Annotated in this window: 52 protein-coding genes and 1 pseudogene (1 of these 53 cut by a window edge); 29 read left to right on the top strand and 24 right to left on the bottom strand. The window is 64.2% G+C overall.

Annotated elements, in window-relative coordinates:
• The 4 genes from DFK10_RS15035 to DFK10_RS15020 all read left to right on the top strand — a co-directional run.
• Positions 1–721, top strand: partial view of a WecB/TagA/CpsF family glycosyltransferase gene (locus DFK10_RS15035; RefSeq protein ID WP_217810176.1) — the 3' portion only. 62 nt of this gene lie to the left of the window's left edge; 721 of the gene's 783 nt are visible here — the last part of the coding sequence; its start codon lies off the left edge, out of view; it ends in the stop codon at positions 719–721.
• A 101-nt stretch (positions 722–822) separates the two neighbouring features.
• Entirely contained in the window at positions 823–1,806 is a 984-nt protein-coding gene (locus DFK10_RS15030; protein ID WP_217810175.1) for a sulfotransferase family protein, read from the top strand.
• Between the two features lie 107 nt (positions 1,807–1,913).
• A complete protein-coding gene (locus tag DFK10_RS15025; protein WP_146193280.1) occupies positions 1,914–3,041 on the top strand; it encodes an O-antigen ligase family protein in 1,128 nt (375 codons plus the stop codon).
• Between the two features lie 100 nt (positions 3,042–3,141).
• A complete protein-coding gene (locus DFK10_RS15020) occupies positions 3,142–3,492 on the top strand; it encodes a VanZ family protein (protein ID WP_109389849.1) in 351 nt (116 codons plus the stop codon).
• A 24-nt stretch (positions 3,493–3,516) separates the two neighbouring features.
• Here the strand turns inward: DFK10_RS15020 and DFK10_RS15015 are convergent, their stop codons facing one another.
• Both DFK10_RS15015 and DFK10_RS15010 read right to left on the bottom strand, forming a co-directional pair.
• Positions 3,517–3,924, bottom strand: a complete 408-nt coding sequence (locus tag DFK10_RS15015) for a hypothetical protein (RefSeq protein ID WP_109389848.1) — start codon at positions 3,922–3,924, stop codon at positions 3,517–3,519.
• 344 nt (positions 3,925–4,268) lie between these two features.
• Complete coding sequence (locus tag DFK10_RS15010) at positions 4,269–4,949, bottom strand: hypothetical protein (protein ID WP_109389847.1); 681 nt, start codon at positions 4,947–4,949, stop codon at positions 4,269–4,271.
• Between the two features lie 264 nt (positions 4,950–5,213).
• Here DFK10_RS15010 and DFK10_RS15005 point away from each other — a divergent pair, with 264 nt between their 5' ends.
• From DFK10_RS15005 to DFK10_RS14995, 3 genes are read left to right on the top strand one after another with little or no spacing between them, the layout of a single operon-like run.
• A complete protein-coding gene (locus tag DFK10_RS15005) occupies positions 5,214–5,549 on the top strand; it encodes a hypothetical protein (protein ID WP_109389846.1) in 336 nt (111 codons plus the stop codon).
• A 41-nt stretch (positions 5,550–5,590) separates the two neighbouring features.
• Positions 5,591–8,350, top strand: a complete 2,760-nt coding sequence (locus DFK10_RS15000; RefSeq protein ID WP_109389845.1) for a primase-helicase family protein — start codon at positions 5,591–5,593, stop codon at positions 8,348–8,350.
• A gap of 25 nt (positions 8,351–8,375) precedes the next feature.
• Positions 8,376–8,819 carry a hypothetical protein gene (locus DFK10_RS14995; RefSeq protein WP_109389844.1) on the top strand — a complete coding sequence of 148 codons (444 nt, stop codon included), beginning with the start codon at positions 8,376–8,378 and terminating at the stop codon, positions 8,817–8,819.
• A 1,476-nt stretch (positions 8,820–10,295) separates the two neighbouring features.
• Here the strand turns inward: DFK10_RS14995 and DFK10_RS16645 are convergent.
• From DFK10_RS16645 to crtA, 5 genes and pseudogenes are all read right to left on the bottom strand, one after another.
• A pseudogene (locus tag DFK10_RS16645) lies at positions 10,296–10,864 on the bottom strand (IS3 family transposase); the annotation flags it as partial.
• Between the two features lie 50 nt (positions 10,865–10,914).
• Entirely contained in the window at positions 10,915–11,799 is an 885-nt protein-coding gene (bchO, locus tag DFK10_RS14980) for an alpha/beta fold hydrolase BchO (protein WP_109389841.1), read from the bottom strand.
• Between the two features lie 3 nt (positions 11,800–11,802).
• On the bottom strand, positions 11,803–13,515 hold the full coding sequence (locus DFK10_RS14975; protein WP_109389840.1) for a magnesium chelatase subunit D: 1,713 nt from the start codon (positions 13,513–13,515) through the stop codon (positions 11,803–11,805).
• A complete protein-coding gene (bchI, locus tag DFK10_RS14970) occupies positions 13,512–14,516 on the bottom strand; it encodes a magnesium chelatase ATPase subunit I (protein WP_109389839.1) in 1,005 nt (334 codons plus the stop codon). The genes DFK10_RS14975 and bchI overlap by 4 nt, the downstream gene beginning before the upstream one ends.
• Entirely contained in the window at positions 14,513–15,214 is a 702-nt protein-coding gene (gene crtA / locus DFK10_RS14965; protein WP_408005597.1) for a spheroidene monooxygenase, read from the bottom strand. The genes bchI and crtA overlap by 4 nt, the downstream gene beginning before the upstream one ends.
• Positions 15,215–15,328: 114 nt before the next feature.
• Here crtA and DFK10_RS14960 point away from each other — a divergent pair, with 114 nt between their 5' ends.
• Genes DFK10_RS14960 through tspO form a run of 3 tightly spaced genes read left to right on the top strand, consistent with a single transcriptional unit; the run spans position 15,329 to position 18,407 of the window.
• Positions 15,329–16,894, top strand: coding sequence for a phytoene desaturase (locus DFK10_RS14960; RefSeq protein ID WP_109389837.1), 1,566 nt, complete (start codon positions 15,329–15,331; stop codon positions 16,892–16,894).
• The gene (gene crtB, locus DFK10_RS14955; RefSeq protein ID WP_109389836.1) at positions 16,891–17,940 is read left to right on the top strand and encodes a 15-cis-phytoene synthase; all 1,050 of its coding nucleotides are present in this window, start codon (positions 16,891–16,893) and stop codon (positions 17,938–17,940) included. Before DFK10_RS14960 ends, crtB begins: the two co-directional genes overlap by 4 nt.
• Positions 17,937–18,407, top strand: coding sequence for a tryptophan-rich sensory protein TspO (gene tspO, locus DFK10_RS14950; protein ID WP_109389835.1), 471 nt, complete (start codon positions 17,937–17,939; stop codon positions 18,405–18,407). The genes crtB and tspO overlap by 4 nt, the downstream gene beginning before the upstream one ends.
• A 58-nt stretch (positions 18,408–18,465) precedes the next feature.
• On the opposite strand, the gene crtC is transcribed toward tspO, so the two are convergent.
• Positions 18,466–19,338, bottom strand: a complete 873-nt coding sequence (gene crtC, locus DFK10_RS14945; RefSeq protein WP_109389860.1) for a carotenoid 1,2-hydratase — start codon at positions 19,336–19,338, stop codon at positions 18,466–18,468.
• On the bottom strand, positions 19,311–20,882 hold the full coding sequence (crtD, locus tag DFK10_RS14940; protein ID WP_109389834.1) for a 1-hydroxycarotenoid 3,4-desaturase CrtD: 1,572 nt from the start codon (positions 20,880–20,882) through the stop codon (positions 19,311–19,313). Before crtD ends, crtC begins: the two co-directional genes overlap by 28 nt.
• 95 nt (positions 20,883–20,977) lie before the next feature.
• Between crtD and DFK10_RS14935 the strand changes: the two genes are divergently transcribed.
• The 13 genes from DFK10_RS14935 (at position 20,978) to dxs (ending at position 34,002) form a co-directional block, all read left to right on the top strand.
• The gene (locus tag DFK10_RS14935) at positions 20,978–21,862 is read left to right on the top strand and encodes a polyprenyl synthetase family protein (protein WP_109389833.1); all 885 of its coding nucleotides are present in this window, start codon (positions 20,978–20,980) and stop codon (positions 21,860–21,862) included.
• Between the two features lie 3 nt (positions 21,863–21,865).
• Positions 21,866–23,008 carry a methyltransferase gene (locus DFK10_RS14930; RefSeq protein ID WP_109389832.1) on the top strand — a complete coding sequence of 381 codons (1,143 nt, stop codon included), beginning with the start codon at positions 21,866–21,868 and terminating at the stop codon, positions 23,006–23,008.
• Positions 23,009–23,177: 169 nt separating this feature from the next.
• Positions 23,178–24,119 (top strand): chlorophyll synthesis pathway protein BchC, encoded by a 942-nt coding sequence (bchC, locus tag DFK10_RS14925; RefSeq protein ID WP_109389831.1) that lies wholly within the window; start codon positions 23,178–23,180, stop codon positions 24,117–24,119.
• Positions 24,116–25,120, top strand: a complete 1,005-nt coding sequence (locus DFK10_RS14920) for a chlorophyllide a reductase iron protein subunit X (RefSeq protein ID WP_109389830.1) — start codon at positions 24,116–24,118, stop codon at positions 25,118–25,120. Before bchC ends, DFK10_RS14920 begins: the two co-directional genes overlap by 4 nt.
• Before the next feature lie 9 nt (positions 25,121–25,129).
• Positions 25,130–26,701 (top strand): chlorophyllide a reductase subunit Y, encoded by a 1,572-nt coding sequence (gene bchY, locus DFK10_RS14915; protein WP_109389829.1) that lies wholly within the window; start codon positions 25,130–25,132, stop codon positions 26,699–26,701.
• Entirely contained in the window at positions 26,701–28,176 is a 1,476-nt protein-coding gene (gene bchZ / locus DFK10_RS14910) for a chlorophyllide a reductase subunit Z (RefSeq protein WP_109389828.1), read from the top strand. The genes bchY and bchZ overlap by 1 nt, the downstream gene beginning before the upstream one ends.
• A 3-nt stretch (positions 28,177–28,179) precedes the next feature.
• Positions 28,180–28,404 carry a cytochrome PufQ gene (pufQ, locus tag DFK10_RS14905; RefSeq protein WP_109389827.1) on the top strand — a complete coding sequence of 75 codons (225 nt, stop codon included), beginning with the start codon at positions 28,180–28,182 and terminating at the stop codon, positions 28,402–28,404.
• 143 nt (positions 28,405–28,547) lie between these two features.
• Positions 28,548–28,697: a light-harvesting antenna LH1, beta subunit gene (pufB, locus tag DFK10_RS14900; RefSeq protein WP_109389826.1), complete on the top strand. Its 150-nt coding sequence runs from the start codon at positions 28,548–28,550 to the stop codon at positions 28,695–28,697.
• A 10-nt stretch (positions 28,698–28,707) separates the two neighbouring features.
• Positions 28,708–28,875, top strand: coding sequence for a light-harvesting antenna LH1, alpha subunit (pufA, locus tag DFK10_RS14895; RefSeq protein WP_109389825.1), 168 nt, complete (start codon positions 28,708–28,710; stop codon positions 28,873–28,875).
• Positions 28,876–28,995: 120 nt separating this feature from the next.
• Positions 28,996–29,835: a photosynthetic reaction center subunit L gene (pufL, locus tag DFK10_RS14890; RefSeq protein ID WP_109389824.1), complete on the top strand. Its 840-nt coding sequence runs from the start codon at positions 28,996–28,998 to the stop codon at positions 29,833–29,835.
• 2 nt (positions 29,836–29,837) lie between these two features.
• A complete protein-coding gene (gene pufM, locus DFK10_RS14885; RefSeq protein ID WP_109389823.1) occupies positions 29,838–30,827 on the top strand; it encodes a photosynthetic reaction center subunit M in 990 nt (329 codons plus the stop codon).
• Between the two features lie 3 nt (positions 30,828–30,830).
• Positions 30,831–31,955, top strand: a complete 1,125-nt coding sequence (gene pufC / locus DFK10_RS14880; protein ID WP_109389822.1) for a photosynthetic reaction center cytochrome PufC — start codon at positions 30,831–30,833, stop codon at positions 31,953–31,955.
• A gap of 118 nt (positions 31,956–32,073) precedes the next feature.
• Positions 32,074–34,002 carry a 1-deoxy-D-xylulose-5-phosphate synthase gene (gene dxs / locus DFK10_RS14875; protein ID WP_109389821.1) on the top strand — a complete coding sequence of 643 codons (1,929 nt, stop codon included), beginning with the start codon at positions 32,074–32,076 and terminating at the stop codon, positions 34,000–34,002.
• A 69-nt stretch (positions 34,003–34,071) separates the two neighbouring features.
• Here the strand turns inward: dxs and DFK10_RS14870 are convergent, their stop codons facing one another.
• The 15 genes from DFK10_RS14870 to bchF all read right to left on the bottom strand — a co-directional run bounded on the left by DFK10_RS14870 (position 34,072) and on the right by bchF (position 50,132).
• The gene (locus DFK10_RS14870; RefSeq protein WP_109389820.1) at positions 34,072–34,521 is read right to left on the bottom strand and encodes a c-type cytochrome; all 450 of its coding nucleotides are present in this window, start codon (positions 34,519–34,521) and stop codon (positions 34,072–34,074) included.
• Between the two features lie 87 nt (positions 34,522–34,608).
• Positions 34,609–35,823 (bottom strand): 5-aminolevulinate synthase, encoded by a 1,215-nt coding sequence (hemA, locus tag DFK10_RS14865; protein WP_109389819.1) that lies wholly within the window; start codon positions 35,821–35,823, stop codon positions 34,609–34,611.
• Entirely contained in the window at positions 35,813–36,637 is an 825-nt protein-coding gene (puhE, locus tag DFK10_RS14860; RefSeq protein WP_109389818.1) for a putative photosynthetic complex assembly protein PuhE, read from the bottom strand. Before puhE ends, hemA begins: the two co-directional genes overlap by 11 nt.
• A 46-nt stretch (positions 36,638–36,683) precedes the next feature.
• A complete protein-coding gene (gene acsF, locus DFK10_RS14855; RefSeq protein WP_109389817.1) occupies positions 36,684–37,808 on the bottom strand; it encodes a magnesium-protoporphyrin IX monomethyl ester (oxidative) cyclase in 1,125 nt (374 codons plus the stop codon).
• Positions 37,805–38,101, bottom strand: coding sequence for a hypothetical protein (locus tag DFK10_RS14850; protein ID WP_109389816.1), 297 nt, complete (start codon positions 38,099–38,101; stop codon positions 37,805–37,807). The genes acsF and DFK10_RS14850 overlap by 4 nt, the downstream gene beginning before the upstream one ends.
• 72 nt (positions 38,102–38,173) lie before the next feature.
• Complete coding sequence (gene puhC, locus DFK10_RS14845; RefSeq protein ID WP_109389815.1) at positions 38,174–38,641, bottom strand: photosynthetic complex assembly protein PuhC; 468 nt, start codon at positions 38,639–38,641, stop codon at positions 38,174–38,176.
• 12 nt (positions 38,642–38,653) lie between these two features.
• The gene (gene puhB, locus DFK10_RS14840) at positions 38,654–39,298 is read right to left on the bottom strand and encodes a photosynthetic complex putative assembly protein PuhB (RefSeq protein WP_109389814.1); all 645 of its coding nucleotides are present in this window, start codon (positions 39,296–39,298) and stop codon (positions 38,654–38,656) included.
• 17 nt (positions 39,299–39,315) lie between these two features.
• On the bottom strand, positions 39,316–40,089 hold the full coding sequence (puhA, locus tag DFK10_RS14835; RefSeq protein ID WP_109389813.1) for a photosynthetic reaction center subunit H: 774 nt from the start codon (positions 40,087–40,089) through the stop codon (positions 39,316–39,318).
• Between the two features lie 25 nt (positions 40,090–40,114).
• Entirely contained in the window at positions 40,115–41,476 is a 1,362-nt protein-coding gene (locus tag DFK10_RS14830; RefSeq protein WP_109389859.1) for a PucC family protein, read from the bottom strand.
• 83 nt (positions 41,477–41,559) lie between these two features.
• Positions 41,560–42,282 carry a magnesium protoporphyrin IX methyltransferase gene (gene bchM, locus DFK10_RS14825; RefSeq protein ID WP_109389858.1) on the bottom strand — a complete coding sequence of 241 codons (723 nt, stop codon included), beginning with the start codon at positions 42,280–42,282 and terminating at the stop codon, positions 41,560–41,562.
• Between the two features lie 23 nt (positions 42,283–42,305).
• Entirely contained in the window at positions 42,306–43,202 is an 897-nt protein-coding gene (gene bchL, locus DFK10_RS14820) for a ferredoxin:protochlorophyllide reductase (ATP-dependent) iron-sulfur ATP-binding protein (protein WP_109389812.1), read from the bottom strand.
• Between the two features lie 70 nt (positions 43,203–43,272).
• Positions 43,273–46,848, bottom strand: coding sequence for a magnesium chelatase subunit H (locus DFK10_RS14815; RefSeq protein WP_109389811.1), 3,576 nt, complete (start codon positions 46,846–46,848; stop codon positions 43,273–43,275).
• A complete protein-coding gene (gene bchB / locus DFK10_RS14810) occupies positions 46,838–48,364 on the bottom strand; it encodes a ferredoxin:protochlorophyllide reductase (ATP-dependent) subunit B (RefSeq protein WP_109389810.1) in 1,527 nt (508 codons plus the stop codon). Before bchB ends, DFK10_RS14815 begins: the two co-directional genes overlap by 11 nt.
• A complete protein-coding gene (locus DFK10_RS14805; protein ID WP_109389809.1) occupies positions 48,361–49,647 on the bottom strand; it encodes a ferredoxin:protochlorophyllide reductase (ATP-dependent) subunit N in 1,287 nt (428 codons plus the stop codon). The genes bchB and DFK10_RS14805 overlap by 4 nt, the downstream gene beginning before the upstream one ends.
• Entirely contained in the window at positions 49,644–50,132 is a 489-nt protein-coding gene (gene bchF / locus DFK10_RS14800) for a 2-vinyl bacteriochlorophyllide hydratase (protein WP_109389857.1), read from the bottom strand. Before bchF ends, DFK10_RS14805 begins: the two co-directional genes overlap by 4 nt.
• 356 nt (positions 50,133–50,488) lie before the next feature.
• Between bchF and DFK10_RS14795 the strand changes: the two genes are divergently transcribed.
• The 6 genes from DFK10_RS14795 to DFK10_RS14770 all read left to right on the top strand — a co-directional run bounded on the left by DFK10_RS14795 (position 50,489) and on the right by DFK10_RS14770 (position 56,751).
• Positions 50,489–51,286 (top strand): cobalamin B12-binding domain-containing protein, encoded by a 798-nt coding sequence (locus DFK10_RS14795; RefSeq protein ID WP_109389808.1) that lies wholly within the window; start codon positions 50,489–50,491, stop codon positions 51,284–51,286.
• Positions 51,287–51,319: 33 nt separating this feature from the next.
• Positions 51,320–52,750: a transcriptional regulator PpsR gene (gene ppsR / locus DFK10_RS14790; RefSeq protein WP_268952267.1), complete on the top strand. Its 1,431-nt coding sequence runs from the start codon at positions 51,320–51,322 to the stop codon at positions 52,748–52,750.
• A gap of 82 nt (positions 52,751–52,832) precedes the next feature.
• The gene (chlG, locus tag DFK10_RS14785; protein ID WP_109389807.1) at positions 52,833–53,744 is read left to right on the top strand and encodes a chlorophyll synthase ChlG; all 912 of its coding nucleotides are present in this window, start codon (positions 52,833–52,835) and stop codon (positions 53,742–53,744) included.
• Positions 53,741–55,033 (top strand): BCD family MFS transporter, encoded by a 1,293-nt coding sequence (locus DFK10_RS14780; RefSeq protein WP_109389806.1) that lies wholly within the window; start codon positions 53,741–53,743, stop codon positions 55,031–55,033. The genes chlG and DFK10_RS14780 overlap by 4 nt, the downstream gene beginning before the upstream one ends.
• 3 nt (positions 55,034–55,036) lie before the next feature.
• Positions 55,037–56,221, top strand: coding sequence for a geranylgeranyl diphosphate reductase (locus DFK10_RS14775; RefSeq protein WP_109389805.1), 1,185 nt, complete (start codon positions 55,037–55,039; stop codon positions 56,219–56,221).
• Positions 56,218–56,751, top strand: coding sequence for an isopentenyl-diphosphate Delta-isomerase (locus DFK10_RS14770; RefSeq protein WP_109389804.1), 534 nt, complete (start codon positions 56,218–56,220; stop codon positions 56,749–56,751). Before DFK10_RS14775 ends, DFK10_RS14770 begins: the two co-directional genes overlap by 4 nt.
• Positions 56,752–56,968: the final 217 nt, after the last annotated feature.

Below are 56,968 nucleotides of genomic sequence, written 5' to 3'. Positions count from 1 at the left end.
CGATCTGGATCGCGCGACCGAGACGATTCTGGGCTGGAAGGGGGATGCGATCGGGCGCGCGGTTGGCGTCCGCGATGTTGCAAGCCTTATGACCATGCAGGCCGATGCGGAGCTGATGGCGGTCACGAAGCGCACCGCGATGAACCTGCCCGATGGGATGCCTCTGGTCTGGATCGGTCGGCATCGTGGGCTTCCGGTCGGGCGGGCCTGTGGACCCGACCTGATGGAGAGGGTTCTTCTCGACGGGCGGGCGACCGGGCTGAAGCACTTCCTGTTCGGTGGCAAGGAGGGCGTGGCCGAGGCCCTGGCCGAGCGGTTTCGTGCCAAGGCGCCGGGCGTCGAGATCGTCGGCACTTCCTGTCCTCCGTTCCGGCCACTGACCCCGCAGGAAGACGCCGATCTGGTGGCGCAAATATTGGCGAGCGGAGCGGATGTGGTGTGGGTCGGCATATCATCACCGAAACAGGACGTCTGGATGGACGCCCATCGGGAGATTCTGCCGGTAACGATGATCGGCGTCGGCGCCGCCTTTGACTACCACGCCGGGTCCATCATGCGCGCGCCACGCTGGATGCAGCGTGCCGGTCTGGAATGGGCGCATCGTCTGGTGTCCGAGCCCGGACGGCTTTGGCGCAGATACCTTGTTCTTGCGCCGCTGTTTCTGTGGCGCGTTCTGACGACCCGTAAGCCGGCGAAGAACACCTTTGGCGGCGCGTCTTAGGAGGGGCCGATGCGCGAACATGACAAATCGGGGCTATCGCATGGCATTGTCCATATTTGCCGAACTGAGCGATTTTTACGGCTCGGTTCCGGAGAATGCCGATGCCCGTGACCCCCGTGTTCATCCTGTCGCTGCCACGGTCCGGCTCGACCATGTTGCAGCGTGAGTTGGCGCGCCATCCCGAGATTGCGACCGTGTCCGAGCCGTGGTTCCTCTTGGGGCTTTTGCCGCCGGGCGATGCCGATCTGTCGGGGTCGACATACGGTCGCCGGGTCTATCGGCAGGCGGTGGAAGACATGATCGCGGCCCTGCCCGGGGGGCGCGATGACTGGCATGCGGTCATGCGCTCGGCAGCCAGCGACCTCTATGAGCGGCTGGCGGAAGCGCAGGGAGGCGGGGCGCGCTATTTTATCGACAAGACCCCCAGATATGCGCTTGCACCCGAGGCGGTACACGCCATGTTTCCGGATGCGCCGCTCATCGTGTTGTGGCGCAATCCTCTGGCGATCGCGGCCTCGATGATGTCGACCTATAGTTCTGGCCGCTGGAACCTCTACCGCTTCGTCCAGGATTTCGAGATCGCTCTGCCCCGGCTGGTTGCATTTGTCGAAAGAAATCCCGGGTCTGTCCTTGCGCTGCGATATGAAGACCTGAGGCCCGGGTCCGAGCCGGATCTGTCAAGGATCCTCGAACACCTCGGACTGGACGAGGCGGATGGCGCCTTGATTGGGAACGCTGCAAACGTTGCCCTTGCCGGGCGATTGGGCGATCCGACCGGCGGGCTCAATCACACCGTTCCGTCCCTTGGCGACGACCGCTGGAAGGCCCAGTTCCGGAATCCTCTAAGGCGTGCCTGGGCGCGTCGGTTCCTGCGCCGGATCGGTGCGGAGCGGCTTTCCGTGATGGGATATGATTTGAACGAGCTTGAAGCGGAGCTGGCTTCGTGCCGCGGGTTCGCCAGAAATCTCATCATGGATCTTCTGCTCATGCCGCGCGGCATCTTTCGGCGCCTTTTTCTGACGACGATGCTGCGGGCCCAGTTCTTGCGACTGCGTCACCGACAGCCATTGGTGGATGTGGAATAGGGCCGATGATTGCAGCTCATCCGATCGGAGCGGTCCATTCGCATCGGGCCCGGCCCAGACTGACCACGCGCTTGTTTCTGCTCGCCGCCATCATACCGCTCGTTCTCATGGCCGACCCGACCGATCAGGCGCTGGGCTTGTCAACAACTCAGCAATTCATACCCGTCGCAATCGCGCTGCTCGCTGGCCTCTTTTCTGTCGCGACCGGCCTCAAGGCGCAGGGTGGTTTGACGTGGCAGGATTTCGCCTTCAGCCTTGTCATACTCATGATGGTTCTGGGCGGTGTCGGGACTGTCTTGCAGACCGGAGACTTGACCGACAGCTTTGCGCGACTGTCGTTTATCGCGTTGATTTTCTTTCCCTTTCGCATCCTCGCCAGCCAGCCGGACGAGTTGCACTGGTTCCTGAGACGGTTTTCGGTATGGATCGTTGGCGTCTCCATTCTGATGAGCCTCCAATTGATATATTGGCAGGTCGTCGGCCCCTTTTTCGAACCACGCCGCTCAGGCATCTACCATATCTTCCACGAAGAGGTGTTTCTGCTTCCCGTGGCGGTCATGATCGTGCACCTGAGCAAGCATCGAAGTGCTTGCCTGCGCGCTGCGGCGATCCTTCTGCTTCTGGCCGGAACCCTTTTCTCCTTCAAGAACACGGGGTTTCTTGTCTTCGTGCTGGCGGCTCTGCTGCTGTTTTGCACGGCCTCGACCCGCGACACGAAAATGAGCCGGAAGTTCACCATGATACGCGCTATCGTTGGGTTCTATGCGGTGCTCGCGGTGGCGGCCCTCTTGGTATTGCTGCCGTTCTTCAGGGATCAACTGCCCGGTGGCAGTACGCTGGTCCGGTTCTACACATATGGCCTCAGGTGGGAACAGTTCCTGGATGCGCCATTGTTCGGGTTTGGCTTCTGGGGGACACCCTTGATCAGTGTGCCCAATACCAACCTGATCATACCGAGCCACAGCGACTTTCTCGATCTGCTGGCCTTCGGCGGGCTTGTCGGGGCGCTTGCCTACCTTCTGCCCCTCATTTCTTTCCTTCTGTCTTTCAGACGGCTTGACCGTCTGCAAGAGGAACGCGTCGCGGCCCTCGCGATTTACACCTTGGTTGCCGCGATCCATGTGGTGTGGCTCTTCAACCCGGTCTGGCTTCAGCCGAAGATGGGTGTCCTTCTCTGGGCCGGGCTGGGTCTCTTGGCTGGCATCCATTCAAGGGCAAGACACGGCTCGCCTTGATTTCCTGCGCCATAACGGTCATCCGGCGGTTCCGAGTGGATGGAGTCGTGCAGCCGCGTGATGCCCGGACGGCAAAGCAGGCAGGCCAAGGAGCTTTGATATGGCAGGAATGTCACGCAGGCAGGGGCTGGTGGCGCTGATCACCGGTTTTCTGGCCGTGGTAATCGCCTATCTGACGCTCAGCCCCGATGCCCCCGGTCTCGACGAGAGGTCCCCCGACAAGCTCTACCATGCCATCGCTTTTGCGGCGCTTGTTTTTCCGTCGGCCTTCCTGCGCCCGCGCGGTCTTGGCTGGGTGATCCCTGCCGCGCTTGTTTTCGGCGGGGCAATCGAACTGATCCAGCCATGGGTCGGGCGCTCAGGGGAATGGGGGGATTTCGCAGCCGATCTTGTTGGGGTCGGGCTTGGCGTGACGGCGGGCCTGCTGTTGCGGCGTCTCCGGCAGGGGTAAAGCGGGGCCGTTGCGGTCCGAGCCCTAGCACAGAGGCGTTCCAGCCATTTTGGCGATCTGGTCGCCGGTGAATCGGTAAAAGGTGTTCGGATCAGAGCCGGGAATGGTCGCCAGGTACCAGTGCCGCAGAGGGGCAGGGTAATGCCGGGCGATCCTCAAATGCGCATCATGGGGGATGCCCCGGCCGGTCCAGGTGCCGGATCTGTATTCAGAGCGCGTTACGGGATGGTGAAAATAGAAGGCGGCGTTGTGGTCGATGCAGAGGTTGTCGGCACCCAGAAACATGGTGCAGGCAGAATAGCAATCGCCGTAGATTTCCACGCGTTCGACCGGTGGGGTGTCGGCCAGCAAGAGGCGTGCTTCTGTCAGGCTGATATTGCCGCCGCCGGCCCATGCGCCGCCGGAAATGATGAGGGACGCCAAAACACTCATGACCCGTCTCCCGAAGATCGGAAACACCGAGATCGACGGTTCTGTCGGACTGCCCGGAAGATTACCGTCCCTGTGCCTGCCATGCCCGCACGGGACAGGGCGGCGTGGCGACGGCGGAATGGCACCCGCTGTTCTGGCGGTGCCGCTCAGCACGATTGGGATCGCGTGGAGCGACTCCTAGCAAGGTTTCGTGAAGGCTTGGTTGACGCTGCGCGCAGAACGGGCGCATCTGGCAACTGGCATATATTGTTTGGCTGGTCGAAATGGAGCGGGTGATGGGAATGAGGTTTCCAGTATTTTCAACGAGTTACCGTTTTTCACTACCTTTTTAGCCCTATTTTAGCCTAGGCAGTCGTCTTTTCGAGCGCTTTGAGCGTCTTTATCGGAGCGGGCAGAGCAGGGTTCGCGTCGGCATTTTTCGAGGTGTTGAACGTTGCAATTGAGAACCCGCCGAGCATCTGGCGCGGAGCGGCGGTAATGTCGTGGAGGGCGGGGGTCAGGGACGTCCCGGGGACCACGGCCCAGATGCGGTCTTGGCCGACCGGTTCTGGCACGACGAACGAGATGGTAGCCTCGTCATGCGACTGAGGGGTCACGACGACAACCCCGATTGGGCCGTCCCCGAGATCGACTTGGATGCTGGTCGGGTCCTTCTGGTTTGTCGCTGGAAAATTGACACGGCCGCCGGCGACCTCAACCAGTCCGGCTACATAGAGAACGGCACCTTTGGCGCGGGCTGTGATCTCGGGCTCGGCTTGGCTGCTCTGCAAAGGTCTCCGTCCAAGGGACAACCAAACCTCGTCCACCTTGAGGAAGCGCGCCAGATCGCGCATCTTGTCCTCGCGCGGGCGGCTCATGCCCTTGATCCATTTGTGGACGGTATTCAGGCTCACTTTGGTGCCTTGGCGTTCCAACTCGCGCTTGAGCCATGACAACCTGCCATGTGGTGTGGGTGGGGCCGTCGGGTAGGCCTCTATCGCCTGGTTGAGGCGGGCGGCAAACTCTTGTGTGGTTTCCTGCGGCATGAGTTCTCTCCAATTATTCCGTCCACCTATTCAATAGATAGTGGAAAAATCAACCCTTCTATCTTTCGAGCGCGAACACGCTCTCCGTGGACGTTCTAGTTAACTGTCTTGTTCGTGCAGTTGAGGGCCGATGCGAGTTAGCCGACCAAAGCCCGATGCTGCAATTGGTTAGAAATTTTGGCCAACTAACATATTGACTATGAGGTGAAAGTGGAGATTATAGCCGATACGGCAGCCAACAGTTCGATCCATAAGGTAAGCCCCATGTCCGACGTGTCCGTGAAATCCCAGCACATCTACAACGATCTCTACCATCTCATGGCTGAACACTTCCCAGCCGCCCGCACCCCCAACAATGCATTTGACGTGGTAGGGTTCGCGAAGGCCATCGAGAGGGCCCATGTAACGATCTACAACGCGTTCCGTGCCGATTGGGTGTCCGTCGCGGTTGCCGAAGACATCATCCGACACTCGAGGAAAGTCGAAGGCGCGACGCCGCTCGTGTGGGCTGACCTGTTGCCATACGTGCTGCCGAATTATGCGAAATTCTCGGAGCTGCCGCACGCTTCCCGAGAAGCCTCTGACCAGTCCCAAAGTTGAGCGGTTCAGATCGGCCGTTTCGACCACCAACGGGGAGCGACATGAGCGAGAACGACTTTCAAATCCTGCGAATCTCCCAGGGCAAACACCGGGGCCGGGTAAAAAATATCCAGATTCCCTGGCGCAAGTTCTGCCGCAAGTTCGCAGAACCGTCCGTGGATTCGTCAGTGACCTACGGGCAGTATCTCAAGCTGGGCGTAGACGAGCAGGGCGAGAAGAAGTCCGCGCCGGGCTATATCGTCGGGGCGCAGTTCGCAGACGGCAAGCGCCGCCTCGCGAACATGCAGAAGCGCACCCTGATCTCGTTCGACCTGGACGAAGTCAAGCCTGCCCAGATGGACGAGATCGAGATGGGTCTGTCCGACATCTGCAAATACGAGTTCCTGCGGCACACCTCGCGAAAGCATTGCCCGGAATCCCCCCGCTGGCGTATCCACATGCCGATCTCGCGGCCCGTCGATCACGACGAGGCGAACGCGATCACGCGCATCCTGGCTGCCATGATCTTCTCCGACCCGCAGGAGTCCATCGACGCGGTGGACGTGGTGTCGCATCGCTACGCCCAGGTCTCCTACATGCCTAGCCGGTCGAAGGACCAGGAGTATCGCTGCGAGGTCAATCACGGCGAACTGCTGGACCCGGATGAACTGCTGGAGTCCTTCCCGGGCAACTGGAAGGACCACACCCAGCTACCGATGCGGTCGGACGAGTCCTCGGCGCGAGCCGCCGACCCGAACCGGCGCATGGAACTGCCGACCGACAAGTCCGGGATCATGGGCGCGTGGTGCCGGACCTACACCGTGGACGATTGCATCACCGAGTTCCTCTCGGACGTCTATGAGCCCGGCGTCTCGACCGACGGCCACAACCGCTACACCTACCTCCAAGGCACCGGCTCGAACGGCGCGGTCAGCTACGACGACGGGCTGTTCCTCTACTCGAACCACGGCACCGACCCTATCGAGGGCGCGGCCAACGCCTGGGACCTCTGCCGCATCCACCTGTTCGGCGAACTCGACAAGGACGCTCGCGAGGGCACCTCGCCGGGCTCCCTGCCGTCGTTCAAGGCCATGGCGAAGTTCGCCAGCGAACAGGAAGACGTGCAGATCGAGATCGCCCGGGAGGTAAACGGCCTTTTCGATGACGCGGACGACGAAGATGAAGAGGAAGAGGCTGACCCGGCCCCGGGGGGACGTGTAAAGAAAAACCCGCTTTCTGAACACGAAGAGAGCGACGAGATCGAAAAAGACGATTTTGTTGACACGTTCGAGGACGACATCGACGCCTTCCTCGGCGGTTCTGATGCTGCCGAAGAGGACGACATCGACGCCTTCCTCGGCGGCGCAGACGAACCCGAAGAGAAGCCCAAGAAGAAGAAAAAGAAAAAGAAGAAGCCGCTCACCCTACTGGAGCAGATGAACCGGGACCACGCTTTCGTGCAAAACGGCAGCACCCCGCTCATCGCGGATTTTCGCCAGGAGAAAAAGGTGAACTGGCGCTCGGTGTTCGGGTTTCAGACCGAATACCGGAACCGCCTGGTGCCGGACCACGAAGGCAAGATGAAGACGCTTGCCAACTGGTGGCTCGACCACCCGAAGCGCCAGTCCTACCCGCTCGGGGTCGTCTTCCGGCCCGATGAAAAGGTATCGAAGGGCATGTTGAACCTGTGGACGGGGTGGGCCATTGAGCCGGACCCCGCCCAGGACTGCCAGTTCATCCTCGACTACATCTGGCGCATCCTCGCGAACCAGGACCAAGAGCACTACGACTACCTCCTCTCCTGGCTCGCGGACATCGTGCAGAACCCGGCCCAGAAGCCGGGCGTGGCCCTTGTGCTCAAAGGTCTCAAGGGGGCCGGTAAGGACACCCTTGCGGAGATCATGCGTCGGATCGTGGGCGACCGGCACCGGGCGAAGATCACCGACACGAAGATGATCGGGGACAAGTTCAATGCGGCCTTCGAGACCGCGCTGATCGCGCAACTGGAAGAGGCGTCCTGGGGCGGCAACATGGACGCGAAAGGCACCCTCCAAAGCTACATCACGTCGCCGACGATCAGGATCGAACGGAAAGGCGTGGACGCCATCGAACTCGACTCCTTCGTGCGCCTGATCTTCACGGCGAACGAGGACTGGGTGGTGCCTGCGACCGCAGACGAACGCCGCTACGCCGTGTTCGAGGTGTCGAACGAGCGGGCCGGACCGAAACAGAAGCCGTTCTGGAGGGACTTCTACAGCCGCCTCGACAACGGCGGGGCGGAAGGCTTCCTGGCCTATCTGATGGAGTGGGAGCGCCCAGACCACATCGACGTGGGCACCCCGCCGGAGACCAAGGCTCTTAGCGATCAGAAACTCGCCGGGTTGCGGGGCGTTACCTTGTGGTGGTTCGGCCTCCTCTACGACGGCGAGGTTCCGGGCGACATCGTGTTCTCGGACTCCTTCGAGGGGGACGAAGACGGCGACTTGGACGACCCGGGTTGGGAGAGCGACTGGGTGACGGTCGAGACGAACTCGGTTCGTGCGGAATACGACCAGTGGCGCAAAAACAACATCCGCAAGGCGCAAGAGCGCGACCCGAGGGCTTTCGGCAAAGACCTCCGAACCCTTTGCCCCTCCATGGAGAGGCTGCGCAAGGGGGCCTCTGGACGCCAAACGCGGGTCTACCGTCTCCCGCCCCTGGACGTATGCCGGGCCGAATTTGCCGCCGCTCAGAACGTGAACGTGTCGGACTGCGGGTTCCCGGAGTTCGACGGCGACGACACCGAGATCGACCGGGGCGATCTCGAGTCTGAAAACCAGTGACCCCGGACAATAGAGGAGCAAAGACATGGGAACGACCCAAACCGAATACGAAAAGCGACTGCCCTACGCTTGGGCCTGGGACGAGAAGACCCGGACTGAATACCTGCTGCACCGGGGCTATCACGCCATCGCCCGCCGCCCGGCGGAGGAACCGATGGCGGCAGAGTATCTGCCGGGCGTCGAGCACCCGGAGCACGACTATAAGGGGTTCTTCTATGACGACGGCAATTCTCCGTGTGCGAACGCCGAAACGAAGGCCCAGTGCGAACGCATCCTCACGCTGTTCTTGGCGGGCCACGACGTTCGACAGTTCATCCGTAAGAGCGGCCTGCCTGCGACCGACGCTGCCTACACGGAAAAGGCTTTTCGGGACGAGAGCGATCTGAGCGTAACGCGGGGCCCGCACGGCGATGAAGCCCTCCGGCAGCGGCTCAAACGGGTCGCAGCGACGGAAGCCCACCCGGGCTGACGCACCGAGTCACCTCGATTTTTCAACGCAGCGTGGAAGCCTCGGCGAAAGCCGGGGCTTTTTCGCGTCTGCCGGACTCAGTCACCCGTGGAAATGCGCCGTCTACGGGAGGCCCGAGGGTCCACAGGGCTTTCAGCGGAGAATGGAAAGCACAATACACAGTTGAAGCCTCAATCAGGGCTTGTCCGGTCAACCGGGCGAAGAGAAAGTCCGCAGGAGCGGAAAAAGCGGCTGACGGTTGAACGCTCAGGCCCCGGTGGACCAGTCAGCCGACGGGGGAGACGATTTGGGGGCGAACCGGGGGCTACAAACCGGTCGTAGTCCATGGAGCCCAAACCCGAAATCTTCATGAACCCTAAAAATCGTTTAATTTCAATAGGTAGTCCGAGAGACCGAGAAGCCGAGTAATTTTCGATTCCCTATATAGGAACGAACGAATAATTTTCGTAAGCTACTTGCCGTTGGGGTAAGGCTTTCCGTTCTACTACATTCGTTTCCCTCTATATAGGATTACCCTTAGACTACATAGACTATATGGACTACTTATTGAAATTAAACGAAAAAACCGGGTCCATTAAGGAAAATCCCTCGGACCCCCCTGGACTACGCCCCGGAACCGGTGTGAGCCGGGTAGATTCCACCAAATCCTGAGTCTGCGAACCCTCTTCGCCCCTCAAACCGGCTGCGCTCTCGATGGCGCAAGCGACCCGGCCTGCATCCGGTCGAAGCAGGACGCCGGGCCTGCCTGGTGCCGTGGGACCAGATCGAGCGGGCGGTGATCGGGCTGGGGGTCAGTCGGGATTTCCGTCTTCCCAGATCGCCGGGATGACCGGATTCCTGGGGAAACTAAACCGATCAGTTCAGTTTAGATAGGTGTCCCCTAGAACAGAACCAGAACTCTCGAATATCGCGCTCCGCGCCCCCCGCGTCAGCCCGGAATCCCGGGGAAGGACCCGCAGCGACCCCTTGACCGCTCCAGCCCAGGTGGACCCGGACGCCCGGACGCCCTGTTGAATCGTCCACCTGGGCCCCCGGTTGAACCGTCAACCCGGACGCCAAGACGCCCCGCAACCGCGCCCCCGCCGCTACATCCCGGACGCCCGGACGCCCCGTCACCGGGCCCAGGACGCCCGCCGCCATGCTGACTCGGGGGCCTCCGCCCGGGCCCAGATCGGCCCGCCGCCCGTCCAGATCGGCACGCGGAAACGGCCCGGACCAGATCGCCCAGGCGGAATCAGATCGCCCAGGCGCGGCGGCCTGGGCGTCGGGTTGTCCGGTTGTCGGGTAAGGGGGCGGCCTAGGCTGCTCGATCCGGGCCCCGCCCAATCGACATAGGACGCCTAGGGCCAGGGCCTCCAAGTGAGGCTAGCAAGGGCTGTAGCGGGGGCCAAGCCCCCAACGGTCGATCCGCGTCAGAGCGCGCGGTTGAGCGTGACCGTGCCCATTAGAAGGTCGTGCAGGCCCTGCTTCTTCTTTTTGTTTCTGTGGGACGTTCAGCCCTTCGCGTCGCCAAATGCGTTCGACTCGCTTGTGGCTCACATGCCAGTCCGCGTCGTTCAGCAAGCCGGTCACCATCCGATATCCGTAGCGTCCGCACTGATCAGCCAACTTGATGATATCATCGGTCAGACGGTTTTAATCGGCCCGGCCCTGGGGCAGCTTGCGCAGCGTGGATCGGTGCTGAACCAGCGTGCGGCAGGCGCGGTGTTCTGATACACCGAGTTCCTACCGCACAAAGTCGATGCATTTCCGGCGATATGAAGGGCTCAGAAGTCTCGCGTTGCTGCCTCGGTCAGGATCAATTTTTCCAGCGTCAAATCAGACACCGCCCGCCGCAGCCGCTGGTTCTCTTTCTCAAGCTCTTTACACCGGACGAGTTGTGACTGTTGCATCCCGCCATAAAGTTCGCGCCATTGGGAAAACGTCTGCTACGTAAAGCCGATCTGGCACACTGCCTCTGCAATCATTGCACCTTGTCCTTGCAGAACTTCAACCTGCCGAAGCTTCGATACAATCTCTCGGCGCTTCTCTAATCTTCCAGCCATCGTTGATCCTCCAATTTTCGGAACAATCTATCCCAGTTGGTGGACCACTTTCAGGGGGCTACTCCACACTGAGCCGCCAGCCAGTCCTCGATCAATGCCGCGATCCCTTTCGGGTCTTCCTCATGTGCCAGATGGCCAAGGTCGGGCAGGAGTATCAGTTTGCAGTCGGGAATCCGCGTGGCCGCGCATTCGGCAATCCTTGGGGGGACGGCCGTGTCCCGTGCCCCAGCGAGGAACAGGCAGGGCGACGTGATCCGATCCAGCCGACCCAGCAGGGGATCTATGTGCCATTGCGACATCATCTGAAGCGTGGCCTCGACATGGTCCCGATCCGCGATGAGCCGCGCATAGAGGTTCAGACCATCGGGGCCTAGCCGCGACCCTGTGCTTTCGATCAAGCGGGCCGCGCGAGCGGTTCGCGGTGGCCCCGCCGAAAACAATCTCGAGGTCAGAGGGTTCAGTGCAAGCAGTTTTGCCATGGCCGGAAATAGCCAGCCTGCGATGCCCTCGAAATGACCCAGCGCGGGGTTGAGGCCGATGATCCGTGACGGCTCGTGGCCGTCGCGCACCTGCATTTCGCTCAACCGCAGGGCGATGGCCGAACCAGCCGAGTGACTGACGATCGCCCGAGGGTGCCAACCGTTCATCGCGCAAAGCGTCTTGATGTCCTCGGTCATGGAGTCGAGGCCACAGCGGCGCAGCGTGCCGGCGCGTGTGAAGCCCTGGCCCGGCAGGTCTGGGGCGACGACATGAAACCGCTTCGCGAGGATCGGTAGCAGGTCACGCCAGCTGTGGGTTGAGCCCCCGGCGCCATGCAGCAACAAGAGCGTGTAGCCGGTGCCTGCCTCCTGCACATGCCACTGATGTGGCGGGGCGACGATCCGGCGCGACATCGCGCTGTTCGGCCAATCGGCGAGATCGCGGGCCCAATCCATCTCTTATGCGTCCAGGGCGGCCGTGACACCGCTGGAAATTCCATGGGCGTCGGCCCGGGGCAGGGTGATGCACGCGACGCCCAAGGCCTCTGCCAAGGCAATCGTTTCCGTCCCCGGGCGCTGAGAGGTGTCGATGACACAACCCTGTGCCACCAGTGTCCGAAGATACTGCGCACGACCCAGTCCGTCACCATGGGCTTGCGCCCGGCCGACCGTGCCATCCAGCGCGATATTGGCGCGTCCATCCGTCAGCAGGGCGATGGCGGGGGTCAAGCCGTGGGCGCGGGCCTGCGCGGCCAGTTGTGCGGCGGCATCCAGTCCGGCGGCCAGCGGTGTGCCGCCGCCACCAGGCAGCGCCTGCAAACGGCGTTTGGCCTGAACCAGCGAGCGGGTCGGAGGCAACAAGGTATCGGCACCGGTGCCCCGAAACGCCACGACGGCGACGTGATCGCGCCGAGCATAGGCCTGCCCAAGCAGGAGCTCGACCGCGCCCTTCGCCTCGGCCAGGCGCGCCATGGCCGCCGACCCCGAGGCGTCGACGGCAAAAATGATCAACCGGTCCGAGCGGTCCTCGTAGCGACTCAGGCGGATGTCCGAGGGGTGGATGACGATCCGTTCCGTTTCGCGTCTGGGCCGCAGGGCCTGCCAAGGCGCGGCCGCGCGCAGCGTTGCGACAACGTCGATGCGCGCGCGCCCATCGGGATGACCCGGCCGCGCGGGCAGTGGGCGTCCGATGCGATTGCCGTGCCGCCGCGCCCCGGATCCACCGCCGGACCGTGCCGCGCGCGCCCGGGTTCTTGCGGCGACACGGTCCAGCAGGCCGTCGGGCAGCAGCGCGGCGACGGCCTCTATCAGCATGTCGTCGGGCGGGGACTGTTCCGGGTTCGGGGCCGTGTCCGTGTCGTCTTGGGCATCGGTGCCTTCAGGGTCGTTGGCACCAGTCGCGTTTTCGTCGACGTCAACCTCGTGTTCGGGCTCGACAGGGGGAGATTCAGGGTGCCGCGTCGCGCGGGCTGGATAGACCAGTTCGGCGGCCTCGGTCACATGGGCGCCGGTCACGGACTCTGCTCCGTCCAGCGCGGTGAGGGCCAGGGCAGCCGCGAGTGCGAGGCTGGGCGCGCGCAGGCTGTCGATGCCGAATTGCACGGCCAGCGCAGTCAATGCCTCAAGGGCCGCATCGGGGCGGTGAAGGGTGGTCAGGCGGGTCCGGGCCAAATCGATCTCACCGGGGGGCGGCACGGTCGCTGCCACGTCCGCCCAGTGCAGATCGGACAGGTCGACGTGGAAGGCAAGCCGGTCCAGAAGGCCCGGCGCCGCGGCCTCCTCGGGTTCAGCACCCTCGTCCAACAGTACCAGTGCATGACCGTCCTGCGCGTCCAGAACCTGTCCCAACCGCGCGGCAAGCCGGGGTGGACAGCGTTCGGCCATCGGCAGGATCACCAAGGCCGGCGTGTCGACAAGGCCGGCGTCCCGCACCATGCGCCCCTCTGCCAGCGAAGCGGCGATGTTGATCCCGCCGAAGAGCTGCGTGTCACTCAGGTCCGGATGGATGCGGCGTTGCGGTCCGGGCAGTCGGGCCAGTGCGGCCTCGGCGGTCTGGCGTACCGGTCCGGCCCGGGCCCGCAATGTGAGGCCGCCCAACCCGACCGGATCGATAGACAGGGCCGCCATGGCCCGCATGGCGCGCGTCCAGGCCAGAGGCGCGCCGGCACTCATCCCAGAACGTCCGCCACCGCACGGGTCACGCGGGCCGTTGACCCGGCTTCGTCCAGCGGATCGCGACGCAGACGATGCCCAAGGGCAAGTGGCGCAATCGCGCGGAGTTGGTCGCGCGTGATGGCGGCGGCATTGTCATGGGCGGCCAGGGCCCGGGCGGCGCGCAGCAGGGTCAACTCGCCGCGCAGGCCATCCGTACCGAGCGCGATGGAAAGTTCGGCGCAATCGCGCAGGATGTCTTCGGTGGTAGCCACGTCGCGCAGCGCGGTTCGGGCGGCCACGATCCTGTCGCGCAGCTTTGCATCTTCGGCCTGCCAATGATCCAGAAACGCTCTGGTTTCGGTCTCAAAGGCGCTGCGCCGACGGATCACTTCGATCCGGTCGTCGATCGCCCCCGGGGTGGTCACCTCGACAGAGAGGCCGAAACGATCCAGCAGTTGCGGGCGCAACTCTCCCTCTTCGGGGTTGCCCGAACCCACCAGAACGAACCGCGCGGCGTGGCGGATCGACAGCCCTTCGCGCTCGACGGCATTCACGCCTGATTGCGCCACGTCGAGCAGCAGGTCGACGATGTGATCCTCCAGCAGGTTGACTTCGTCGATGTAGAGATAGCCGCGGTTGGCGCGGGCCAGCAGACCCGGTTCGAAAGCCTTTTCGCCCTGTGTAAGTGCGCGCTCGATGTCCAGCGCGCCGGTGACGCGGTCCTCGGTCACGCCCAACGGCAGATCCACCACGGGGGTGGGGCGCTGCTCGGGGGTGGTGTCGGCGACATTGGCCCAGTCTGGGCAATCCTCGGGTCGTTCAGAGTTCACCGGGCAGCCGCGCACCACCGTCATCGGAGGCAGAAGGCTTGCCAGGGCGCGCACCGCGGTGGACTTGCCCGTGCCGCGGTCGCCAAAGACCAGGACGCCGCCGATCCCGGGGTCGATGGCCGTCAGCACCATGGCCAGCTTCATCTGGTCCTGGCCCACGATAGCGGAAAATGGAAAGGGGGTTGTCATGGTCGTGTGTCCAGTTTGGCAAGGGGGCTTTGGCCGTTCCATGTGCCGTGGTCGCCGAGAATACGGAACCGTGCATAAAGTTCCTCTCGGAACCAGTCACCGTCGCGCACGGCGTCGATGGCGCGGGCATGGGGGCCGTCGGTTCTGGCGAAGGCCGCCATGCTCGCACGGTCCGGCCAGATCGAGAAGGTGACCTGGTGCAGCAAAGGGACTTCGCCGATGCCGATCTTGAAGGCCACGTTGGGGTCGTCGCCTATGACAGCGCTGATATCTGGTACACGCTGCCAGAAACGCAGGGCCTTGAGCGGGCGGACAGTGGCGCGGGTCAAGGCCGCCAGGGGGCCGTCGGGCATCTCCCCGCTCGCGTCGAACGGCACCGTCCCCGACCAGGCGCCACGCGCAGAGACCGGGGCAAGAAAGACCGTCCAGGATTCGGTCGAACGGTTTTGGTAGCGCCGAAAGATCGGCGCTGCGCGGGTCTGGTGCCGCGCTGTTTCGGCATCTGGCCAGGTGGCGAGTATGGCATAGACGGCGGTATTGGGAACCGGGGTGAAACCTTCCTCGGTACCCGAACCGCAAAGCTTCCAGAAACCGATGCCGGGCACCTTCGGCAGCGACAGGCGCGCCGCGCCCATCATGCCCAATGCCCAGACACGGGACAGCCCGGGCGGAAAGCGGAAAAAGCTGATGCTCGCGATTTGGATGACGATGCTCCTTGACCGACCGTTAAACAAGTCTGACACGCGGCCTGCACTTTCGAAAGGGTGTATTCGATAATTGTAAGTTAAACAGGACACGTGTACCATTGTCTGATGTTGACACGTTTCGATCCGGGGCTAACCCCCTCCGCCGGCGCCGCCGTGACTGCCCGCGCGATCGTCATCGGTGCCGGTCTGGGTGGTCTCGCCTCGGCGATGCGACTTGGCGCCCGAGGCTACAGGGTGACCGTGCTGGATCGGCTTGACAGTCCCGGCGGGCGCGGATCGGCCATCTGGGAAGAGGGGCACCGCTTCGACCTTGGCCCGACGATCGTAACCGTGCCGCAGCTCTTCCGTGATCTTTGGGGAGCCTGTGACAGGGATTTCGACGCCGATGTCGACCTGCGTGCGCTCGATCCATTCTACGAAATCAGGTGGCCCGATGGCAGCCGGTTCACGGTGCGTCAGGACAGTGCTGCCATGCGTGCCGAAGTGGCTCGCCTGTCCCCTGCGGATGTGGCGGGATACGACAAGTTCCTCAAGGATAGCGAGACGCGCTATTGGTTCGGGTTCGAGGATCTGGGGCGGCGCAGCATGCACCGTTTCGTCGACTTGGTGAAAGTCCTTCCGAAGTTCGCCCGGTTGCGCGCAGACCGCTCGATCCACGCGCATGTCGCGCGTCGGGTCAAGGATCCGCGCCTGCGCATGGCGTTGTCGTTCCACCCTCTGTTCATCGGGGGTGATCCGTTCAACGTGACTTCGATGTACGCGCTGGTCAGCCACCTCGAAAAGGAATTCGGGGTGCACTACGCCATCGGCGGTGTCGCCGCGATTGCGGATGCCATGGTTAAGGTGATCGAGGGCCAGGGCGGTCAGGTGATCCAGGGCGCCGAGGTCGATGAGATCCTGCTGGAAGACGGTCGCAAGACCGACCGGGCCCGCGGCGTCCGGCTGACGACCGGTGAGGTTCTGACCGCGCCGGTCGTGGTGTCGAACGCCGATGCGGGCCATACCTATGACCGGCTTCTGCGCAACCACCGCAAGCGGCGTTGGACAACGGCTGCGCTGAGACGCGCGCGTTGGTCCATGGGGCTTTTCGTGTGGTATTTCGGCACGGCGGGCACCCGTGGCATGTGGCCCGAGGTTGGTCATCACACGATCCTGAACGGGCCGCGATACAAGGGGTTGTTGCGCGATATCTTCGTCAGGGGGCACCTGGCCGAGGACATGAGTCTCTATGTTCACCGCCCCAGCGTCACCGACCCCGGCGTTGCCCCCGAGGGTGGAGACACCTTCTATGCACTCAGCCCGGCGCCGCATCTTGGCCATGCCGATCCCGTGGACTGGACCGCAAGGGCCGAAAGCTATCGGCAAAATGTTCAAGCGGTTCTCGAGGACCAGCTTCTGCCCGGGCTCGGTGATCGGCTGACCGCATCGCGCATCTTCACGCCGGACACGTTTCGTGACCGCTACCTTTCCCCCCACGGGGCCGGGTTTTCGATCGAACCACGCATCCTGCAAAGCGCGTGGTTCCGACCGCACAATGTCAGCGAAGAGGCCGAAGGACTCTACCTTGTCGGGGCGGGCACGCACCCGGGCGCTGGGTTGCCGGGCGTGATCTCCAGCGCTGAGGTCCTGGACAGCCTCGTCCCCGACCCCGAAACGGTTGCCCTGTCATGATCGCCCCGGCGGACTTTGCCCATTGCGAAGCGGCGATCCGCCACGGATCGCTGTCCTTTCATGCTGCCTCGCGTCTTCTGCCGGGCCATGTCCGCGACCCGGCGCTGGCCCTTTATGCCTTCTGCCGGTTGGCCGATGATGCCGTGGACCTGCAGCCCGAAAAGGCCGGTGCCGTCCTGCGCCTGCACGACCGCCTGGACCTTGCCTATGCGGGCCGGCCACGCAACGCGCCCGCTGACCGCGCGTTTGCTGCCATCATCGAGACCTATGACATGCCGCGCGCCTTGCCGGAAGCGCTGCTGGAAGGGCTGGCCTGGGACGCGATGGAACAGCGCTATGCCACCCTGTCCGAATTGCGGGCCTATTCTGCGCGCGTCGCATCGGCGGTCGGGGCGATGATGTGTGTCCTGATGCGGGTCCGTGATCCGAATGCGCTTGCGCGGGCCTGTGACCTGGGCGTCGCGATGCAACTGACGAATATCGCCCGGGACGTGGGCGAGGATGCGCGGGAAAGGCGGCTCTACCTGCCGACCGACTGGATGGAGGAGGCCGGGTTCGCCCCCGAGGCCTTTCTCGAATCGCCACGGCCCTCGCCGGTCGTGGCGGACCTGGTCCAGCGGTTGCTGCGCGAGGCCGATGCGCTCTACCTTCGCGCCGAGGCCGGGATCGCGGCCTTGCCGCTCTCCTGCCGGCCGGGCATCTACGCGGCGCGTTTCATCTATGCCGGTATCGGCGGGCGCCTGCGGCGCATGGGCTGCGACTCGATTTCGGCGCGCGCCCGCACCGGCGCCGCGCGAAAACTCGGCTGGTTGTGCCTGTCGGGCCTGCGCAGTGCGGCCAGCGTTGTTACCCCCACATCGCCGGTTATCTACGCCCGCCCCCTGCCGGAGACGACCTTCCTTGTCGAGGCGGCGGCGGAGGAGCGCGCGCCGCGTACCGATTGGAGCGAAACGCTCTACGAAACGCTGGCCGGTCTCAAGGCTCAGGATGCCGCGCGCCGCGATGCGTTGCGGCCCGATGGACGGCGGGATAGGACACCCGCATGATCTGGCTCTATTTCTTCATCTTTCTGGCGGCGTGCTTCGCCGCCGGCAGTACCGGCGGCTTGTTCCCGCCCGGCGACTGGTATGCCCGCCTGAACAAGCCGCGCTGGACACCGCCCAACTGGCTCTTCCCGGTCGCGTGGACCACGCTCTACCTGTGCATGGCAACGGCCGGTGCCCGCGCAGCGACCAGCCCTGACAACGGGTTGGCCATGGCCCTGTGGTCCCTGCAGATCGCGCTCAACGGGCTCTGGACGCCGGTTTTCTTCGGGCTGCGGAACATGCGTCTCGGGCTGATCGTGCTGTCGATGCTGTGGCTATCGGTGGCCGCAACCATGGTGGCGCTCTGGATGGTGGATTCCCTGTCCGGCCTGCTGTTCCTGCCGTATCTGGCGTGGGTCAGCGTGGCAGGTGCGCTGAACTTCTCGGTCCTGCGCCTGAACCCCGAAGAGGCGCCCATCGGGCGCTGACCTCTGAAAACATGCGTCCGCAAGGCGACGACCACGGCCCGGCCCCGTGTGGGCAGCTCTAGTCGAAGGTCCAGCGCGCCCGCCGGGGAACGCGCATCGCAAGCATTGGCTTGATGAGCGGAGAGCGGAAGCGTCGCAGGTCCAATGCCTCGTGAACGCCCACGGTATCCTCGCCTTCGATCCGGGTCTTCACCGCCGCGCGCGTGTAGAACGGGGCATCCAGCATCGCCTGGGTCTGTCGTGGTTTGTAGCCCGGATCGGACCGGCTTTCGCGACGCAACGCCCATAGGCTGCGGGGCAGGGGGCTCTTGGGCGGCGGGGTTATCGTTTCGGCATGGCCGTCGCGATTGAACCGCACACCGACACCCAACTCCGAGCCATCGAGACGTTTGGCGTCATAGAAGCAGGTGCTGCCTGACGCGGTCGGAAACCGGCCCCATGTCCAGTAGCTGAAGTCCTGTTCCAATGCGCGGGTGCCGAAATTCGCGTCGAAATAGCCGTGCCCGTCCCATTGCCAGCCCGGTGCTTCGAGGTCGACACGCATGTCGCAGGTGGGTGCGAAGGGGCGCCAGATGTGGGTTCCGTCGGCTGTCAGCGGCATCTCGACCGAGGTCAGAGCGACGGGGCGCAGCCGGATCGTGCCGCGCACGCGCGACACCAAGGGTGGCGCGCCGATCTCGTTGACCTCAATCACCAATTCCGACCCCGTCCAGTGCAGTGACGAGGGGCCGACCGTGAACCGGTCGCGCGACTGGCGCAAGGCGTCGCTGCCCCGGTCGGTCATGGTGAACCGCCCGCCGGGGCCGTAGGTTGCCACGTTGATGCAGACATGGTTTTCGGGTGCCCGGCGGCCGGACCAGGCATACCAGGGGGAAAACACGGACCCGATGAAGGCGATGACGCTCAGGGATCGCTTGCCGTCTTCGCTGATCGCGTCGACATACCACCAGGCATAGCCGTTGGGCGGGACGGCAAGGTTGAAATTTGGTCCCTCAAGATCGCCTCGGCCGCGTGCCGGGCGGAGAGGGTCGCCATCGGAACCCCGGCACCTGGGTGTGTCCCGCCGCCCGCCAGGTATAGCCCCTTGATCGAGGTGCGCGCCGTTGGACGCGTCAGTGCCGCTGCCAGTCCCTCCGGGCTCTGCCCGTAAAGGGATCCGGCCGTCGCTGGAAACAGGCTGTCGAAACCCGTTGGTGTGGTCAGGGCCTGCCGCCCCGGGGCCGGATCGAAGGTCAGTCCGAAGCCGGCCAAGGTCCGGAATGTACGGGTCTGGCATTGGGTGGTCTCCTGTGGCGTGGGCGCGATCGTTAGCGGGGCGGCATTGGCGATGATTTCGAACCGTTCCTGACCGGGTGGTGGCGGGCCCGTCGCGCGATCCTGGGCGCAGACGTACAACGTTGGGTCCGGCACGGACCGGCCATGGGCGATTGCCTCAAATTCGCCCTCGGCTTCATTGCGGAAAAAGACGTTGTGAAAGGATAGATCGGGTCCGGACGGCGTGGCGGCAAAGGCCCAGACCTCGGCCGAGAGGCTGCGCCGCGCGTGGCGCGTTTGCGGGGCCACCCGGCCCGCAGCTGTCCCCAGCCGACCGGTGGCCAGTGCGCGCGGGTCGCCGTTGAAGACAACGGTGTCGGCATGCAGCTGGGTGCTATCGGCCAGCCGTACGCCAGCGACACGGTTGTCCTTCACGATGACCTCGGCGACGTCCGCATTGTACTGGAACGTGGCCCCGCGGTCGCGCGCCAGGTCTTCCACTGCCCGGGCCAGTTCGTGCATACCGCCCCGGACGGCCCAGACGCCGTTTGCCTCGGCGTGCCAGATCAAGGCCAGCAGCGCCGGAACCCGGTCGGGGGCGCCGCCTACATAGGTGGCGTAGCGTCCGAAGAGCTGTGCAAGGCGCGGGTCATCGAAACTGCGGCCCAGAAGTTGAGCGAGGGTCGACAGCGGCGCCATGGCGCGCATCAGGCGCGGCCGACAGGCGACGTGTCCGACGAGGTGGGGGAGGGTGGGTGCGGCCGCCTGCATCATGGGTGCGTCGAAGCCGTCGAAAAGCCGCCGCGCCCTCCGCGAGAAGGCGCGGAACTGCCGGGCGGCATTCGCACCGGCGAAAGACTGGATTGCCCGGGCGCTCTCGGTTTCGCTGTCGAAGAGATCCAGCCTGCTGCCATCGGGCCAGAAATGCCGGGCGAGGCAATGCTGCCGGACCAGCGTCACGTGGTCCTTTAGTCTGGTGCCAAGGTCTTGAAACAGGTCTTCGAAGACAGGGCGCATGGTCAAGACGGTCGGCCCGGCATCGACGGGCCCCGCCGCCGTGGGCAGCGTGCGCATCCGCCCGCCCGGCGCAGAATGGCGCTCGAGTACCAGGACGGCCTGGCCGGCATGGGAAAGGCGGGCTGCCGCGGCCAACCCCGCGATACCTGCGCCCACGACAATGGTGCGGGATCCAGTGGCCCCTTCGAAGACCGATCGTCTCATGGCCCAAGTGTTGACTCGTACGTGCAAACTGTCCAGTATAATTTACAGTGGTTATGTAATTAAAACGAGACAATTGGCATTCGGGAGCGCGTGGAATGCAGACATCCGACCGGATCGAAAACGCCATGAAGCGGGCGCTCGACGTGGCGCAGGCCGGTCAGCCGCCCGCCCAACTGAGTGCCGCGCTACGGTATGCGATCCTGCCCGGCGGGGCCCGTATCCGTCCCACCATTCTGCTGTCCGTCGCCACCGCCTGCGGTGATGATCGACCGGAACTGAGTGCGGCCGCGGCAGCGGCGCTTGAGTTGATCCATTGTGCAAGTCTTGTTCACGACGATCTGCCTTGCTTTGACGATGCCGATATCAGGCGCGGCAAGCCATCGGTTCATCGTACATTTTCCGAGCCCCTTGCCGTGCTGACCGGCGACAGCCTGATCATGCTTGCCTTCGAAACGCTGGCCCACGCCGGAAAGGGTGACCCGTCGGGCAATGATGCGGCCCGGGCCGCGCAACTCGTTCTGTCCCTTTCGCGACGGTCGGGGATGCCGGGGGGCATCTGCGCCGGGCAGGGCTGGGAGAGCGAAGAGTCGATCGACCTGCATGCCTATCACATGTCCAAGACCGCCGCGCTTTTCATCGCCGCGACTGAGATGGGCGCGATTTCCGCCGGCCACGATCCGGAGCCATGGCGTGATCTCGGGGCCTTGATCGGCGAAGCCTTCCAGGTGGCTGACGACTTGCGTGACGCGCTTCTTGATGATGCAGCGCTTGGCAAGCCGGCGGGCCAGGACGATCTGCACCATAGGCCCAATGCGGTTGCCCGGCTGGGCGTGACCGGTGCCACGGAACGGCTTTCTGACATTCTAGCAGGAGCGATTGCATCCATCCCGTCCTGCCCCGGCGAGGCGGCATTGGCGCAGATGGTTCGGCGCCAGGCCCAGGCGATCATGCCGGTCTTGCCGCAACACAACAGGGCCTGATCCATGGCGGCGTCCAGCGATTTGCCGGCCGGCTCGGGACGCGCCGCGGGGTGGTCGCGCGGTTGGTTCGCGCGACTGGTCGCGCGGTCCGGGTTCCAGCGCATCGCGGCACGATTGCCGATCAGCGGGGCCATGGCGCGGCGCGATGGCGCGAAGATTTTCGATATCATGCAGGGGTTCGTTGCGTCTCAGGTGCTTGTGGCGCTGGTCGAGGAAGGCGTCCTGCAAGACCTGCTGGACGGTTCGGGCGAACCGGCGGAACTGGCCGCGCAACGCGGGGTGGCGACGGACAGGATCCGGACCCTTTTGCAGGCTGGCGCTGCGCTTGGACTTCTTGTGCAGAGGCGCGACGGCCGGTTCGGACTGGCGCGCCGCGGGGCAGCCATCCTCGGCGTGCCGGGGCTGACCGACATGATCCGCCACAACGCGGCCTTCTATCGGGACATGGCCGACCCATCGGCCCTGCTGCGCAGCGAGGGCGGTACCGAGCTGGCGCGGATCTGGCCCTATGTGTCAGGGTCGGGCGATACGATCTCAACGGCGGAAGCAGCGCGCTATTCGGAGTTGATGGCGCGCTCTCAGGAACTGGTCGCGGAAGACACCCTTCGGGCGGTGCGTCTCAAGGGAGTTCGGACCCTGCTGGACGTCGGCGGCGGCTCAGGCGTGTTCCTGGCAGCGGCGTTGCGGCGCGATCGTGGACTGCGGGGCATGCTGCTGGATCTGCCGGAAGTCATTACACAGGCCGAAGATCGATTGAGGCGGAATGGATTGTCCGGCCGGGTGGGGCTGCATCCGGGCTCATTCCGCGACGGGGCATTGCCGGAGGGCGCTGACGCGATCTCGCTGATCCGGGTGCTGTACGATCACGACGACGCAACCGTGCGCGAACTGCTGTCCAAGTCACACGATGCATTGCCGCCGGGTGGGCGGCTGATCATTTCCGAACCCATGGCCGGCGAAGCACGCCCCGACCGTGCCGGCGACCTCTATTTCGCTTTCTACACCATGGCGATGGGCACCGGGCGAGCGCGGTCACCTGCGCGGATCGTTGCCTTGTGCGAGGCGGCCGGCTTCGAGCGCGCGGTCGTTGCACCTGCGCGCCGTCCTTATGTCACGCGGGTCGTGACCTGCGAAAGACCGGCCTGACCCGGGCGCCGCCGCCCTGTCGCCACCCGGTTCTCGAAGGACATCCTGACATCGAGAGTGTAAGCAAAGATTGACACATAAGTGTGTTTGGTTAAACTTACAGATGGCGATAGCGCCATTTCCACCGAATCCCCTGCCGGAGAGGTGGAGAGACAGGCAGGAGGCAACCATGCAAACCCGTGCTGTCTATCTGAACGGTCCTGAGGATCTTCATTTGGACACCCTCGCGCTCAAGGCGCCGGGGGCGGGGGATATCGTTGTCGACATCTCCTATTCAGGCATCTCCACGGGTACGGAAAAGCTCTTCTGGACAGGGCAGATGCCGCCCTTTCCCGGCATGGGGTATCCGCTGGTGCCCGGCTACGAGGCCGCCGGCGAGGTGGTCGAGGCCGCCCCCGACACAGGTTTCAGACCAGGCGACCGCGTGTTCGTACCCGGTGCCGACTGTTTCACCGACGCCTACGGGCTGTTCGGCGGCGCCGCGTCCCGGCTGGTCACGCGCGCCGAACGGGTCACACGTATCGATCCGGCGCTGGGCGCCGAGGGTGCGCTGCTGGCACTGGCCGCCACTGCCCGTCATGCAATGGCCGGATTGGACAGGGCCGTGCCCGATCTGATCGTCGGTCACGGGGTTTTGGGCCGCCTTCTGGCGCGACTGACCATCGCCGCGGGCGCCCCGGCCCCCACGGTCTGGGAAACCATGCCGGCCAGACGCGACGGGGCCGAGGGCTATGATGTCATCGCACCGGAGGAGGATCCCCGCCGCGACTATCGGGCGATCTATGATGCCTCGGGAAACGGCGAAATTCTCAACGAGCTGATCGGACGCATCGTGCGTGGCGGCGAAATCGTGTTGGCAGGCTTCTACCCGCAGGCCCTGTCCTTCGCCTTTCCGCCGGCCTTCATGAAGGAGGCACGTCTGCGTGTCGCCGCCGAGTGGACGCCGGACGACATGCAAGCCACCGCGGCGTTGATCAATGGCGGCGCGCTCTCCTTGGGCGGGCTGATATCGCACCAGGCGGACGCGGCGAGCGCCGACATGGCCTATCGGACGGCCTTCGAGGACCCCGCCTGCCTGAAAATGATGCTTAACTGGAAGGACACAGCGTGAAGGACGACGTGCCCAATCTGAAGGATTTCGACCAGCGTTTGCGCGACGAGGCGCATGAGGACCTGGCCGATGTCATCAACGACGGCGAGCCCACCCAGGAAACCCAGATCATCGCGATCTACGGCAAGGGTGGTATCGGCAAGAGTTTCACCCTGGCCAACCTCAGCCACATGATGGCCGAACAGGGCAAGCGTGTCCTGCTGATCGGTTGCGACCCGAAGTCCGACACGACCTCGCTGCTGTTCGGCGGCAAGGCCTGCCCGACGATCATAGAAACCTCGACCAAGAAGAGCTTGGCGGGCGAGCAGGTCCAAATCGGCGATGTCTGCTTCAAGCGTGGCGGCGTTTTCGCGATGGAGCTTGGTGGACCCGAAGTGGGCCGGGGCTGTGGCGGGCGCGGAATCATCCACGGTTTCGAGCTGCTGGAGAAACTGGGCTTTCATGACTGGGACTTCGACTATGTCCTGCTGGATTTCCTCGGCGACGTGGTCTGCGGCGGTTTCGGTCTGCCCATTGCGCGCGACATGGCGCAAAAGGTGATCCTTGTGGCCTCGAACGACCTGCAATCGCTTTACGTGGCCAACAACGTCTGCTCGGCGGTGGAGTATTTCCGCAAGCTGGGCGGCAATGTCGGTGTCGCCGGGCTTGTCGTGAACAAGGATGATCATTCCGGTGAGGCGCAAGCCTTTGCCGAGGCCGTGGACATCCCGGTGCTGGCCTCGATCCCGCAGGACGACGACCTGCGCAAGAAATCCGCCAACTACCAGATCGTCGGCACCGAAAAGAGCCAATGGGGCAGCCTGTTCGCCGGGCTTGCCGAACAGGTTTCGGATGCGCCGCCGGTGCGGCCCGCGCCGCTGCACCAGGACGGCCTGCTCGACCTCTTCGACGGGTCCGACACCGGTGCAGGGGTGACGTTGGAACCGGCCACCGACGAAGACATGCGCGGCAAGAATGCCGATCCGAAACCCTCGCTTGAAGTTGTCTACGACGACGCGTGAAAGGTGCAGATGACGGACGAAGTCAAATATGACACAGCGGACCAGGCCGACGTGATCAAGGGCAAGCCCATCGAGAGTGGCGGTTCCGCACCCGACGGTGTGGGCGACCCCGAAATGGGCTGCCACTCGAGCGCCGAAATGAGCAAGGCCGCGCGCATGGCCGGACAGTCCGACATTCTCGACCGCTACGCCGAAGACTACCCCCAAGGGCCGCATGACAAGCCGCAAAGCATGTGCCCGGCCTTTGGATCCCTGCGCGTGGGCCTGCGGATGAAGCGGGTGGCGACGGTCCTGTCCGGCTCGGCCTGCTGTGTCTACGGGCTCAGCTTTGTGTCGCACTTCTACGGTGCGCGCCGGTCGGTCGGTTACGTCCCGTTCAATTCGGAATCGCTCGTCACCGGCAAGCTGTTCGAGGATATCCGAGAGAGCGTGCATGAACTGGCAGACCCTGACCGGGTGGATGCCATCGTGGTTACCAATCTTTGCGTTCCGACGGCCAGCGGTGTGCCACTGCGGCTGTTGCCCGACGAGATCAACGGTGTGCGCATCGTGGGCATCGACGTGCCGGGCTTCGGCATCCCGACCCATGCCGAGGCCAAGGATGTGCTGGCAGGTGCGATGCTCAACTACGCGCGCCAGGAGGTCGAGGCTGGCCCCGTTGCGGCCCCCGAAAGCGGCGTGTCGGACCGGCCCACAGTGACCCTTCTGGGCGAAATGTTTCCTGCCGACCCGGTGGTGATCGGCCAGATGCTTGCCCCCATGGGGCTGGCCGCCGGGCCGGTCGTGCCCTGCCGCGAATGGCGCGAGCTATACGCTGCGCTCGACTGCGGTGCGGTGGCCGCGATCCACCCATTCTATACTGCGGCCGTGCGCGAATTCCAGGCGGCCGGCCGCCCGGTGGTGGGCAGCGCCCCGGTGGGTCACGACGGCACCAAGGCATGGCTACAGGAGATCGGCACCGCGATGGGCGTGGACCCGGCCAAGATTGCCGAGGCGCAGGAGGCTGTCTTGCCCGGCATCAAGGCGGCGCTGGCCGCAGCACCTATCGACGGAAGAATTACTCTTTCAGGCTACGAAGGCAGCGAGTTGCTGGTCGCACGGCTGCTGATCGAAAGCGGCGCCGAGGTGCCCTATGTCGGTACCGCCTGCGCGAAATCGCCCTGGTCCGAGAGCGACGCCGACTGGCTACGCGCCCGCGGCGTGACCGTGAAATTCCGGGCTTCGCTGGAAGATGACTGTGCCGCGATGGAAGGGCTGACCCCCGACCTGGCCATTGGAACGACGCCTGTCGTGCAGAAGGCCAAGGAACTCGGCATACCCGCGCTCTACTTCACCAACCTGATCTCGGCGCGGCCCCTGATGGGGCCAGCCGGTGCGGGCAGCCTGGCCGAGGTCGTGAATGCTGCGATCGCCGGAAAGGCCCGCATGGACTTCATGCGCGACTTCTTCGAGGGCGTGGGCACGGGCGACACCGCTGGCGTCTGGGAGGGCGACCCCAATATCCGTGAGGATTACCGGGCGCTGAACCTCAAGAAGCTGGAAAAGCAGAAGCGCGCCGCCAAGGCGCAGGAGATGATCTGATGCTGATCCAGGATCATGATCGCGCGGGCGGATACTGGGGGGCGGTCTACGCCTTCTGCGCCGTCAAGGGCCTTCAGGTGGTCATCGACGGGCCTGTAGGCTGCGAGAACCTGCCGGTCACATCCGTTTTGCACTACACCGACGCACTGCCGCCGCATGAACTGCCCATCGTGGTCACCGGCCTTGGCGAAGAGGAGCTGGGCCGCGAAGGCACCGAAGGGGCAATGAAGCGCGCCTGGGGCACTCTGGACCCGGCGCTGCCCGCGGTGGTCGTGACAGGCTCTATCGCCGAGATGATCGGTGGCGGCGTCACGCCCCAGGGCACGAACCTGCAAAGGTTCCTGCCGCGCACCATCGACGAAGACCAGTGGCAGGCGGCCGACCGCGCCATGACGTGGCTGTTCACCGAGTTCGGCATGACCAAGGGCCGGATGCCCAAGGAACGCAAGCGCGAAGAGGGCGCCGCCCCGCGCGTGAATATCCTCGGGCCAATGTACGGCACCTTCAACATGCCCAGCGATCTGGCCGAGATCCGTCGCCTGGTCGAGGGCATCGGCGCCGAGGTCAACATGGTGATGCCGCTTGGCGCCCACCTGGCCGAGATGCGCGACCTTGTGAACGCCGACGTGAATATCTGCATGTATCGCGAGTTCGGCCGGGGTTTGGCAGAGGTCCTGGACAAGCCCTACCTGCAGGCGCCCATCGGTGTGGAGTCAACCACGCTGTTTCTGCGCAAGCTGGGCGAGTTGTTGGGGCTTGACCCGGAGCCCTTCATCGAGACCGAGAAGCATTCCACGCTGAAACCCGTCTGGGACTTGTGGCGTTCGGTCACGCAGGATTTCTTCGCCACAGCGAATTTCGGCATTGTCGCGGGCGAGACCTATGCCCGCGGTATCCGGCATTTCCTGGAAGGCGACCTGGGCCTGCCCTGCGCCTTTGCCGTGGCGCGGTGTGCAGGCACCAAGACCAACAACGAGGAAGTCCGCGCCCTCATCTCGCAAAAGCGCCCGCTGATCCTGATGGGCTCCATCAACGAAAAGATCTACCTCGCCGAAACGGGTGGCGGGCACGGGCCGAAACCGGCATTTATCCCGGCCTCGTTCCCCGGCGCCGCGATCCGGCGGGCCACCGGCACGCCGATGATGGGCTATGCCGGGGCGACCTACCTGCTTCAGGAAGTTTGCAACGGGCTTTTCGACGCGCTGTTCCATATCCTGCCACTGGGCAGCGAGATGGATGCAGGCACCGCGACCCCCACACCGCTGCGGCAGGATTTCCCCTGGGATGCTGATGCCAGCCTAGAGCTGGACCGCATCGTCGCCGGTCATCCCGTACTCACCCGCATTTCCGCTGCCAAGTCCCTCCGCGATGCCGCGGAAGACAAGGCCCTGCGCCAGGGCCAGGACCGGGTGGTGCTGGAAACCGTTCAATCGCTTTCGCCCGACGCGGGCGCCGATACCGTCAAGGAGGACTGACCCATGACAGACATCTCTTCGCAATCCCTGCCGCGCGCCCGCAGTGGCCGGCCGCGAAACGCAGAGTTCCACATCTATTTCACCCTGATCTTCATCTGCGCGTTGCCATTCGCCTGCGCACGATGGGTCCGTGACGTGGCCCGGTATCGCAGCCTGAACCTGCGAGGCCCGCTGGCCCGCGCATGGTCCGAAGCGGACCGGATCACGCCCATGATTTTCTCGGCCTGACCCCATGCAGGGGATCGGTGATCCGAGACACGATCTGCCTGCCCCCGTCAGGGGGCGGACAGGAACCTGCGGGACCGTGAAGGCCCCGAAGGAACCCGGCCGCGGGGTACGCGGCGTCAGCATAGCATTCCGGAGGAAAGTTTATGGCTGATAACAAGGACCTGTCCTTCACAGGTCTCACCGACGAGCAGGCCCAGGAACTGCATTCCGTCTACATGAGCGGCCTTTGGCTGTTCGTGGCGGTGGCAGTGGTCGCACATATCGCGACCTACATCTGGGCGCCTTGGTTCTGAGGAGAAAAAGATGGCGAAGTTCTACAAGATCTGGCTCATTTTTGATCCCCGTCGCGTCTTCGTGGCGCAGGGTGTCTTCCTCTTCCTGCTCGCTGTCATGATCCACCTCGTGCTGCTCTCGAACGGTATCAACTGGTTCGAGAACGCCGCCGAGGCGCGCATGGCCGCAGCGGAGTGAGCCTGGGCGAAAGCTCTTTCAAGATAGCTGCGGGCGAGTTTGTCGCCCGCAGCGAACACCAGACACATGACGGCCCTGGGCAGAACCGAACCGGCCGCCAATTGCGGAGAGAATTGAACGATGGCGTTGCTTAGCTTCGAAAGAAAGTATCGCGTCCGCGGAGGGACGTTGATCGGCGGCGATCTGTTCGACTTCTGGGTAGGGCCCTTCTACGTGGGCTTTTTCGGGGTCACGACCGCCTTTTTCGCCCTTCTGGGCACAATCCTGATTTTCTGGGGGGCCTCGCAGCAGGGTACGTTCAACCCTTGGCTGATCAATATCGCGCCGCCGGATTTGAAATACGGCCTTGGCATGGCGCCGCTGATGGACGGTGGCCTTTGGCAGATCATCACGATCTGCGCGCTTGGCGCCTTCATCAGCTGGGCGCTGCGGGAGGTCGAGATCTGCCGCAAGCTGGGCATGGGGTATCATGTGCCCATCGCTTTCAGCTTCGCGATTTTTGCCTACGCCACACTGGTCGTCTTCCGGCCGCTGCTGATGGGGGCCTGGGGGCATGGCTTTCCCTATGGCATTTTCAGTCACCTCGACTGGGTCAGCAATACCGGCTACGCCTACCTGCATTTCCACTACAACCCGGCACATATGCTGGCGGTGACGTTCTTCTTCACCACGACGCTGGCGCTGGCGCTTCATGGCGGGCTGATCCTGTCGGCCGCGAACCCCGAAAAAGGGGAAAAGATGAAGACGCCCGATCATGAGGACACGTTCTTTCGTGATTTCATCGGCTATTCGGTTGGCACGTTGGGCATTCACCGTGTTGGGCTGCTTCTGGCGCTGAATGCCGGGTTCTGGTCGGCGATCTGCATCATCATTAGCGGCCCGGTCTGGACCAAGGGCTGGCCCGAATGGTGGAACTGGTGGCTTGAGCTGCCGATCTGGCCCTCTCAGGTGGGAATGTAATCATGATCGAATATCAGAACATATTCACGCAAGTGCAGGTTCAAGGCACCCCGGAATGGGGCCTGGATGACAGCGGCGGCCGTCTGAGCGAGGAGCGCTGTGGCAAGCCCTTCTTTTCCAAGCTCTTCGGCTGGTTCGGCAATGCGCAAATCGGGCCGATCAATCTTGGCATGCTGGGCCTTGTCAGCCTGGCCAGCGGGCTGCTGTGGTTCTTCATCGTCGGGCTGAACATGCTCGCGCAGGTCGGGTGGTCGATCCCGGAATTCCTGCGCCAGGGCTTCTGGTTGGCGCTGGAGCCGCCGAGCCCGGAATACGGGCTGCAGATTCCCCCGCTCAATGACGGCGGCTGGTATATCATCTCGTCCTTCTTCCTGCTGGTCTCGGTGTTGGCCTGGTGGGCGCGGTCCTATCAGCTGGCGGCAAGCCACAAGATGGGCAAGCATGTCTTCTGGGCCTTCGGGTCGGCCATCTGGCTGTTCCTTGTTCTGGGGCTCTTCCGCCCGGTGTTGATGGGATCCTGGTCCGAGGCGGTGCCCTACGGCATCTTCCCTCATCTGGATTGGACCACGGCATTCTCGATCCGTTACGGGAACCTCTACTACAACCCCTTCCATTGCCTGAGCATCGTGTTCCTCTATGGTTCGGTCTTGCTCTTCGCCATGCATGGCGCAACCATCCTGGCCGTAAGCCGGTTCGGCGGCGACCGTGAGTTGGAGCAGATCGTCGACCGGGGCACCGCCTCCGAACGGGCCGCGCTGTTCTGGCGCTGGACCATGGGGTTCAATGCCACGATGGAGGGGATTCACCGCTGGGCCTGGTGGTTTGCGGTTTTGACCCCGATCACCGGAGGGATCGGCATCCTGCTGACCGGCACGGTTGTCGACAACTGGTTCATCTGGGCGCAGGAGCACAACTTCGCCCCCATGTATGACGGGTCCTACGGCTACGAGGCCTACGGAACCTATGATGCCTTCATCGGACAGGGGGAGTGAACGATGTTTCCCAAATGGTTTGACAAATGGAACAGGGACAACCCGACCAATGTCTATGGGCCAGGTATCCTGGTCGGCGTGCTCGGCGGTGCGGTCTTCGTTGCCATCATGCTGGTGACCTTGGGGCAACCCCACGCCACCGCCAGCCTACAGACCGGGCCGCGTGGCACGGGTATGTCGGTGACGGAGTTCCAGGCCGATCTGGCGACGCCGGACCCGGACATCGCCCTCATTTTCGAGGATCCGCCCTTCCCGCCGGAACCGGGAGAGCCATTGGCTGGCGACATCTATGAGAACGTACAGGTGCTGGGTGATCTGACCGATGCCAACTTCAACCGTGTGATGGCGGCGATGACGCGATGGGTCTCTCCCGAGCAGGGCTGCGCCTATTGCCACGGTGACGGCGATCTCGAAACCTATGGCGAGGACAATCTCTACACCAAGGTTGTCGCGCGCCGCATGATCCAGATGACCCAGAACATCAACGAGAACTGGGACGGCCACGTCAATGCAAACAAGGAAGTCGGAGTCACCTGTATGACCTGTCACCGTGGCCAGAACGTGCCAAGCGAGGTCTGGTTCCGCGAGGCGCCCGTCGTTTCCGCGATGGCCGGCTGGTCGGCTACCCAGAACCGTGCGACCGAGACAAGCCAGTACACGTCGCTGCCCTCCGATGCCCTTGAGAGCTACCTGCTCGACTACCAGCGGATCGGGGTGCATGATCTGGCGTCGCGGGTCGAGGGAAGCCCAAGCGACCCGGCGGTTCCGGCAATCCAGAACGCCGAGCGGACCTATGCGCTGATGAATTATTTCGCCAATTCCCTCGGCGCCAATTGCGTGACCTGTCACAACAGTCGCGCCTTCTATGACGGGGTGCAGGTGACGCCGCAGTGGTCGACCGCCAGCCTTGGCATTGCGATGGTTCAGGAGCTCAACAACGACTACCTCGTGGGCCTTCTGGACCTTTACCCGGAAGACCGGCTCGGACCAGTTCATCAGGACGCGCCCAAGGCCGCCTGTGCGACCTGCCACAAGGGGTATCTGCAACCCCTGCAAGGCACCAACGTGATCGCGGATTGGCCGGAACTGGCGACCTCCGGTCCGCCGGCCTACGGCGAGGCCGAGTAAACACCTGACGCGGCGCGGGGCGCCTCGAAAGCCGCCCCGCGCCCACCACGCCGGATCGCGCCGTCTGTATCATTCGCGTTGGCGGGCGGTGTCGGAAACACCGTAGGGGGGAGAAGCGATGACGGACGAACGCTTGCAAGACCCATTGCTGGACTGGGTGGCCGGTCCGTCCGATCTGCGGCAAATGCCAGATCGCGACCTGGCCCGCCTGGCCGATGAATTGCGGGCCGAAGTGATTTCGGCTGTGTCACAGACCGGCGGACATCTTGGCTCTTCGCTGGGTGTCGTCGAGCTCAGCGTGGCCATCCACGCGGTTTTCAACACGCCCATGGACAAGCTGATCTGGGATGTCAGCCACCAATGCTATCCGCACAAGATCCTGACCGGGCGGCGTGACCGCATCCGCACCCTGCGCCAGAAAGATGGGTTGTCGGGTTTCACCAAGCGTAGCGAATCCCCGTATGATCCTTTCGGTGCGGCGCATTCCAGCACCTCGATCAGCGCGGCGCTCGGTTTTGCGGTGGGGCGCGACATGGGGCAGGCGACAGGCGATGCGATCGCCGTGATCGGCGATGGGGCGATCAGCGCCGGCATGGCCTACGAGGCGATGAACAATGCCGGTCACCTGGGAAAGCGACTTATCGTGATCCTCAACGACAACGAGATGTCGATCGCACCGCCGGTCGGCGCGATGTCGTCCTACCTCAGCCGGATGTATGCAAGTGACCCGCTGGCCCGTGTGAGGTCCATGGCCGAAGGCGTCGAGTCCGCGATGCCAGCCTCGATGCGTGAGGGGGTCAAGCGGGCGCGCCAAATGGTCACCGGACTGACCGGGAGCGGCACGCTTTTTGAGGAGCTGGGCTTCGACTATGTCGGCCCGATCGACGGGCACGATCTGGACCAGCTCCTGCCGGTGCTGCGGGCGGTGCGGGCGCGGGCCACCGGGCCCGTTTTGATCCATTGCTGCACGGTCAAGGGCAAAGGGTATGCTCCCGCCGAGGCGGCCGCCGACCGGGGCCATGGCGTGTCGAAATTCGATCCCGCGACCGGGACCCAGGCCAAATCCAGCCCCGGCGCGCCCAGCTACACCGCCGTTTTCGGTGCGTCGCTGACCGCCGCCGCCGCCCGAGATGATCGCATCGTTGCCGTCACGGCGGCCATGCCTGATGGAACGGGCCTCTCAAAGATGGCCAGCCGGTTCCCGGCGCGGGTCTTCGACGTGGGTATCGCCGAACAGCACGCCGTGACCTTCTGTGCCGGTATGGCGGCCAGTGGGCTGAGGCCCTTCTGCGCGATCTATTCCACCTTCCTTCAGCGCGGTTATGACCAGGTGGTGCACGACGTGGCTTTGCAGGGCTTGCCTGTGCGTTTCGCAATCGACCGGGCCGGGCTGGTCGGTGCCGACGGGGCGACCCATGCCGGCGCGTTCGACATCGGTTACCTGACCAGCCTACCGGGCTTTACGGTCATGGCCGCTGCGGATGAGGCCGAGCTGGTTCACATGGTGGCCACCGCCGCCGCCCATGACAGTGGCCCCATCGCGTTTCGGTATCCGCGCGGGGCTGGCACCGGGGTTGCATTGCCGGATCAAGGAGAAGTGCTGGAGATCGGCAAGGGACGCGTGCTGCGCGAGGGCGCGGACGTGGCGATCCTGTCGCTGGGCGCGCATTTGGACGAATGCCTCGCCGGCGCCGATGACCTGGCGCAGGCCGGGATCGGGGCGACCGTGGCCGATGCGCGCTTCGCAAAGCCGCTCGACGGCGATCTCGTCGAGGCCCTGGCCCGCGATCACCGTGTGCTGTTGACGGTCGAAGAGGGGGCTGAGGGTGGCTTCGGGTCCGTCGTCATGCACGAACTGGCCCGGCGGGGCTGCTTTGACCGTGGGCTCGCCATTCGCAATGTCTGCCTGCCGGACCGCTTCATCGAGCAGGCCAGCCCGGCAGAAATGTATGAAGATGCGGGCATGACTGCGCCTGATATCGCGGCGACCGCGCGCGAGGCGCTGGCGGGAACCGGCAACGTGGTTCCGCTGTCCTTGGCCCGTTGATCGACGATGGCCCAAAAGGAAAAGGCCACGCAAGAGAACGTGGCCTTTCTGTCTTCGCTGGAGTGATCGTTACATGCTCTCCGGATCGGGGCCGACCGACGCCAGGTAGGCCCAGATATTCACGGCGTCTTCTTCCTTGCGGACCATGTAGGTCATCTTGCCGCGGCCGCTCTCGCCGGTGAATTCGGTGAGCCAGCCCGTCGGGTTCTGGACATAAGCGACAAAGCTTTCTTCGTCCCAGGCGCTGTTGTCCTCGACCTCGCCCGCCGCGATCAGCAGGTCCGAATAGCGGAAATCCTCGACGCTGCCGCGTTGACGGCCCACCAAGCCGTAAAGGTTGGGGCCGACGCGACCGCCCCTGGCGATGGTTTCGCCCGCATCATCGACGATCATGTGACATGACGCACATTGACGGAAGGCTTGTTCGCCTGCCGCCGGGTCACCCGTCGCATGGCCTTCGGCGATGGCAGCCGTCCCGAGTGTCGCCGCGGCGAATATGGTCAGTGTTCTGGTCTTCATTGGGTCCTCCCTGGGTATTCTCGTAGGCTTCAACTCTGTAGCCGTGAATCCGTCACTTAGTCCGTGACGGCCAAAGTCAATGGCGCGTCAAGCCACGGCATGCGATAGCGCGCACTGTTTCCAGAGTGTCGCTAGCGCGTCGACAAGGTGCACGAGGTCCGCATCACTGTGCAGCGGCCCCGGCGTGAGGCGCAGACGCTCGGTTCCCTTCGGGACCGTGGGGTAGTTGATGGGTTGCACGTAGATGCCGAAGTCGCGCATCAGGATATCCGCGAGCATTCGGCATTTGACCGGGTCCTTGATCATCACGGGAATGATGTGGCTTTCGTTGGCCAGATGCGGAATGCCGCGCTGGTCCAGCATGCCCCGGAGCTTGGCCACCTGACACCGCTGCTGCTCGCGTTCCACCGCGGAAACTTTCAGGTGCGCGATCGACGCCTGCGCGGCCGCCGCGATCGCGGGCGGCAGGGCGGTGGTGAAGATGAAGCCGCTGGCAAAGGACCGGATGAAATCGCACAGCGCCGCAGAGCCGGTGACGTATCCGCCCATGCAGCCGAACGCCTTGCCCAGCGTGCCCTCGATCAGGGTGATGCGATGGGCGAGGCCGCGCGCCTCGGAGATGCCGCCACCGCGCGGCCCGTAAAGACCGACCGCGTGGACCTCGTCGAGATAGGTCATGGCGCCATGCTTTTCGGCCACCTCGATGATCTCTTCCATCGGGCAGATGTCGCCATCCATGGAATAGACGCTTTCGAAGGCCACGATCTTCGGGGCATTGGCCGGCAGAGCCGACAGCTTGGCATCAAGGTCTTCGGGATCGTTGTGCTTCCAGATCACCTTCTGTGCCCTCGAATGGCGGATGCCCTCGATCATGCTGGCGTGGTTCTTCTCGTCCGACAGGATGACGGCATCCGGCAGACGCGAGCCCAGGGTCGAAAGCGCCGCCCAGTTCGACACGTAGCCGCTTGTAAACAACAGCGCGGCCTCCTTTCCGTGCAGATCGGCCAGATCGGCTTCCAGCGCGACGTGATGACGGTTCGTTCCCGAAATGTTGCGGGTACCGCCCGCGCCTGTGCCGCACTGATCCACGGTATCTTTCATGGCCTGGGCGACGACCGGGTGCTGGCCCATGCCGAGATAGTCATTGGAACACCAGACCGTCACCTCGTCCGGGGCATTCTCGTCATGGCTGTGGGCGCGTGGAAAGGCACCGCACCGGCGCTCCAACTCGGCGAAGACGCGGTAATTCCCCTCCGCTTTAAGGGCATCGAGTTGTGAAGCGAACATCGCGTCAAAATCCATGGGTTTTCTCCGGTCGTCTGGTCTTGTTACTTGTTTTGGTAGTGTCAGGCGGCGCGGGCAGCATCCAGCGCCAGAGCTTTTCGTCGGGCAGGGGCAGCACCATCAGCCAGTGCTCCAGCGCTGCCAGCATGGTGATCGCGGCAAGCAGTGCGAAGCCCACCACGTCGCCCGTATTCGCGGCGGAAAACAACCGTTCCAGCCAGCAGGCGCTAGCATAGGTCAGCGCGGTGATGGATATGGGAAAGACCCAGTTGAGCCGAGAGATCCGGAAGTGGCTGCTCAGATGGCCGAGGGCTTCGGGGATGAACTCGGTGTTGATCTTGGGGACGCCGAAATAGAGGTTCAGCTTGGCAGAGACGCGCGCGAAATATAGCGTGGTGAAGACCCACAATCCAAAGATGTTCTCTGCGCCATACCCAAGGAACCACAGCGTGATCAGGGCCGCCGTCAACAGCATCTCGTGATAGGCCACGGTTCCCCAGGCGCGCAAGAAGCGCTCCCATTCGGGCAGTTGGGCGGGGCAGGGGTGCAGGTTGGGGCCGGTGATGGCCCCGGTCAGGAAGGCCAGCTCGATCCACCCCCATATCGCCAGCGCCGACAGGAATGCCCCATAGGCGGCCTGCAGGCCGGTTCCGTCCAGCGTCGCGATGAACCCCCACATGCCCAGTCCCAGCAGGGGCAGCGCCCCCCACGTGGCCGCGCGCCGTGCTGCCGCGCCGGCACGGTCCGCGCGGCGCACAACGATCAGGATGGCACCGGTGGAGAACCACCACACGAACAGCGCGAACAGTGCGGCGACCCAGGGATCGGCCATCACGCCCACCCTACGCGCCGAACGCGATATGCGCCTCCCATACCCATCAGTAGGCTGGCGTCAGCCGGGTGCTTGTGGGCACCTCGTGCGTCCGGGTTGGTATGAAGTAGAGGCGCGCAAAGGCGGTCGCGGCGCGGGTCTGGGCCGCCAATCTGCCGATGAACCCGATCACGCCGCCGCGCTTGCGAGCGGCATCCAGATCGACATTGGCCCGTTGCAGTTTTTCCAGGGTCGGTTGCCAGGCGGGGTGCTCGATGTCCAGCGTGATCGGAAAAATCTGCCGGGTCAGCGCGGAGGTCTTGGTGAAGACCTCGTGGGCATACCAGTTGGGATCGACGCCAAGGGCAGCGTGGAACGCCGGGCGCTGGTGGTCGCGCACATACATCGTCGCGAAGACGGCTGTCAGGAAGAACTTGATCCACCAGACATTGCGCCCCGAGGTCAGCTTGGGGTCAGTCTTCATCAGCAGGGCGAAGGCCTCGCCATGGCTGAACTCGTCGTTGCACCATTCCTCGAACCACTTGAAGATCGGGTGAAAGCGATGTTCGGGGTGTGCCTCAAGGTGCCGGAAGATCGTAATGTACCGGGCATAGCCGATCTTTTCCGACAGGTAGGTGGCGTAGTAGATGAACTTGGGCCGGAAATAGGTGTATTTCTTCTTCTGCGTCAGGAACCCGAGATTCACAGCCACGCCCGCCTCCCGCAGGGCATCGTTGATGAAACCCGCGTGCCGCGCCTCGTCCCGGGCCATCAATTGGAACAGCTGGGTGATGTCGGCATTCGTTCCGCGCCGCTTCATTTCCTTATAGAGGACACAGCCCGAGAATTCGGCGGTGCAGGAGGAGATCAGGAAGTCGATGAATTCCTTTTTCAGGGCTGGGTCCATGCCATCCCAGTCGACATGGTCCCAATCCTCGTTTTTCTTGAAATGCCCCTTGTTGGGGTCGGCAACCATCTGCGCGATCAGCTTGTCCCAGTCTTCGCGTACGCTCGATACGTCGATGGCGTCCAGCTCGTTGAAATCCGTGGTGTAGAAGCGTGGCGTCAGAAGGGTATTCTGCATGGCCACGTCGGTTGCGGATTTGCTGTCGAACTTCGCCTGTTCCTTCTGAATGGCGATGCTTTCCTCGGCGGTGTTCGCGTCGGCGGTGTGCTTGTTCTGGATGTTCATAGCGTCACCTCCTCGGAAAAGGAGAACTCGCACAGCTCCATTACTTCAAAATCGCCTGTCAGTCGGGTCCACAGCCGTTCCAGCCCGCTGGCGCGGATAATGGTCGCCTCTCGGTCCTCGGTCACGATCTCGCCAAAGGGCGCCATCATTTCGGGGCCGTGGACTTTCACCTCGTCGCCCGGATAGACAGTGGCGCCGTTGTTGAACCGCAGATGCGCGTGCAGCGACTCGAACTTGTGGCTGATCTCGACCGTGCAGGGCGCACGTTCAATTTCCTTGGTAAGCCATCCCATTATTGGCCTCCTTTTCCCTGTTGCCGCATGTCCGTTGTCCCGTGCGGGTTCCCGCCCGCCGGGTGACATGCCTCATTGCGCCAGCAGCCTTGCGAAGGCTCTGGCATTGTTTTCGCCGAATCCCATGAGATCGGCGCTCCAGCCCGTTGAAGGGTCATGGATGGTAAGGCGGCCGGTCTCGTGCCGCCGCAAGGTCACGGGCCCCTCAAGGGCGACCCGGTTCTTGGTGCGTTCGCGTTCGATCACGCGCCACACGCCGGAAATGAAGCCGCCCCGGTCGGGGCCAAGGTCGGCGATCAGCGTCCCGTTGACCGTGCGCACGGTGACCGCGCCGGACATGTCGCCGGACAAGAGCAGGCTGCGCGACGCCACGATGTCGCCCGTTGGTGCGGTGGCGACCAGCGGTCGGTCGGTCAGTCTTGCAAGGGTTACCAGACACAGCACGGCAACCACGAGCGCAAGCATCGCGCGCGTCATCATGCGAGGGATCAGTTCCCTGTCATGGGGGCGGGCGGCGCGGTGGGTTTCGATCTGTGTCATGTCCGGTTACCTCTATTCGGCGGCGAGATGTGCCTTCGTGGGCATGCCCGTCCTGTTGACCTCGGGGGTGCTCACCCGGGCCTCGGCGGCTTCGGCCAGAAGGGTCGCGACGGTCTGGGCTTCCGGGATGCAGCGCAAGGCGGGTTTGGTCTTGCGGATGTGCCAAGGCCGCACATGCGGCCAGCACACCAGATAGCTCAGCTGGGTGTCGTCCATCGGGTCCAGTGCGATCGTCCCCGTGCCATTTCGGCGCAGGCTCAGGTCCGCGCGGGCGATCTTGGTGAATGGCAGGTTCAACGTCACGGTAAGAGCGGCACCGATCCGCATCGCCACCCGGCGGTTGGTGATCGTGTAGACGGTACTGCGGGCCTGAACCACGCCGATCAGCAGAAGCAAGGCGGCGACGATCCCGCCCAACACGATGAAGGGAAAGGAGGCGGCAAAGGCACTGGCCAGGCTGACCTGGTCGATCAGCATGCCGAAGCGCCACAGGGCAAGGGCCACGAAATAGGCCGACACCCATCCCAGGTTCAGCGACTCGCGGGTCAATGCCCACCAGTCGGGCCGCCCTTGCCAAAGAATATGCTCACCCTCCGGCGGGGTCTCGGGCAGGCCCTTGACGGGCTCGAATGCGAAATCGTCGTGGTTCTCTGTCATGGCGGCCTCCTCGGGCGTCAGCCCAGTTGCGGTTCTTGCCGGGCCCTGGAGGCATAGAGCGTTCCCCCGGCGTAGTAGCCGCAGATCTTCTCTTCCTCGAGCATGGTGACTTGGTTGGGCGAGGCGTTCTTTGGCACACCCGCGAAATGCTCGCCGAAAATCGAGCGCACATTGACCTTCTGGCCCCAGATCCGGGCCATGGTCATGGGCACAAGGCGCTTGCCGCCCCCATGCTCTCCGTCGAGTTCGACTTCGAGGTAGCGAACCAGTTGTTCGGGCTCGTCAATCCAAAGGTCGGCAATTGTGCCGACCGTCTCGCCGTCACCGGCCACGACCGGCAAGCCGCGCGGATCGCGCCCGGCGGCCACGTGGAATTGCTCGGTCGCGGCCATGGGTACGATCTTGGGGTGGCCGTGACCGTCCAGCTCGGGGATGTCGCGGCGCGGCGCCCAGGAGGCCGGGCCGACGCCATCCGCCATCGGATCGCCGGTTGGTTCAAGTGGAAAGCCGTTGGTGGCTGTGGTCTTCTCAAGCGCAATGTCGTCGCGCTCTGGATTCTGGCCTGACGGCACGGTGATCTCGCCGCGGCCATGCGGCAGGGCGAAGGTCTTGTCCTGCGGAAGCGGGAACAGCCCTTCGTTGGAGGAGGGCTTGCCCGCGTCGTCCTCGAGCGGATAGCCCTCGCGCATGTTTTCACGCTGGATATAGACGATCAGCGCGGCGAAGAAGATCCAGAACAGCCAAAGCGATACGCTGACCAGATCCACCTGTCCAAAGAATGTTTCCGTCATGTCGGTGTCCTTTCCAAGGCGGGTCTCATGTTGGGAAATCGGCAAGTCCGATACGGGCCGATCCCGGTTTGGGGGTGCGTCGGTGGTTGGGTGCAAGGCGTACGAGCGGACCGAGGACCGCGAGGGTGACGAACAAGAGCCCGATCTCGACGTGATAGACAAAAGAGTAGCCGGTTGCGGATGTGGCCAGGGCTTCACCCAGCCGCCCGGACATGGCGAGACCGTCGATCCAGTCCCGCAGGCCGCCGCCCAGCGCGATGGAGAGCCCCGCTGCCGTGGCTTGTGCCGCGCCCCACGCGCCCAGCGCCAGCCCGTGACCGGCGGTGCCATTCGCGGGCATCTTCATCGCGGCAGTCAAGGTGGCGACGGCAAAAAGCCCACCGCCGAAGCCGATCATTCCGGCACCGATGAAATACATGATGCCCGAGGTCATGGGTGCGGCGAAGATCACCGTGCAGAAGGCGGCTATGCCGACCAGAAGGCCAAGGGCTGCGACCCGAAAAGCGCAACTTCCACGTGTCAGCATGCGTCCGGCCAGACCAAAACCCGCCAGTGCCCCGGCGGCCCAGATTGCCGTCAGCGTGGTGGTCGCCGACACCGAAAGCCCCATGATTTCCCCGCCATAGGGTTCCAGCAACACGTCCTGCATGTTGAAGGCCATTGTTCCGAGGAAAACCACCGCCAGCAGCCGCCCGGCCTGCCCGCCGCCGACGAGATCGGCCCAGGCATCGCGGAACCGAGGCCGGGGCGCGGCGCGTTCCGCACGGCTCATGGGGCGCACCTGTTCCTGTTTCCACAGGGCGATCAGGTTCAGGACGATACCGGCGACAGCCGCCCCCTGCACGACCCGCACGAGTGTGAGAGGAGCGAAGTCCCGCAGGAACCAACCGATGATCAGCGCCGAGACGCCCATGCCCAGCAGAAACATGACGTAGAGCAGTGCCACCACCCGGGGTCGCGTAGCATCGTCGGCCCGATCTGTGGCCAGTGCCAGCCCGGCGGTCTGGGTCATGTGCAACCCCAGCCCGGTCATCAGGAAGGCCAGGGCGGCCAGCACCTCGCCGGCCCAGCCCGGCCCGACGACCTGCTGACCCGCGAGGACCAGCAGGGCAAATGGCATGACGGCCAGCCCGCCCATCTGCCACAGCGAACCGAACCAAAGATACGGGATGCGCTTCCAGCCGATGGCGCTGCGATGGGTGTCCGAGCGGAAACCCAGAAGCGCCCGGAACGGCGCGATCAACACGGGCAGGGCGATCATCACGGCGACGATCACCGCCGGCACCGACAGTTCCACGATCATCACGCGGTTGAGCGTTCCCAGAAGCATCACCGTCGCCATTCCAACCGAGACCTGGAACAGCGACAGCCGCAGCAGCTGCGCCATTGGCAGCCCCTCGCTGGCGGCATCCGCGAACGGCAGCCAGCGCGCGGTCAGCGCGGTCACGGGGGAAGTGGGACGGCGCGGGCTCACGGGGTCAGCTCCAGCGCATGGGAAATGTAGAAGCCGGACCGCACCCGCCCAAGGGTGGCCAGCTGGCCGGGCGCCTCGACGCGGCGCAGGGCCGTCCGCAAGGCGGCAGGAGCGTGCGGAACCATTGTCGGCGAACGATCAGAGCGCGGAAACAGCTGTCCGGCGCGCCACATCGCCATCAGAAGCGGTGTGCGGGGCGCGATGGTAAAGACGATCGAGCCACGGGTCCGGCGGCCCAATGTCGACAGGGCGCGGGCGATGTCGTGACGGTCGTAGTAGATCAGGCTGTCCATTGCCATGACATGGTCGAAGGTACCCAGATCATCGGCCAGCATGTCGCCCGACATGAAGGTCACATGGCCGGGCAGGCCGTCGGGCAAACGGGCGCGGGCGATCTCGACCAGGGAAGGAGAAATGTCCACGGCCACCACCTCGGCGCCACGCGCGGCCAGTTCGGCCGTCATCGGCCCCGCGCCACAGCCCGCATCCAGGATCCGCGCGCCGCGCAGGTCGCCGGGCAGGCGGTCCAGCATCCGAGCGCGCATCGTGTCCCGGCCGCGCCGAACGGTTTCACGGATCCGCGAGACAGGCTCGTCACTTGTCAGCCGTTCCCAAGTGCGGGTGGCGGTCTTGTCGAAATAGGTTTCGACCCGGTCGCGCGTGCGTGTCCAGCCGCCCGGTGCCGGGGGCAGGTTTCCGGTGTGGGCCGCGTCAGGCATCTGGAGGGGGCTTGCGTCCGGCATCAATCGAACCCCAGTAATTCGAAGATGTCGCGATCCTCCATGGGCGCGGGGGCGAGCGGATCGGTTCCTTTCCATAGCCGCTCGGCCAGCCGGATATATTCGGCGCGGGCCATCTGGATGTCGTCCTCGTCGGGCATCTCGAACAGCGTCTTTTTCTTGAGCCGCGACCGGCGGATCGCGTCGAAATCTGGCATATGAGCGATGCGGTCGAAGCCCACCTCGGCGCAGTAGCGGTCGACCTCGTCGGTGTCCTGCGAGCGGTTGGCGACGCAGCCGGCGAGCCGGACCTTGTAGTTGTTCGACTTGGCCTGCACGGCAGCGATGATCCGGTTCATCGCGTAGATGCTGTCGAAATCGTTGGCCGTGACGATCACGGCGCGGTCGGCATGCTGCAAGGGCGCCGCGAAACCGCCGCAGACCACGTCGCCGAGCACGTCGAAAATCACCACGTCCGTGTCTTCCAGCATGTGGTGCTGCTTGAGCAGCTTGACCGTCTGGCCCACCACGTAACCGCCGCATCCGGTGCCCGCTGGGGGGCCGCCGGCCTCGACGCATTTCACACCGCCCCAGCCTTCGGTCACAAAGTCCTCAGGGCGCAATTCCTCGGCGTGGAAATCAACCTCCTTGAGGATGTCGATCACCGTCGGCTGCAACTGGCCGGTCAGGGTGAAGGTGCTGTCATGCTTGGGATCGCAACCGATCTGCAGAACGCGCTTGCCCATCCGGGCGAAAGCCGCTGAAAGGTTCGACGAGGTCGTCGATTTTCCGATTCCGCCCTTGCCGTAGACCGAAAAGACCTTGGCCCCCTCGATCTTCATCGACGGGTCCTGGTGCACCTGCACCGATCCTTCGCCGTCCTGCCCCCTGAGCGTCGGTATGTCGTCGCGTGGGCTCATCGTCTCCTCCAATCGCCGGGCGCTTGGCTCGGCTGTTTGCCCCCACCGGGTGTGTCCCGGCAGGTCGTGGTCATTCCGCCGCCACGCCTTCGAGGCGGTCTTCCAAGGCGTCGGCCGCATCGCGCAGCGCGGCCAAGGTATCGTCGTCGGGCGCCCAGTAGGCGCGCTCGTGGGCCTCGAGCAGCCGATTGGCCATACGCGAGGAGGCCACCGGGTTGAGCTCGCTCATCCTCTGGCGCATCGCCTCGTCCAGAACGAACGTTTCTGACATCCGCTGGTACACCCAGGGCGCCACCTGGCCGGTGGTGGCGGACCAGCCGAGCGTGTTGGTCAGGTGGCTTTCGATCTGGCGCACGCCCTCGGCACCATGACTCAGCAATGCTTCGTGGAACTTGGGGTTGAGCGAGCGCGAGCGTGTCTCAAGCGCCACCTGGTCGGCCAGGCTGCGGACCTTGCCCGCGCCACGGGTGGTGTCCGAGATGTAGACGGCGGCATCTTCGCCCTGGCGGGCGCGTTTCACCGCCCGGGAAATCCCGCCCAGCGTGTCGAAGTAGTGGTCCACCGTGGTCACGCCCAACTCCACCGATTCAAGGTTCTGGTAGGCGACATCCACGGTGCCAAGCGCCTGTTGCAGCAATGCGGTTTGCTGCGCCGGCCTGCCGTCCACGCCGTAAGCAAAGCTCTTGCGGGCCTCGTAGGCGTCGGCCAGTTCGTCCTCGTCGCCGAAGGCGGAACTGTCGACCAACTGGTTGACATTGGAACCATAGGCGCCCTCGGCATTGGAAAAGACGCGCAGGGCGGCGGTGTCCAGGTCGCAGCCGATCTTCTCGGCATAGGCCAGTGCGTTGGCACGGATATAGTTCTGGTCGAGCGGTTCGTCCGCATGGGCGGCCTTGTGCGCAGCCTCGGCAAGCAGCCGGGTCTGCAGGGGCAGCAGGTCGCGGAAGATGCCCGACAGCGTCATGATCACGTCGATACGGGGCCGACCCAGGGTTTCCAGCGGGACCAGGTCTGCCCCGGACAGCCGCCCGAAGCTGTCGAAGCGCGGCTGTGCCCCGATCAGCGCCAGGGCCTGCGCCATGGGCGCCCCGTCGGACTTGATGTTGTCGGAGCCCCAGAGCACGAGCGCCACGCTGCGCGGCAGGCTGGCATGGGTTTGCAGCAGAAGGTCTGCCTGTTTCGCGCCCTCGCGGCAGGCAAAGGCGGTGGGCATCCGGAACGGATCGAATGCATGGATGTTACGACCCGTGGGCAGGATCTCGGGGGCCCGGATCAGGTCGCCACCGGGAACCGGCGGGGTAAAGCGGCCATCCAGCGCGCGGAGCAGGGCCGGAATCTCGCTATCGCCTTGCAGAAGGGCGTCGACGCGGGCTCGGGTCTCGGGGTCGCTCTCTGGCATCAGGTCCAGATAGTCGGCGCGGGCGTCATCGCGCATGGCGCGGCCCAGAACGTGCAGGCCATCGGGGATCAGCGCGTCCTCGGTTTCCAGCAACCGCAGCCAGAGCGCATCGGGCGCTTCGCCGCCCATGTCCACCGCCTCGGCCTGGTCGGCAATCAGCGCCTCCAACTCGTCACGCTCGGGCGCGCCGGGGGACATCTCGCGCCAACGGGTCAGGCTGTCCTTGAGCTCGCCCAGTGCCTTGTAGAGCCCCGAGGCGGCCAGCGGAGGCGTCAGGTGACTGACTGTCACGGCCCCCGCGCGGCGTTTGGCCAGCGTCGCCTCCGAAGGGTTGTTGGAGGCGTAGAGGTAGACATTCGGCATGTCGCCGATCAGCCGGTCGGGCCAGCAGGCCGCACCTGGCCCGGCCTGCTTGCCCGGCATGAATTCCAGCGCCCCGTGCATGCCGAAATGCAGCAACACATCGGCTTTGAAAGATTGGCGCAGCCATAGGTAGAACTGCGCGAAGGCATGGGTCGGGGCGAAGCCGCGCTCGAACAGAAGCCGCATCGGGTCGCCTTCGTAGCCAAAGGCCGGCTGCAGGCCCACGAAGACCTTGCCGAACTGCGCACCCAGCACGAAAACGTCGCGCCCGTCGGATTGCACGCGCCCCGGGGCGGCGCCCCACTGTGCCTCGATCTCGTCCAGCCAGGGCGTGTTGGCGACCATGTCCTCTGCCGGGACATGGGCGGCGACATTGGCCTCTTGCCCGTATTGCTGGGCGCTCCCGTGCAAGACGGCCGCCCGCAGGGCCTCGACGCTCTCGGGCGGGGTCAGGTCGTAGCCGCGCGCGGCCATGGCGTGCAGGGTGTTGTGGAGAGATGCGAAGACATCGAGGTAGGCCGCCGTACCGGCCGCGCCCGCGTTGGGCGGAAACCCGAAGAGCACCACGCCAACGCGGCGCTCGGCCACGCGGGAGCGGCGCAGCGCGGCCTGGCGGGCGACGCGGTCGGCCAGCGTCTCGACCCGTTCGGGGCAGGGGGCCATCTCCTTGATCATGGACGTGTCTGCGCAGGCCCGGTTGCAGCCCGTGCAGCCACCCGGCCCGTGACGTCCGGCGAAGACCGTCGGCGCGGTCGCGCCGTCCAGTTCCGGCAGGGCGATCAGCATGGTCGTCTCGATCGGGCCGAGGCCGCCTTGGGAAGCGGCCCACTGTCCAAGCGTCTGGAATTCCAGTGGATGGGCGGCGACATAGGGCACATCCAGCGCCTTGAGTGTCTCGACCGCGGCGTCCGTGTCGTTGTAGGCCGGCCCGCCAACAAGGCTGAAGCCGGTGAGCGACAGCAGCGTGTCGATGGTTGCGCCGTGGTGATCGCGAAAGAAGGCCTCGATCGCCGGGCGGCCATCAAGACCCCCGGCATAGGCTGGCAGAACCCGCAGGCCCCGAGCCTCCAGCGCTCGGATCACCGCGTCGTAATGTGCGGTGTCGCCAGCCAGCACGTAGGACCGCATCATGAGCAGCCCGACAGTCGCCTTCGGTTCGGCGGGGGAGGGCAGCGCAGCGGGATCGGTGGTGATGCGGTCGGCCAGGTCGGGATGGTAGAGCCCGGTTTCGGGGTATTCCAGCGGCGCCGGGGCCTGGGCACCGCGCCAGTCGTCGAGGCGGCTGTAGCGCGAGACGAGGAAACGGACCATCGCCTCGATGTTGTCGTCCGAGGCACCCAGCCAGTATTGCATGGTTAGGAACCACGCGCGCAGGTCCTGGGCCTTGCCGGGGATCAGCCGCAGGATGCGTGGCAGGCGGCGCAGCATCTTCATCTTGCGCGCGCCGTCATCGGTCTTGGACCCGCTCTTGCCACCGCGCAGTTTCTTCAGAAGTTTCGCGGTGCTGCTTTCCGGAGCGGCCATGTCCAGCGTGCCCATGCGGGTGCATTTCACGATCTGGCCGTCGGCGATCAGCCCAGCCATGGCGTCGCAGTGATCCCGACGCGCCTGCAGGTCGGACAGGATCGCCTGAACGTGTTCTTCCAGGAACAACAGGTTGGCGATGACGATATCGCCGGTTGCGATGGCGCGGCGCGCCTCTTGCAGAGCGGTTTCGCTTTCGCCCCATTCGGCGGCGGCATGGACGCTCAGCTCCAGCCCGGGGAAATCCGCGCCCAGCCTTTCGGCCACCCGCGCACAGGGCCCGGCGGAATGGGAATCCAGCGTCAGGATCACCACGCGATAAGGGGCATGCCCGGGGGTCATTGCAACGTCATCGCGCATAATGAGCCTTCGCTTCGTAAAGTGTATCGACACTGATCTCGTCGAGGCCGCGCTCATTGGCGAAAGCCTCGGTGTTGCGCTTGGCCTTGCCGCGCACGAAGAAGGGGATTTTCTTCAACTCCCGCTCGGCCGCGTCCATCCAGATTACGTTTCCGGCCTCGTCGGGGGCGTCTTGTGCCGGCGTGTCCGTCGCTTCGCGCCGAGCGTGGGCGCCGCCTTGATGGCTGGGGCCGGCGTCGTCGTGAAACTCGAAATCCTCGCGGAACATGGTCAGAAGGTGCTCTTCCAATCCCATGACCAGCGGGTGGACCCAAGTGTCGAAGATAACATTGGCACCTTCCAGCCCCATCTGCGGGCTATAGCGGGCAGGGAAGTCCTGCACGTGCACGGGGGCCGAGATGACAGCGCAGGGAATGCCCAGCCGCTTGCCGATGTGGCGTTCCATCTGTGTGCCAAGGATCAGTTCCGGCGCGGCCTCGGCGATGGCGGCTTCCACGTCCAGGTGATCGTCCGAGATCAGGGCTGGGACGCCGAACTCATTGGCCAGCGCACGTATCTTGCGGGCCATCTCGCGGTTGTAGCAGCCAAGGCCGACTACCTCGAAACCCATCTCGTCGCGGGCAATCCGCGCGGCGGCCGCAACATGGGTGCCGTCGCCGAAAATGAATACTCGCTTGCCTGTCAGGTAGGTCGAGTCGACCGAGGCCGAATACCACGGCAGCCGCAGGCGGGTTTCGTCAAGCCGCGCGTCCAGCCCGGTGATCTTGGCCACCTCGGCGACGAAATCGCGCGTGGCGCCCACACCGATGGGCACGGTCTTGGTGAAAGGCTGCTTCAACTCCCGTTCCATCCAGCGGCAGGCCGCTTCACCGGTTTCGGGATACATCAGCACGTTGAAATGCGCGGCGCCCAGTCGGGTCAGGTCCTTGGGGCTGGCCCCGTAGGGCGCGCAGACATTGACCGCTATCCCCATTTCTTCCAGCAGGGCGGTCACCTCGGTGATGTCGTCGCGATGGCGAAAGCCCAGCGCGGTCGGGCCGATCAGGTTGGCGGTGATCCGGTCCGTCCGCTGCATCGGTTCGGCCAGTCGGCGGACCAACTGGAACAGGGTCTCGTCGGCGCCAAAGTTCTCTTTGCGCTGGTAGCTGGGCAGCTCCAGCGGGATGACGGGAATGGGCATGCCCATGGTTTGGGCCATGCCGCCCGGATCGTCCTGGATCAGTTCCGCTGTGCAAGAAGCACCGACGATCATCGCCTGCGGCTGGAAGCGATCAAAGGCGGCTTCGCAGGCAGTCTTGAAGAGATTGGCGGTGTCGGATCCAAGGTCGCGGGCCTGGAAGGTCGTGTAGGTCACCGGCGGGCGGTGGTCGCGGCGCTCGATCATGGTGAACAGCAAGTCCGCATAGGTGTCGCCCTGCGGCGCGTGCAAGACGTAATGCAGGCCAGTCATGGCCGTGGCCACACGCAGGGCACCGACATGCGGCGGGCCTTCGTATGTCCATACCGAGAGCTTCATTCCGCCGCCTCGAGCTTGAGCCTGTCGCGGCGGTGCAGGGGTCGAGAGAAGAGCCCCGCGAGATCCCCGGCCTGTTCGTAGAAATGCACCGGGGTGAAAACCAGTTCGATGGCCCATTTGGTGGTCATGCCCTCGGACTCGAGCGGATTGGCCAGTCCAAGCCCACAGACCGTCAGGTCGGGGCGCGCGGTGCGGCATCGGTCGAGCTGTTTCTCGACATCCTGCCCTTCTGAGATCACCGGACCCTCGGCCAGCAGCTCCAGGTCGGGCGCGACCAGTGCCTTGTGGATATAGGGTGTGCCGACCTCGACGGCCTCCATCCCGCATTCCCGGGTCAGGAACCGGGCCAGCGGGATTTCCATCTGGCTGTCGGGGAAGAAGAAAACTGTCTTGCCGGCCAGCGAATCGGCGGCCTTGGCCACCGCTTTGCGGGCGCGTGCGCGGGGCGCGTCGATCACGGCATCGACACGCGCCTGGTCGATGCCGAAATCCCGCGCAACGGCGCGAAGCCACGCGGTGGTGCCCTCTTCGCCGAGCGGGAACGGCGCGGGAATATGACGCGCCCCGCGTCTTTCCAGGGCGGAATGGGTGCCACCCAGGAAAGGCTGTGTCAGGGCGAAACTTGTGTTCGGGCCGACGCCGACCCGGGCGTCGGCGTGTCGGGCGGGTAGGACGGTGATGTTGTCGATACCGATCCGGCCCAGCAGGTCCAGCGCCTGATCTTCGGCCACGTCCGGCAGGGCGCCGACCATCATCAACTGGCGCTGATCGGTTGCGGGCAGGGCGGGCACCATTGCGGCCAGGCAAGCATCTTCGCCTTCCGTGAAGGTCGTCTCGATGCCCGAGCCCGAATAGTTCAGCACCCTCACCTTCGGCCCGTGGCGTGCACTGAGCCGCTCGGCGGCGCGCGACAGGTCCAGCTTGATCACCTCGGATGGGCAGGACCCCACCAGGAAGAGCTGGCGAATATCGGTGCGGCGTGCCAGCAGGCGGTCGACTTCGCGCTCAAGCTCGTCTTGCGCGTCGGCCAGCCCGGCCAGATCGCTCTCCTCCAGGATGGCGGTGCCGAACCGGGGTTCGGCGAAAATCATCACCCCGGCAGCGCTTTGCAGGAGATGCGCACAGGTGCGACTGCCCACGACGAGGAAGAAGGCGTCCTGCATCTTGCGGTGCAGCCAGATGATTCCCGTCAGGCCGCAGAATACTTCGTGCTGGCCACGCTCTTTCAGGACCGGTGCATCGCTGCAGCCCATGGTCGGGGGCGGGGGGCTGTGGCGGGTCATGCCGGGGCCCCGGACTGCAGGCGCGCGGCGCGCAACTTCAGCAGGAATTGCCCGGCATTTACGACGTAGGCGGCATAGGCGGCCAGCGCCAGCCACATCAGCGAAACCGGGGTCATTCCACCCGCGAAGAGCGCCCAGACGTAGGCGGTGTGAAGCCCGATCACGGCAAAGCTGAAGACGTCCTCCCAGAAGAAGGCCGGGGCGAAAAGGTACTGATCGAAAACGACTTTCTCCCAGATCGCCCCAGTGACCATGATCAGATAGAGCACGCCGGTCTTGAGCAGGATCGACCAGGTCGCGACCTCGTAGCCCGCGCCGGTTGTAAGGTAACGCAGCACCAAGGCGAGCGACACGAGGAAGACGAGAAACTGAAGTGGAGCGAGCACCCCTTGAACCAGCGTCCAGACGCTTTCGTCGCGGCGACGGCGTTGAGCGGCTGTGTAAAGCGGGCCGGGTTTTGAATTTCTCTGCGCCGAAATCGGCATCATAACCTCTGGGCAGACGGTGTGAGGATTGCCCTGATGCTAGGTTCTGTGCGCGCATGGTGTCAACTAAAACTTACACAAGGGCTTGGGTCGAATGTATGCTCAAATTGTCACCTGAGAAATGGTCTCCATAGACCGGTTTTCGCCGCCAGATCGATTATCACTCAAGATTTAAGTTGATAATTGGCGGGGCTGCGCAGAGAAAATGTCCTTCCGGATCAGCTTCTTTCGGGCCGCTCAGGCCCCAAGCTGTCAATAAAAATTGACATTTGACCCCGTGAAACTCAAGCTAAATCTCACCTGGAGGAGGTGCGGTGCCACGATTTGCTCGCACGCGTGACCGTCTGGAGGGGCGCATGTCTGGTAAGAAATCACTTGATGGGCTGGAGGTTTCGAAGGGGCGAGAGCCAACCATCCGATATCTGGTCGAGTCCGCCCTTAGGACCGTTGCCTCGACCAATCAGGATGAAAAGCCCAGCACCCGCAGCGAATGGGTTGCCCATCTTGCTTCGGCGATGGTCTCGGAAAGCGAGACCAGCCACAAGGCGGCGATCTCTTCGCTGATCGCAAACGGGGTTAGTTCGGATGAGGTCTATCAGACCTATATCCCGGCCGTCGCGCGCTATCTCGGAGAGATGTGGGTCAGTGATCGTGCCAGTTTTGTCGATGTAACGGTTGGCGCGGCAAGGATGCAGTCCTTGTTGCGGGAAGTCGAAGAGGGCAGGGGGCTGGACCGCAGTATCCCTCTCGGGCAGTCGGTCTTGATGGTCGTTCCGCCTTACGAGGATCATTCGCTTGGGGCATTCGTTGCTGCAGATCAGTTTCGGCGACATGGTCTCTGGGTTCACATGGCGATCGCACTGAACGGTGGAGAACTCATCGATCTGGTGGCGACGGGCCGCTTCTCCTTGATCGGGTTGTCGGCGTCTTCGTCAAACTCAGTTGAAAAGTCGGCCGAGTTTGTCAATTATCTCCGCGCCGGTTTGGACCACTGCCCACCTGTCGTACTGGGCGGGCATGTTGTCGAAGATCCGGCCGCAATCGAACGGCGGACAGGCGTTGACTTCGCCGTCAAGACAGTGCGTGAGGCTATTGAACGAGCAGGGCTTATGTCTATCTCTCAGGAGTTGGCCCTAGATCAACTGAACCCTTAGGGTCTGAACGGCCGTGGTAACGGGAGAGCGACATTGAGTAGGCAGGACCGGGAGCGAGAAAAGATTTCGGTCGGACGGTTGCCAGAGCTCGGCTCTGTTCCCGGATTGATAGAACAGGCCGCGGATATTGCAGTCTTCATTGCCTTGGACGGCGAAGTTTTGGGAATAACCGTCAACCCGGATTGCCCGTCGCTTGGCTGCCTCGATCACTGGGTCGGACGCAAGTTTGACAGCTTCCTGACCCGCGAGAGTGTCGAGAAGATGTCCAAACGGCTCAAGGACTTGCTGGCCAAGCCAGATGCGCCCCACCGGCCGATGGAATTGAATCACGAAGACAACGCCACTTGGGAATTCCCGGTGCGTTACACCATGCATCTGGTCGCGGATCAGGGCGGTGTCCTGCTTTTCGGTCGTGATATGCAGCCCCTGGCCGAGGTTCAGCAGCGGCTGTTGCAGGAGCAACGGGCGCGCGAACTTGATCAACAGAAGTTGCGCGCGGGCCAGACGCTTTTCCGCATCGTCTTCGAGGAGTCCGAAACCTCGCTCGTCGTTCTCGATGCCGACACCGCGCAGATCCAGGAAATCAATTCCAGTGCGGCATCGCTCTTGGGCAGCACGCCCGAGACCCTTGCCGGCAATATTCTCGCGCAGGCGTTCGACGGACGGCGCCGAGGCGAATTCATGGAAGCGTTGCGCGCGGCGGCCGCGTCCGGATCGGAACGTGGAGTCGAAGTTGTCGCGCGTCGCAATGGCCGCGCCCTCATCCTTCGGCCTCGGTATTTCCGGATCGCCGGAGACTTCGTCCTGCTTTGCCGTTTTGATCCGGTCGAAGATGGCGCGGCGGCGGGTCCGGAATTCGGCCGCCTTTTGCACGACCTCTATTCCTCGACTTCCGATGCGATCATCGTGACGGACGCCGCCGGGAATGTCCGGGAGGCGAATGAAGCGTTCCTGATGATGGCCGATGCCAACCAGATACGCGACGTGCAGGGGCAATCGGTTTCCGAGTTCCTGTCGCGCGGCAGTGTCGACCTCAAGCTGATCCTCGAAAGTGCGACCAAGGCCGGGCGGATGAGCCACTATTCGGCCCAGTTCAAAAGCACGCTGGGGATGCGGGCCCCGGTCGATATTTCGGTGGCGCGCCTGCGCCAACAGGGCGGCGAGACGGGGTTCGGCATGATCATCCGCGACGTGTCCAGTCGCCAGATGCCCGAGGTCGAGAAATCCAATGTCATGGTCAGTGACGAAGCGATGCAGAACGTCATGGACCTTGTAGGGACGGAGTCACTCAAGGAGTTGGTCTCGGCGACATCGGAAGTTGTTGAGAAGCTGTGCATCGAAACCGCCGTGCAGTTGACTGATAACAATCGCGTGGCCGCCGCCGAGATGCTTGGCCTGTCTCGGCAGAGTCTCTACGTGAAGCTTCGCAAGTACGGATTGCTGAAGCCGGCCGACGACGGCTAGCGGCGGCAGGCCGTGCGCCCAATCCGGGCGCGATAGCAAGAAAACCCTTTCAAGAATCTGCGTTGTATAGTTTAGTTGACACATGAGTGTCAGTGAAACATTACATACATCGCGGCGGTTGTCCCGCCCGCGGGCCGTGCTCACGCTGCTAAAGCCGGTGACCTGGTTTCCGCCGATCTGGGCCTATCTCTGTGGTGTTGTCGCCTCGGGAGTCGCCCCCGGCACGGCGCCGTTGGCGGTGCTGGTGGGGATGGTGTTGGCCGGCCCGGTGGTCTGCGGCATGAGCCAGGCGGCAAATGATTGGTGCGACCGCGACGTGGATGCCATCAACGAACCTGACCGCCCCATTCCCTCGGGGCAGATTCCCGGGCGCTGGGGACTCTGGATCGCGCTTTGCATCACTGCTCTTGCGCTGGCTCTGGGCACGGTGTTGGGGCCCTGGGGCTTCGGCGCGACCGTCTTCGGTGTCGCCGCCGCCTGGGCGTATTCGGCCGAGCCCATTCGCCTGAAGCGGTCCGGTGTCTGGGGGCCAGGCCTGGTCGGGCTGTGTTACGAGGGGCTGCCGTGGTTCACCGGGGCAGCCGTGCTGGCAGCAGGAGCGCCACCTCTGACCACGGTGGCCATTGCGCTGCTCTATGCCATTGGGGCGCATGGCATCATGACACTCAATGATTTCAAGGCTTTGGAAGGCGACCGCCAGACCGGGGTGAATTCTCTGCCGGTCACGCTGGGCCCGGAACGGGCCGCACGGGTGGCCTGTTGGGTCATGGGGCTGCCGCAGGTTGCGGTGATCGCATTGTTGCTGAGCTGGGGGCGGCCCGTGCACGCGCTTGTCATCGCTGTTCTGCTGGCGGCACAGGTTCTGGCGATGCGCGTCCTGCTGACCGATCCGAAGGGCCGCGCCCCCTGGTACAACGCGACGGGCGTGAGCCTTTATGTCAGCGGCATGATGGTCGCCGCCTTCGCACTGCGCAACATGGAAGGGATGTCATGACCCTAAGCTGGCTTTCGATCGTACGTCTCGGGTTGGTGCAGATGGCGCTGGGTGCGGTGGTGGTTCTGACCACGTCGACGCTCAACCGCCTGATGGTGGTCGAGCTGGCGCTGCCCGCCGTGCTGCCCGGGTTCCTGGTGGCGCTGCATTACGGTATCCAGATCACCCGGCCCAACTGGGGCTTCCTGTCCGATACAGGCGGGCATCGCACCCGTTGGGTCATCGGCGGCATGGGCGCGCTGGCGCTGGGCGCCTATGGCGCGGCGTACGGGGTCGTGCTGCTGGAGGCGAGCTTTGCCGCCGGGATGGCGCTGTCCGTTGCCGCCTATGCGCTGATCGGCGTCGGGGTGGGGGCCTCGGGTACTTCCCTTCTGGCCCTTTTGGCCACCGCGACGGCACCACACCGCCGCGGCGCCGCGGCCACGATCACATGGCTGATGATGATCGCCGGGATCGCCGTCACGGCCGGCATCGTCGGGGCCTTCCTCGATCCCTATACGCCTCAGCTGCTGCTGCGCATCGTGGGTATCGTCACCCTCGGCGCCGTCGTCCTGACCACGCTGACCGTCTGGGGCATCGAATCCCGCGTCGCCCCCGCCGAACCAGAGCCCAACCCGCAAGGTTTCGTGGCCGGGCTCCAGGAGGTTTGGGGAGAGCGGAAAGCACGCAATTTCACGATTTTCGTCTTCCTGTCCATGACGGCCTATTTCATGCAGGAACTTATTCTCGAACCCTATGCCGGGTTGGTTTTCGGCTTCACGCCTGGGCAATCCACGTCGCTCAGCGGGGCGCAGAACGGCGGGGTCTTTCTTGGAATGCTCACCGTGGGCATCGCTGCCACCGGGTTCCGCCTAGGGTCGTTGCGGCATTGGGTCGTTGCCGGGTGCCTGGGGTCGGCGGCCAGCCTCGCGGCGATCTCCGCGCTGGGGCCGTTGGCCCTTTCGGGCGCTCTGACCGGGGCCGTTGTCACTCTGGGTTATTTCAATGGCATGTTCGCTGTCGCGGCCATCGGATCGATGATGGCGCTTGCCGGGCAGGGGCGCGACGCACGCGAAGGAACGCGCATGGGCCTATGGGGCGCTGCGCAGGCGGTCGCCGCAGGTTTCGGCGGGCTGCTGGGGGCGGCGGCCGTGGACGTGATGCGGCGGCTACTGGTCGAGGACAGCGCGGCCTTCGGCACGGTCTTCCTGTTCGAGGCGGCGCTCTTCGTGCTCGCGGCTCTGATGGGCCAGCGGGTTATCGCACATAGCCAGGGCCGCAATGCGCCCCTGGCCGTTCCGGGGGAATGATCCATGCCTGATGTCGATGTTATCGTGGTGGGAGGCGGGCCGAGCGGGGCCATCGCCGCCGAGGACCTGGCCCGCTCGGGGCACAGCGTCGCCTTGCTCGACCGAGCCGGGCGGATCAAACCCTGTGGCGGGGCCATCCCGCCCCGGCTGATCGCGGATTTCGCCATCCCCCAGGACCTGCTTGTCGCCCGGATCACTACCGCGCGGATGATCGCCCCAAGCGGCCGGCGGGTGGATATTCCGATCGAGAACGGCTTCGTCGGCATGGTCGACCGCGAGGATTTCGACGAATTCCTGCGCGCGCGCGCCGCGGAGGCCGGCGCCATGCGCCTGACCGGCACTTACCAATCCATCGATCGCGCGGGTGGTCACCCCCGCGTCCACTACCGCGACCGCGACAGCGGCGAGACCCGCGGCCTGTCGGCGCGGTTGGTGATCGGTGCGGATGGCGCGCGGTCCAAGGTCGCGCGCGACGAGGTCGAAGGCGGCGATCGCATTCCCTACGTCGTCGCCTATCACGAAATCATCGAGGCGCCCGGCCCGGTAGGGCAGTACCACCCCGACCGCTGCGATGTGGTCTATAACGGACGCATCTCGCCCGACTTCTATGGCTGGGTCTTTCCGCACGGCAACAAGGCGAGCGTCGGCATGGGCTCACTCGTGCACGACGTTGATCTGAAACAGGCCACCGCCGACCTGCGCGCGGCCAGCGGGTTGGCCGACTGCCCAACGATCCGGCGCGAAGGCGCGCCGATCCCGTTGCAGCCTCTGGAGCGTTGGGACAACGGGCGTGACGTGGTGCTGGCGGGTGATGCCGCCGGGGTCGTCGCCCCCAGTTCGGGCGAGGGAATCTATTACGCCATGGTCGGCGGGCGGTTGGCCGCCACCGCCGCTGCCGCCTGCCTGCAAACGGGGCGTGCGCGCGATCTGCGGCTGGCCCGGCAGCTATTCATGCGCGAACACAGGACGGTCTTCCGCGTGCTGGCAAGTATGCAGAAAGCCTACTACTGCTCGGACGAGCGGCGCGAACGGTTCGTGTCCCTGTGCCACGACGTGGACGTGCAGCGCCTGACCTTTGAGGCCTATATGAACAAGGCACTGGTGCGCGCCCGGCCCATGGCACATTTGCGGATCGGGCTTAAGAACCTAGCCCACCTCACCCGCCTGGTGCGTCCGGAGTTCACATGACTACCCTGCCGCCAAATGCCGCGATGATCCCCGCTTGGCTGGGTGGTGATCTGGTGGCGCTCGACAAGATGAGGGTCCACCGCGAGGGGCTGCGGCACAAGGCCGTTTCGGTCTTCGTGCAATTCGGCGAAGACCTGCTATTGCAGCGCCGGGCGCTGGCGAAGTATCACACGCCGGGTCTCTGGGCAAATGCTTGCTGCACGCATCCACACTGGGGCGAGTCGCCGCTGGAATGCGCCACGCGGCGGTTGGACGAGGAACTGGGCTTAAGCGGGCTCGACCTGTACCATCAGGGTCAGGTGGAATACCGCGCCGACGTTGGCGGCGATCTCGTCGAGCACGAGGTCGTGGACCTGTTCCTGGCGCGGGTGGCCGCGCGCCCCATCGTGACCCCCAACCCCGAAGAGGTCATGGCCGTGGACTGGATGCCCCTGCGCCAGCTGGAGGACGCGGTACGGCGCCGCCCCGAGGACTTCACCCCCTGGCTGCGCATCTACCTCGACCGTCACGCGGGCCAGATCTTCGCCTGACTCGATGAAGACGAAGCGATCTCCGACGACCAAATTGCCAATCTAGAACTGCCATTCGTCAAGCTCTTGTGCTCATACGGTCATCGAGACTGTGCGTCGTCAGATAATTTGGGACATTTGAGCGGTTTTCCGTTTGGAGGCTCTGGCTCATCCTTGATTGAGTTTATGCGGTTTCAGTTTCGTGGCGCAAGCGCCGGGTGAGCATGGTTTTTCGTTT

Origin of the sequence: Salibaculum griseiflavum (genome assembly GCF_003129565.1) — a bacterium.
GTDB lineage: Bacteria > Pseudomonadota > Alphaproteobacteria > Rhodobacterales > Rhodobacteraceae > Salibaculum > Salibaculum griseiflavum.
The sequence above is the reverse complement of the archived record's forward strand: the minus strand, read 5'-3'. Positions and strand labels throughout refer to the sequence as shown.

Excerpts from the sequence above, each read along its gene's own strand:
- DFK10_RS15030 (WP_217810175.1), top strand. The coding sequence starts at position 823 with ATGCCCGTGACCCCCGTGTTCATCCTGTCGCTGCCACGGTCCGGCTCG.
- DFK10_RS15025 (WP_146193280.1), top strand. The coding sequence starts at position 1,914 with ATGGCCGACCCGACCGATCAGGCGCTGGGCTTGTCAACAACTCAGCAA.
- DFK10_RS15020 (WP_109389849.1), top strand. The coding sequence starts at position 3,142 with ATGGCAGGAATGTCACGCAGGCAGGGGCTGGTGGCGCTGATCACCGGT.
- DFK10_RS15015 (WP_109389848.1), bottom strand. The coding sequence starts at position 3,924 with ATGAGTGTTTTGGCGTCCCTCATCATTTCCGGCGGCGCATGGGCCGGC.
- DFK10_RS15010 (WP_109389847.1), bottom strand. The coding sequence starts at position 4,949 with ATGCCGCAGGAAACCACACAAGAGTTTGCCGCCCGCCTCAACCAGGCG.
- DFK10_RS15005 (WP_109389846.1), top strand. The coding sequence starts at position 5,214 with ATGTCCGACGTGTCCGTGAAATCCCAGCACATCTACAACGATCTCTAC.
- DFK10_RS15000 (WP_109389845.1), top strand. The coding sequence starts at position 5,591 with ATGAGCGAGAACGACTTTCAAATCCTGCGAATCTCCCAGGGCAAACAC.
- DFK10_RS14995 (WP_109389844.1), top strand. The coding sequence starts at position 8,376 with ATGGGAACGACCCAAACCGAATACGAAAAGCGACTGCCCTACGCTTGG.
- bchO (WP_109389841.1), bottom strand. The coding sequence starts at position 11,799 with ATGGATTGGGCCCGCGATCTCGCCGATTGGCCGAACAGCGCGATGTCG.
- DFK10_RS14975 (WP_109389840.1), bottom strand. The coding sequence starts at position 13,515 with ATGAGTGCCGGCGCGCCTCTGGCCTGGACGCGCGCCATGCGGGCCATG.
- bchI (WP_109389839.1), bottom strand. The coding sequence starts at position 14,516 with ATGACAACCCCCTTTCCATTTTCCGCTATCGTGGGCCAGGACCAGATG.
- DFK10_RS14960 (WP_109389837.1), top strand. The coding sequence starts at position 15,329 with ATGTTGACACGTTTCGATCCGGGGCTAACCCCCTCCGCCGGCGCCGCC.
- crtB (WP_109389836.1), top strand. The coding sequence starts at position 16,891 with ATGATCGCCCCGGCGGACTTTGCCCATTGCGAAGCGGCGATCCGCCAC.
- tspO (WP_109389835.1), top strand. The coding sequence starts at position 17,937 with ATGATCTGGCTCTATTTCTTCATCTTTCTGGCGGCGTGCTTCGCCGCC.
- crtD (WP_109389834.1), bottom strand. The coding sequence starts at position 20,882 with ATGAGACGATCGGTCTTCGAAGGGGCCACTGGATCCCGCACCATTGTC.
- DFK10_RS14935 (WP_109389833.1), top strand. The coding sequence starts at position 20,978 with ATGCAGACATCCGACCGGATCGAAAACGCCATGAAGCGGGCGCTCGAC.
- DFK10_RS14930 (WP_109389832.1), top strand. The coding sequence starts at position 21,866 with ATGGCGGCGTCCAGCGATTTGCCGGCCGGCTCGGGACGCGCCGCGGGG.
- bchC (WP_109389831.1), top strand. The coding sequence starts at position 23,178 with ATGCAAACCCGTGCTGTCTATCTGAACGGTCCTGAGGATCTTCATTTG.
- bchY (WP_109389829.1), top strand. The coding sequence starts at position 25,130 with ATGACGGACGAAGTCAAATATGACACAGCGGACCAGGCCGACGTGATC.
- bchZ (WP_109389828.1), top strand. The coding sequence starts at position 26,701 with ATGCTGATCCAGGATCATGATCGCGCGGGCGGATACTGGGGGGCGGTC.
- pufQ (WP_109389827.1), top strand. The coding sequence starts at position 28,180 with ATGACAGACATCTCTTCGCAATCCCTGCCGCGCGCCCGCAGTGGCCGG.
- pufB (WP_109389826.1), top strand. The coding sequence starts at position 28,548 with ATGGCTGATAACAAGGACCTGTCCTTCACAGGTCTCACCGACGAGCAG.
- pufA (WP_109389825.1), top strand. The coding sequence starts at position 28,708 with ATGGCGAAGTTCTACAAGATCTGGCTCATTTTTGATCCCCGTCGCGTC.
- pufL (WP_109389824.1), top strand. The coding sequence starts at position 28,996 with ATGGCGTTGCTTAGCTTCGAAAGAAAGTATCGCGTCCGCGGAGGGACG.
- pufM (WP_109389823.1), top strand. The coding sequence starts at position 29,838 with ATGATCGAATATCAGAACATATTCACGCAAGTGCAGGTTCAAGGCACC.
- pufC (WP_109389822.1), top strand. The coding sequence starts at position 30,831 with ATGTTTCCCAAATGGTTTGACAAATGGAACAGGGACAACCCGACCAAT.
- dxs (WP_109389821.1), top strand. The coding sequence starts at position 32,074 with ATGACGGACGAACGCTTGCAAGACCCATTGCTGGACTGGGTGGCCGGT.
- DFK10_RS14870 (WP_109389820.1), bottom strand. The coding sequence starts at position 34,521 with ATGAAGACCAGAACACTGACCATATTCGCCGCGGCGACACTCGGGACG.
- hemA (WP_109389819.1), bottom strand. The coding sequence starts at position 35,823 with ATGGATTTTGACGCGATGTTCGCTTCACAACTCGATGCCCTTAAAGCG.
- puhE (WP_109389818.1), bottom strand. The coding sequence starts at position 36,637 with ATGGCCGATCCCTGGGTCGCCGCACTGTTCGCGCTGTTCGTGTGGTGG.
- acsF (WP_109389817.1), bottom strand. The coding sequence starts at position 37,808 with ATGAACATCCAGAACAAGCACACCGCCGACGCGAACACCGCCGAGGAA.
- DFK10_RS14850 (WP_109389816.1), bottom strand. The coding sequence starts at position 38,101 with ATGGGATGGCTTACCAAGGAAATTGAACGTGCGCCCTGCACGGTCGAG.
- puhC (WP_109389815.1), bottom strand. The coding sequence starts at position 38,641 with ATGACACAGATCGAAACCCACCGCGCCGCCCGCCCCCATGACAGGGAA.
- puhB (WP_109389814.1), bottom strand. The coding sequence starts at position 39,298 with ATGACAGAGAACCACGACGATTTCGCATTCGAGCCCGTCAAGGGCCTG.
- puhA (WP_109389813.1), bottom strand. The coding sequence starts at position 40,089 with ATGACGGAAACATTCTTTGGACAGGTGGATCTGGTCAGCGTATCGCTT.
- DFK10_RS14830 (WP_109389859.1), bottom strand. The coding sequence starts at position 41,476 with ATGGCGCAGCTGCTGCGGCTGTCGCTGTTCCAGGTCTCGGTTGGAATG.
- bchM (WP_109389858.1), bottom strand. The coding sequence starts at position 42,282 with ATGCCTGACGCGGCCCACACCGGAAACCTGCCCCCGGCACCGGGCGGC.
- bchL (WP_109389812.1), bottom strand. The coding sequence starts at position 43,202 with ATGAGCCCACGCGACGACATACCGACGCTCAGGGGGCAGGACGGCGAA.
- DFK10_RS14815 (WP_109389811.1), bottom strand. The coding sequence starts at position 46,848 with ATGCGCGATGACGTTGCAATGACCCCCGGGCATGCCCCTTATCGCGTG.
- bchB (WP_109389810.1), bottom strand. The coding sequence starts at position 48,364 with ATGAAGCTCTCGGTATGGACATACGAAGGCCCGCCGCATGTCGGTGCC.
- DFK10_RS14805 (WP_109389809.1), bottom strand. The coding sequence starts at position 49,647 with ATGACCCGCCACAGCCCCCCGCCCCCGACCATGGGCTGCAGCGATGCA.
- bchF (WP_109389857.1), bottom strand. The coding sequence starts at position 50,132 with ATGCCGATTTCGGCGCAGAGAAATTCAAAACCCGGCCCGCTTTACACA.
- DFK10_RS14795 (WP_109389808.1), top strand. The coding sequence starts at position 50,489 with ATGTCTGGTAAGAAATCACTTGATGGGCTGGAGGTTTCGAAGGGGCGA.
- chlG (WP_109389807.1), top strand. The coding sequence starts at position 52,833 with ATGAGTGTCAGTGAAACATTACATACATCGCGGCGGTTGTCCCGCCCG.
- DFK10_RS14780 (WP_109389806.1), top strand. The coding sequence starts at position 53,741 with ATGACCCTAAGCTGGCTTTCGATCGTACGTCTCGGGTTGGTGCAGATG.
- DFK10_RS14775 (WP_109389805.1), top strand. The coding sequence starts at position 55,037 with ATGCCTGATGTCGATGTTATCGTGGTGGGAGGCGGGCCGAGCGGGGCC.
- DFK10_RS14770 (WP_109389804.1), top strand. The coding sequence starts at position 56,218 with ATGACTACCCTGCCGCCAAATGCCGCGATGATCCCCGCTTGGCTGGGT.